Below are 51,280 nucleotides of genomic sequence, written 5' to 3'. Positions count from 1 at the left end.
CACTCAGCACGGTCTGCAGACCCGGCTGACGGTCGTGCTGCCAGCCGTACGGCACCCGGGCCCCGAGCGTTCAACACCATCTACCGGCCGGCTTTATGCCGACCTTCGTTTTCCGCCTGTCCGCCTGGGAGGGCGGAGCTGCGGGGATCGCGGATTCTTGACCGGGGACCACCTTCCGTTCTGGGGCCTGCGGTACCCGGGCGGACGCTTCCTCGCCCGGGCGATCCTGATGGCGTCTGCTCCTTACCTCATTCGGTGACAAGGTTGCACTGCTCGTTCTTGCGGGTCTTGCGTTGCGGCCCCTCTGGGCCGCTCGGCCCGGCAGCCAGCCACGGAACCCACCACTTCCGGCCCCGCCACTCCGCTGCCGTTCCGGTGCGCGGCAGGTCGTCTCTGCCGCGCCCTCTTCGACTTCCTGAGTACGAGAGAAACGCTACTCCTCTCACCTATCCATGTCTACTGTCTCCACCACAGATTTGCTCCATCGGCGGGATGGAGCATCTTGCTCCCTCCGCGTCCGGAGCGGCATCCCGGTGCAGCACTGGAGACTCTTGGGCCACCGGCCACCGGCCACCGGCCACCGGCGGCCGGGGTCGGCTCGGTGGTAGCGAGCACGACCGGGGGTGGTCTTCCAGGCGTCGGCGAGCGACACGTTGGGGGTGGTCGGTCTGCCCAGCAGCACCGGGCCCGGTTGGGCGGGGACGATCGTGCCGGTGACGGCGTCGGCCGGCAGGTCGCAGCAGCCGGGTGTGGCCGGCGCTGATGTCCGTAACGGCATCACGGCGCGCCACGGCCCTCACGGCACGGCAAAGACGCCGATGGACGAATTCGAGCACGACGTCAAAAGTCGCGTGGGCCTGGCAAAGGCTTGATATGCCAGCTCCCACCGGGGCCGGCTGGCGGGAAAGCGCTGTCAGACGGCACCGCCTCCCGGGAGGAACCCGGCATGCCCGGTCCGTGGCCGGCGGAGGGGCCGTGCTGGAGGTCGGCGTGGCCGGTGGGCGCCCCGTCCCCGGCGTGAAGCCCGCACCGGCTCTGTCACCGTCCCCAGGCCCCACGTGGAGGTCCTGCCGCAGGGCTGGGATGCCGACGATGGCGCGGCCGCCGAAGTCCGACTGGGTGTATGGCTGTCCAACACCAAGAGCCGGCGCGCGAAGCTCACCGCGGACAAGCTCGCTGAGCTCGCCCAGCTCGGGCTTCCCTGGGCGTAGCCTCGCCGGAGGGCAGATACTCCGTGGCGCGGACAGCGGACGCTGGGATGCGCCCTTACTTGGATTCGATTCGTCCTACCGGGTGGGGGCCGGTCGTCAGTGCCTCGCATTCGTTCGGCCACGTAGGGGTGCCGGGGTGGAGTTGGGTGCTGAGGTAGGCCGCGGTGAGCCGGGCGAGGGCGGCGACTCGCTCGGGGTTCTCGTCCGTGGTCTCGGCGGCGTCGTATCCGGCGATCCCGCCAAGTCCGTGCTCCGCGTCGAACAGGGTGAGCAGGGTCTTGGGGCCAGGGGCGAGGGTGTAGGGGTCGGCGTGCCAGTCTGGCCCCATGTCTGTGAAGTGCCGGGAATCGTCCTTGTCGCCGGCGACGACCAGCGCGGGTGCGGTCATGGTGGAGAAGTCGACGGCCCCGATGATCGGCCACTGCTCGGCCATGGGACCGTTGAGGACTTCGCCACCTCTGCCGGGCGCGGCGAGCAGTACGCCTGTCTTGATCCGGGGCTCGACGAGGTGCACCACGCTGCCGGTGTCGGGGTCGTTGAGCCCGGCGCCCAGCAGGAGGGCGGCGGTGAAGCCGCCGAGCGAGTGTCCGACGACGGCGACCTTGGTGGGGTCGATCCGCCCCGCGAGCTGCGGCACGGTGCGCTCTATCACGTCGAGCCGATCGAGGATGTGGGTCATGTCCTCGGCGCGGGAGCGCCAGAAGTCGGGTGCGCCGGGTGCGTCGGCCACCAGGTGGCTCAGTGTCCGGGAGGTGAGGTGGGTGGGCTGAACGACGGCGAATCCGTGAGCGGCCCAGAAGTTGGCGAGCGGCGCGTAGCCGTTGAGCGAGGAGAGGTTGTTCGAGGGGCCGTGACCGTGGGAGAGGAGGATGACGGGGAGGCCGGTTCCGGTCGCGGGTGCAGTGACACGCACCTGGAGGTCCACAGGGCGTCCGGGCGCTGAGAGGACTACGGGGCTGAAGGACAGGACCGGGACGGGTGCGCCCAAGGCGTCGGTGCTGGTGGCGATGGGTGTGCTCACGAGGTGCGTTTCCTTTCGGTGGCGCATGCCGCCCGCTGGTCCCCTGCGACCGGCGACGGACATGGCGGTCAGAAGCGGGCCGTTTCGACTAACATGAAACGGAACGTCGCTCCATTTAGTATTCGGAGCAGCGCTCCGTTTTGTCAATCGGTGTGGAAGGAATGCGTGATGGCCATCCAGAGCCCGGCAGGGGATTCGCCGTCCCGAGGCAAGCGGGCCGACGCCCAGCGCAACCGGCAGACGGTGCTCACTGCCGCCGCCGAGGTGTTCGTCACCTCCGGCGTCGACGCGCCGATCCGCCAGATCGCGGCCCAGGCGGGCGTCGGGATGGCCACGATCTACCGCCATTTCCCGACCCGGGCGGATCTCGTCACAGCCGTCTACCACCACCAGATCGAGGCATGCGCCGAGGCCGGCCCGAACCTGCTGGCCAGTGCCGACTCCCCACTCGAAGCACTGCGCCAGTGGATCGACCTCTTCGTCGACTTCCTCATCACCAAGCACGGACTCGCCGACGCCCTGCAGTCCGACAACGACCGCTTCGCCGCGCTGCACGCCCACTTCCTCGACCGCCTGCTGCCAGTCTGCGCCCAACTGCTTGACGCTGCGGTCGAGGCAGGCGACATCAGGCCCGGCACGCAGCCGTACGAGCTGATGCGCGGCATCGGCAACCTCTGCATCGGACGCGACAACGACCCCCGCTACGACCCCCGACGCCTGATCGTTCTCCTCCTCCAAGGACTCCAGCGACCTCATGCGTCCTGATGCCGACGAGCGACATCGCGACCTGGCCCTCCGCGACTTCCACGCGAGCTGAGCCGCCGCCTCTCAACCGCCGGAGACGCCAACAGGCAGCAGCACCCCTGAGCTGGTGCTGTCATTTCTCATGAACATCGAACACGACATCACAAGGACGCTGCTCAACGTCGTGAACATCCGCTGTCGTAACTCGTGAACAAAGCCAGGGCATCATCTGCTGCCACCTGAAAGCCAGCCGGCCGCCAAGGTGCACAAAACAGTCGCGTCCGGCCCCGCCGACGACCTCGGTCCCGCAGAACACCGCACCGGAATCTCCCGGCCATCGTTGAAAGCCCCATACGCGGTCAGCCCGTTGCCGGCTCGTTTCCCTGCCCGAACCGCGGGACGAACGCCGCAGCGGCGATCAGCGAGGCCGCCGCGACGGTGCGGGTACGACGAACAGCGGTCATGCACGACATGGAACCCCCTGGTGGTTGAAGTGCGCCCGGGATGCGGTGCCTTCCGCGTCCTGCACCCCACCCTGTTCGCCGCCGCTGATGATCGACTCGGCGGACTCTACGTCGCAGGCCCCTTCCTCTGGTCCGCACGCAGATCCGAATGAGACCGCTCAGTACGCGAGCTGCCCGATGCCCCCGTCGACGCGCAGCACGGTCCCTGCGGTGTAGGCGGATTCGTCCGAGGCGAGGTAGACCGCTGCCTTCGCCAGCTCGGTGGCGGTTCCCAGGCGGTGGAGAGGCACGGTCTGCCGGAGTTCCTCGTAGAGGGCGGCCTGGCGCTCGGGGCCGAGGGGCGCGAACGCGTTGGTGATCGTCGGGCCCGGGCTGAGTCCGTTGACGCGGATGCCGCGGTCCTTCAGTTCGTGGGTCAGCCCGCGCGTGTAGGAAAGCAGGCCCGCCTTGGCCGCGCCGTAGACCGTCGCGTTCTCGTGTCCGATGTAGGCGGAGACCGAGCCGACGAGGATGACCGAGGACTGCTGGGAGAAGAGCGGCAGCAGGTTCCTGATCAGAAAGAACGGCGACTTGAGGTTGGTCGCAAGAAGCCTGTCGAACGCCTCCTCGGTCCATGCCTCGATGGGGAGGTGGGTGACATCGGCGGCATTGCTCATCAGGATGTCGAGCTTCGGCCATTCCCCCTGGAGCCGCGCCGCGAGCGCCGCCTGGCCGGGTACGTCGCCGGCGTCACTGGCGATGGTCAGCAGCGGGCCGTCCAATTGTCGGGCTGCCTCGTCCAGCTTTTCCTGAGAGCGGCCGGTGATGGCGACAGTCGCTCCCTCGGCGAGGAACTCGCGGGCCGTTTCGAGGCCGATGCCGCTCGTCCCCCCTGTGATCAGCGCGTGTTTTCCCGCAAGACGATCCATTGTCCTGTCCCTCCTCAGATTGCGGTGCGGCCACCGTCGGCGGCCACGATCGCCCCTGTCATGTAACTGGCCCGGTCACTGGCGAGAAAGGCGATCACGTGGGCCACCTCGGCCGGGTCGGAGGTGCGCTTGAGTGCGGTGGCCAGACCCATACCACCGATGTCCGGTCCCATCGCCGCGACCACCCTCGAGGTGCGCATAGGGCCCGGAGCGACGGCGTTGACCCGCACGTTCGACTCGGCGAATTCTGCCGCCCAGGTGCGGGTCAGCGATTCGAGCGCCGCCTTGGTGGCACCGTAGACGGCCATGCCCGGCATCCCGAGGCCGGCCGCGGTGGAGCTGACGTTGACGATGCTGCCGCCGCCGGCCGCGGCCATCTTCTCCGCGAGCAGAGCGGTGAGCAGGAACGGGGCACGCACATTGACCGCGAAGGTGGCGTCGTAGCTCGCGAGATCCTGCCGGGTGGTCGGGGAGAACATCATGACGCTCGCGTTGTTGACCAAGATGTCGACGGCTTCGGCATCAGCGGCCAGCTGTCGCACGCCCACCACGTCGGACACATCGGCAGCGACGAAACGCACCGTCCCGGCAGACTCGCCACCGACTGCGCGGAGGTCTTTCACGACCTGGGCACCGCGCTCCGGATCAGTGCCGGTCAGGACCAGGTCGGCGCCGCCTGCGGCCAGCACCTTGGACGTCGCGTGCCCGAGTCCGCCGATCGCGCCGGATCCGGTGACGAGTGCGGTCTTGCCTGCGAATTCCATTGCTTCGCCCTTCGTGCCGGCCAGTGCGCGATTGATTTTTGTGCATCCGTTCAAGAAGTGCCGCAACGGAAGCTACGATTTCTTGAACGCCAAGTCAAGAAGTCGTAGTATCGAGCACGTGGCACGAACCGGACGCCCCCGCGAGTTCGACAAGGACCAGACGCTGGAGCGCGCACTCACACTGTTTTGGTCCCGGGGATACGGGGCGGTGTCGATCCAGGACCTGGTCGACGCGCTGGGCGTCGAGCGCGGCAGCCTCTACGGAACATTCGGCGACAAGCGCCGCTTCTATCTCGAAGCCGTCAGGCTCTACTGGGAGGTGTACGAGCGGCACCTGACGGCCACGCTCGACACCAGTCCGCTCCTGCCTGCCCTGCGCAAGATCCTGACCCATCCCGCGCGGCTGGATGAACTGATCTCCGACGTGGGCGTGCCACAGGGCTGCCTGGTCGGCAACACGACCGCCGAACTCGTCCCCCAGGACAGCGAAGCCACAGAGATCGTCACGCGCTCGTACCACCGGTTCACCGACATCGTCACCGACGCACTCGGCCGCGCTCAGACCGCCGGAGAGGTCACGGACAAGGCCTCCCCCGCGGCCCAGGCCCAGATGCTGCTCTACCTGGTCCAAGGTCTCTCGCTCGTATCGCGGGCCGGGCTCGACAGGGCCGCGGCCCTGGCAGCGATCGACGCGGCGGTGGACGGGTTGCGGGCGTGACCGGACCTCTTGCGCGGCCCGCGACGCGAACGGCCTGCGCTTCTACGAGCCCCACATGCCGCATTCCCGTTCGTCACCGGCGACGGCGGCGGGCGACTGGCCGCCGACGCCTCGACGCAAACGTGCGTTGACTCCAGACATCCCAGCGCCAGCGCCCCGGAGGCGTCGGGCCATGAAGGCGACGAGCCGTGAGGCTCCCCCGCCCCGGAGTGCCAACCTTGGCCAGGCCGTCGGCCACCTGCATCCGACCTGCTCAGTGCCGAGGCCCCGGACAGCTCCGTTGACCATCGAATTAACTGCAACTAGCCTGGTGACAGTTGGTCCGCGGTGACAGGAGCGGGAGATGGCGGGGCTCAGCAGCAGGAGCACGGTCGCGATTCACGCACTTGCGATGCTGGCGCACCGGCGTGGCGGCTCGCTGACTTCCGCGGAGATCGCGGACAGCCTCGAAAGCAATCCCGTTCTCGTGCGGCGCATCCTCGGCCGCCTGAGGGACGCTCACCTGGTGCGGTCCGCCGAGGGGCGGGGCGGCGGCTGGTCCCTTGCCCGCAACCCGCGGGAGGTCACGCTGTATGACGCGTACGCCGCCGTGGAGGGAGAGCGGATCTTCTCGGGGCACCCCCATCCGCCCAGTGGGGCATGTGTGATCGGCCGCAACATCGGCGAGCTGCTCGACGTCGAGTTCCAGAACGCGGAGCGGGCTCTGGAAGAACAGCTCGGCCGGACGACGGTCGCCGGCCTGCTGCAGCAGATCCTGGCCTCCGACAACGAAGCCAAGGGCTGTTGATTCAGCCGTGACGCATACGCGCCCGCGTCATGACGCACCCATAACTGTAACTAATGTAGTTGCAGTTTGTTCCGGGGCGTGGGGCCTCCGGGCCTCCGGATCCCGATGGCAGCGGCCGCGATCCATCTGCACGCACCGGACTTGAACACCTACTCCCAACGTGCCAGGAGTGAGAGCGATGCACCAGAAAGCCGAAGCGGTCGCGAGCGCCGAGGCTCGCGCTCCTGCGACCTACGACCTGGTGATCCGTCGCGCACGTGTCTTCGACGGCCGTCGGGCGCTCACCGGTCTGTACGACATCGCCATCGACGGCACAGAAATCGCTTCCGTCTCGGCCGAGCCCCTCAGGGGAAGACAGCAGGTGGATACGGCCGGAGGATGGGTCATGCCGGGACTGATCGACACTCATGTCCACTTCTACGACGTGCGCGCGGTCTCCGATCCTGATTCAATGCGGGCCTTCGAGGAGAACGAGCTTCCCGGAAGGCTCGGGCTGTTCCTCGACCACGGGGTCACCACCATCAAGTCGGTGGGCGATCCGACGGGCGGAATCCTGGACACGCGGGCCAGAATCGCCGCAGGCACGCTGCGGGGCCCGCGGCTGTTGGCGACCGGTTGCGGTATCACCGGACGCGACGGGCATCCCGCCGCCACTGTCTTCAGCGGCAACCCCTGGGCGCGCGAGCGCTTCACGGGAGAGGTCGACAGCGTGCAGGAGATCCGCGACCTGGTGCACCACCTCGCCGACCGCAAGGTGGACGCGATCAAACTCCTGTCGGAAGGCGCGTGCGCACACTCCGGCGGGCCGACGTACCTCTGGCGGAATCCTGCCTTTCCGGATGGTGTCGAATTGGAACGGCTTCCCCTCGATCTCCTTCGGGCGGGTATCGACACCGGACACGAGCGGGGCCTTCGGGTCACCGTCCACACCACCCAGCAAGCCGCGGCACGCGAGGCGGTCGAGGCCGGGGCGGACGGCCTGGAGCACGGTGTCACCGTCGAACCCCTCGCCGACCGCTCGCTCATCGACCTGATGCTCGAACACGACATCACCTACACGCCCACGCTCTGGATCGACGACGCCCACCCGGACGCCCGTGGCAATCTCCAGAAGGTCGCTGAGGCCGGCGTGCACATCGCGCTGGGCAGCGACACCTTCAGCGGCCGGGGCCTGTTCGGAGCCAACACCCTGGAAGAAGCCGAACTCATGGTGGCGGCCGGGATGACGCCCACCCAGGTACTGGCCGCAGGCACCAGCAGCGCGGCGCACCAGTGCGTCCGCCCCGACCTCGGCACGGTGGCCCCCGGCAAGCGCGCCGACCTGCTCGTACTGAACGCCGATCCCACTGCGGACATCGGCAACATACGCGACCTCAGCATGGTGATCCTGAACGGCGAGCTCGCCGTCGACAAGCGCCAGGCAGTGTCGTCCGGAATCACCGGGCGGACCGAGGAAGGCGCCGCGATATGAAGTCCGGCCATTTCGCAGGGCCGTCGACCTCCAGTTGTTGCCCAAAGTGCCGGACAAACGCTGCTGCTGAAAGTGAACGAGGCCGGCCGCCGGGAGCGATCGGCGGCCACCCTCGGTTTCAAGGTGCTGTCCTGGCCGAATGACGGCCGGTGAGTGGGGTCAGGCGTCGCCGGAGTCGGTCGGTGTCGCCTCACCGAGCATGGCGAGGGTCAGCACGTTGCCGGAGATGCCCCAGCCTCCGTCGGCGACCTCCTCGACCAGCACCATCGTGTTGTTGCGGGCGCGCTCGCCGTAGATCTCGACGTACAGCTCGGTGGTGCGGGTGACGATCTCCTCCTTCTGCTTCGGGGTGAGGGTCTTCTCGGGGACCTTGAAGTTCGCGAAAGGCATGGCTGGTTGGTCCTTCTCGTAGTGGGGCTTTACAGGGAGCTGCCTGCGGTGAGCAGGCTGTCCAGTCCGATCCGGTCGACCGCGGCGTCGGCGGAGTCCTGGCAGGTGACGTCCGGCTCGACGGCGTGCACCTCGGCCTGGGGGTCGGTGCCGGAGCGCGCCAGGCCGGCCCGCCACGGTCGCGTTACGGGTCGTGGTCCGGCGAATGCCCGCGTACATGGTGTGACCGGCGAGGGCCGGAGCACGCACGGACAACGTCCCGATGCCGCTGGAGGTCCCGGTGACCAGGACGGCCTTCCGGTGTCGTCGTTCCTCATGACAGGGCCTCTCGTTGATCGATGGCGGGGCTGAAGGTGGTTCCGAACTGACCCCTGTGGTCAATGCGATCAGGCAGCGGTCTCGCCGTCGCCCTGCTGCGTCCTCAACGATCGGCCGCTCCCCCACCCCCAGCCAGGGCTGCGTTTACCCAGGGGATGCCACCCCCTGGCTACGGCCCGGCGCACGCGCGACCATGAAGGGGTGAACCTTCCAGAACTCGGCGCCTTCCTCAGGACACGCCGCGACCGCATCCGCCCCGCCGAGGTCGGCCTCCCCCAAGGCCCGCGCCGGCGCGTCCCCGGGCTGCGCCGCGAGGAAGTCGCCCAGCTGGCAGGGCTGTCGGCCGACTACTACACCGAGCTGGAACGCGGCAGCGCAAAGCACGGCGTGCAGCCCTCTTCCCAGGCCCTGGCCGCCCTCGCCCGAGCCCTGCGCCTGAACGGCGACGAGCGCGACCACCTGTTTCACCTGGCCGAACGGCCGATCCCCCCGTCAGCACACGGACCGTCGGCACACGTGCAGCCCGCGCTTCTCGGGCTCCTGGACCGGCTGTCCAACACCCCCGCGCGCGTCATCACCGATCTGCACGAAACCCTGGTGGAAAACGACCTGGCCCGGAACCTGCTCGGCGAGTCCCCGGCGCACCGCGGCCCGGCGGCAAGCTTCGTGTACCGCTGGTTCACCGACCCGCAGGCACGCGAGAGGTACCCGGCCGAGGACCACCCGCACCACTCCCGGGTGTTCGTGGCCGACCTCCAGGCAGCGGCCGCCCGGCGCGGCCGGGACGCGGAGGTCACGAAGATGATCGCTGTGCTACGCCGCCGTAGCCAGGAGTTCGCGGCCCTCTGGGACACCCACGACGTCGCGGTGCGCCGTATGGACCACAAGAAGATCGTCCACCCCACGCTCGGCGTCATCGAACTCGACTGCTACAACCTGCTCAGCGAGGACGGACGCCAACGCCTGCTGTGGTTCACCGCGCCGCCCGGAAGCCCGGGAGCCGAGCAGTTGGAACTGCTGTCCGTCATAGGAACTCAGGACCTGAGCGTCGCCGAGGGCGCGGCACCGGAGAGGTTGCCCGCGGCGGAATCCGGATCGCAGCACTGACCCGCGCCGCCGAGGGAGGGCGGTCCGGTCGCCCAGCGGGGGTGGGGGCTCCACGGCCGATCTCGTAGTACCTCATGCCCGGCGAACGAGTCCGCGCGGCGATGGTCGCGTTGAAGGTGCGCGGCAGTCCTGGGCTCAGCAGTTGTCACCGGCAGAGCCGGATGACCTGGCGCACGAGACCGAACGAAGCAGCGTGGTCCTCACCCGCAAGGTACGCAGCTTGTCACAGCTGCTCACTCAGCCGCCTTTCTGCCACCGGTCCCGCGAGCAGCGGCTGGAGGCGTGCGCAGCCGCTGGCGCTCGCCCTGCGGTCCGAACATGATCAGGTACTCGACCGGACCGCCGGGGCTGGAGTTCGCCACCCCGTGCGGGGTGCGCGTGTCGAACTCGGCGACGTCCCCGGGGGTCAGGATGAGGTCTTGGTCGCCGAGCGCGAGCCACAGTCGTCCGTACAGGACGCACAGCCACTCGTAGCCGTCGTGGGAGACCTGACGGGGCCGCGCGGGCGGGTCCTCGCGGGCGGGCAGGACGTGCTTGTGGGCGTGCAGGCCGCCGACGTACCGGGTCAACGGCAGCACCGTCTTGTCGTCGCCGAAGCTCAGCGGCGCCCTGGCGCGCGGCTTGGCCGCGGGGGCGGGTGCCGTGCCGGCCAGCTCGTCCAGGGAGATGCCGTACTCCTTCGACAGCTGCAGCAGCACCTCCAGGGTGGGCTTGCGCCGGCCGGTCTCCATGCGGGACAGCGTGCTGGCCGAGATGCCGGTCGCGCAGCTGACACCGGCGAGGGTCGCGCCGTGGCGCTCGCGCGCGGCCCGCAACCGGGGCCCCATCGCGGCCAGCGTGCCGTCCACGTCGTCCACTGCCACTTCTCACGCTCCTTCTTGCCGTGCCGCTCCACCGCCCTGTCCTGCAAGGTTGCCAGAATGGCAAGGCTGATCGCGTCGGGCGGGTACCGCGCCGCATGATCGATGGGTAGCCGCGTCGCCGCGAACCGAGGAGAAGCCCATGCAGCCCGAGCCGACCGCCGAGCTCCGCCACCGCACCGTCCAGGCCCCGTCCGGGCGTCTGCACCTGGTCGAGCAGGGCACCGGCCCGCTGGTCCTGCTCGTGCACGGCTTCCCCGAGTTCTGGTACTCCTGGCGCCGCCAGCTCCCGGCCCTCGCTGCGGCCGGCTACCGGGCGGTGGCGATCGACGTGCGTGGTTACGGCCGCTCCTCCAAGCCGGAGGCGACCGAGGCCTACCGGATGCTCGACCTGGTGGAGGACAACGTCGCCGTCGTGCGCGCCCTCGGCGAGGCGAACGCGGTGATCGTCGGCCACGACTGGGGCTCCAACATCGCCGCCGTCTCCGCCCTGCTCCACCCCGAGGTCTTCCGCGCCGTCGGTCTGCTGAGCGTCCCCTACGCGCCGCCCGGAGGCCCCCGCCCCACCGGCATCTTCGGCCAGATCGGCGGCCCCGGGCAGGAGTTCTACGTCTCCTACTTCCAGGAGCCCGGCCGCGCCGAGGCGGAGATCGAGCCCGACGTCCGGGGTTGGCTCGCGGGCTTCTACGCGGCCCTGTCCGCCGACACCATGCCCGCCCGGGGCGAGCCCGACCCGCACTTCGTCACCCGCGGCGGCGGCCGACTGCGCGACCGCTTCCCCACGGGAAGCCTCCCGGCCTGGCTGAGCGAGGACGACCTCGACGTCTACGCCGCGGAGTTCGAGCGCACAGGGATCACCGGCGCACTCAACCGCTACCGCAACATGGACCGGGACTGGGCAGACCTTGCCCCGCACCGCGGAGCCCCGATCAAGCAGCCGTCCCTGTTCGTCGGCGGCGCCCTGGATGCCTCCACCACCTGGATGTCCGACGCCATCGACACCTACCCCACCACTCTCCCCGGCCTGTCGGCCTCCCACCTCCTGGACGGCTGCGGCCACTGGATCCAGCAGGAGCGCCCCGACGAGGTGAACCGCCTGCTGACCGACTGGCTCGCCACCCTCCAGGGCTGAATTGAACCAGGCAATCCAGGCGTGGCAGTCCGCGCACTCGCGCGGTGCCCGAGGCAGCAACAGCGGGGCGGCGCCGGAGGCGTGAGGCACGGAGTGCGGGTGGGCTGGTCGGAGAGGGAGGACCGTACAGGCTTGTCAGCCTCGTCAAGGAGCCCGGAGCGCAGCAGGACCAGGCGGGTGGTCAGCGTGCGGGTAGGAGGCACGGGCAGCGAATCGCTCGGCGGCCTCCAGGCGGATCCGCTCGCGAAGCGCCTGCCGTTCGGGCGTCGGCCCACCACCTTGCGGACATCTCACACCACCGGCATACCGCGACGATCACGCATCGTCAGCCCCTGCCGACATCACGCGTCAACGGTCGATAGCGCCAAATCGCCTTGCCTTCCAGCAAGTTCGGTCCTTTCCATGCCCGCCCATGAGCCCGTTAGGGTGGCCCGGTGACCGACGCGAGCATGGACAGAGTGAACCGCTTCCGGGCCGAGGCGGCATCCCGGGGTCTGCCGCCGGAGGAGGTGGAGGAATGGATACGTGTCGCCCGTCCGGCGGTGTACTTGGCGGAGGGCGGTGACGGTCCCCTCGTGGCCCGGATCGGCGGCGACCCCATGCTGCCGCACGGCGTGCCGATGCCGTCCGATCCCTTCGTGGCCTCCGTCGACCTCGCGGCTCTCCCGCCGGGCGTCACCGGCCTCCCGCTCCCCGCCGACGGCCACTTGCTCCTCTTCTCCGGCACCGATGTGCACGGCATCGGAGGACAGGTGCCCGACGCGGTGCTGTACGTCCCCGCCGGGACCCCGACAGCACCGAGCCCCCTCGAACACAGCCGGCGCGAGCCGTACCGGCCGCGTGAGCTCCGCACGGTCTGGCACCAGCCGAGCGCGCAGATGCCGGAGAGCTTCGCTCTCGACAGATGGGGCGGCTTCCCCGAGGACGAGCAGTTCGAACTCGCCGACGAACTCGCAGACGCCTGGGCAGACGGGGGCGGCTACCGCCCTTCCTGGGCCGTGCAGATCGGCGGCCATCCGGTCTCGCCCCAGAACGACCCCGTCCACTACGCCCGTGGTCCCGAGGAGGCCGGCCCCTCCGAGCAGGGCGGTGCGGCCCACGGAGAGGGCGCCGACGACTGGGCTCTCCTGGCCACCTGGAAGTGCGGCGACGACGTCACGGAACTGGACTCCGGCGTGGCCCACTGGGTGATCCGCCCCCGGGACGTGGCGGCCCGGCGCTTCGACCGGGTCCACCGCTACGTCGAAATGGCCTGACCGCGCGGGGCGGGCACGGCCGGCTCCCCGGCGCTCATCAACTGCCCCCCCCCGTCACGCCCACCCGGTCCGTGTCGTCACCGTGACGGTCGGTCCGCCCGGAACCCATTGCCGTCCCCGGACCCGGCCCGGCCTGCCCGTGGTAGGGACAGGGATGCGGCCGTAGGCCCGTGGCGCGTTCCCCACGCCCTGGTGAGCGGCGCCGGGTCTTCCCGGGCAGCGGCCACGACCGCAGGGAGGCGAGCGGTTCGTCGGCCACCGGATCGCGGGGTCGGTCCGGCGCCGGGAGCGGAACGCGGGGCTCGCCCTCCGCCTCCCGTGGCCCGGGCGGAGGGCTCAGCGCAGCAGCAGGTCGCGGATCGTCTCCGTGATCTCGTCGGGCGCCTCCTCTGCCATGAAGTGCCCCGCGCCGGTCAGCCGGTGGTCCAGGTCCGGCGCCCACGCCTTCCACACGGCGGCGGCGTCGTAGCCCAGTTGTGCGCCCCAGTCCTGCTGGACGACCGTCACGGGCATGGCCAGCTGGGAACCGGCGTCCTGGTCCGCCTGGTCGTGTGTGATGTCGATGCCCGCCGAGGCCCGGTAGTCCGCGACGATCGACGGCACGGCCGCGGCGCACGCCCGCAGGTACGCGCCCCGGACCGGTTCCGGCATGGCGGCCGGGTCCTTGGCCCAGGCGTCGAGGAAGGAGCCGAAGTAGGCGTCGGCGCTGTTGGCGATCATCGTCTCCGGCAGCCCCGGCGGCTGTGCCATGAGGAACAGGTGGTAGCCGACCGCCGCCGGGACACCGTGCAGGACGTTCCACATGTCCAGGGTCGGCACGACGTCGAGGATGCCCAGGTGCGTGAGGGTCTCGGGATGATCCAGTCCCGCCCGGAAGGCGACCAGGGCGCCCCGGTCGTGGCCGACCAGGGCGAAGCGCTCATGGCCGAGCGCCGCCGCCAGGGCGACGACATCGGCGGCCATGGTGCGCTTGGAGTACACCTCAGGGCCGGTGGCCACCGGCTTGTCGCTGGCGCCGTAGCCGCGCAGGTCAGGACAGATCACCGTGTGCTCGCCGGCGAGCCGCTCGGCGACGTGCCGCCACATCAGGTGGGTCTGCGGAAAGCCGTGCAGCAAGACGACCGGGCTGCCGCTGCCGCCGACGGCGGCGGCCAGCTCCACTCCGTCGGCGCCGGGCAGACGGACGTGGTCGAAACCGGGAATGGCGGGCGTCATGAAGGGCCCCTTCCTGGGGTCGGGGACCGGCGAAAGCCTTGGTCCGGGGACTGACGGGATCAGCGTGGACGACGGCGATCAGCAGCCGATCAGTACGCTTCGACGCCGCGGACCCGCGGCACGGAAAATGGAGGGCATGCGAATCGACGTACTCGGTGCCGTGCGGGCCCTCCGTGACGACGGCACCCCGGTCGACCTGGGCGGACCCCGCCACCGTGAGGTACTCGCCCGGCTCGTCGCCGCCGGGGGGCGGATGGTCCCCACCGACACCCTCGTGGACGACCTGTGGGCCGAGCCGCCGGTGCGGGCCGTGGGTGCGTTGCGTACGTTCGTCGCCGCGCTGCGCCGCGCCATCGAACCCGGCCGGCCGCCCCGCACCCCGCCGCGCGTCCTCGTCACGGAAGGCCCCGGCTACGCGCTGCGCCTGCCGCGCGACACCGTGGACGTCCACCGGTTCGAGGACGCCCTGGCCCGCGCCCGGCGTACACCCGATGCGCTGACCGGCCTCGACGCGGCCCTCGCGGCCTGGCGCGGCCCCGCCTACGCCGACGTGACCGGCTCCGCGTGGGCCCAGCGTGAACGGACCCGGCTGGAGGAGCTGAGGCTGGAGGGGGTGGAACTGCGCGCCCGTCTCCTCCTCGACTCCGGTTCAGGAGCGGAGCTGGTCGCCGAACTGGGCGCCCACGTCACCGAACACCCCTGGCGTGAGCCGGCCTGGGGGCTGCTGGCCCGCGCACTGCACCGGGCGGACCGTCAGGCGGACGCGCTGGCCACACTCCGCCGCGCCCGCACGATGCTTGTGGACCAGCTCGGGCTCGACCTGGGTGCCGGCCTCCGGCGCCTGGAGACGGACATTCTCCGCGGAGCCACGACGCTCCAGCCCCCGCGGACCGTGTGGACCGCCGGCGTACGACTCGGCCCGCGCACCACCGTGGAGCTGGCGCGCACCCTGGCCCTGGCGGGTGGTGACGCCCTCGTCCACTCGCGGCGCGACCGCCTCGCCGCCGTTCAGGCAGCGGAGCGCACCGGAGACATCGCCCTGACCGCCCGCGTCATCGGCGCCTACGACGTGCCCGCCCTCTGGAGCCGGGCCGACGATGCCGAACAGTCCCGCGCCGTCGTCGCGGCGGCCGAGCGTACGCTCACCGCGCTCGGCACCGACGGCCCCGCCGAACTGCGCGCCCGCCTGCTGGCCACCGTCGCGGTCGAGAGCCGCAGCGCCGATCTGTCCGCCGTCGAACGGAGGCGCGCCGGGCAGGCGGCGCGCGAGGCCGAGGCGCTGGCCCGGGAGCTGAGCGATCCCGCTCTGCTGGTGTTCGCCCTCAACGGCGTGTTTCTGCAGTCCTTCACCCGGCCCGGGCTCGCGACGGCACGGGACGTGATCGGGGCCGAGATCCTCGACCTGGCCACCCGGCACGAGCTGCCGGACTTCGTCGTGCTCGGCCGGCTCATCCGCCTGCAATCCGCCTCCGCTCTCGGCGACCTCGGCGCCGCGACCGCACACGCCGAGGCAGCCGAGCAGCTCGCCGTCAGCACCGAGGCCCTGCTCGTCCCCGTCCTCACCGGCTGGTTCCGGGCCCGGACCACGGCCGCCCGCAGTACCGAACCGGGCGGGCCGACCGCCGCCACGGCCGCGGCGCACTACCGCGCCGCCGAAGACGCACTCGCCGAAACAGCGGGAATGCCGGGGCTGCACCGGGGCCTGTTCGCCCTCGCCCTCCTGGGCCTACGTCTCCTGCACGACCGTCCCGCACCCACCGATCCCGCCCTCGACTGGGGCCCCTACCGCCCCTGGACGCACCCCTTGGTGCTGCTTGCCCGCAACCGGTACGAAGAGGCCCGTACCGCCCTGACCATGGCGCCCGAACCGCCCCTTGATCACATGCAGGAGGCACTCTGGTGCCTTACCGCCCATGCCGCCGCCCGCCTCGGCGAGCGCCCGGTCGCCGCCCGCGCGGCAATGGCCCTGCGCGCCGCCCGCACCGAACACGCCGGCGGGGCGAGCGGGATGCTGACGCTGGGGCCGGTGGCGCGGTACCTGGCGGAGGCGGAGGCATGCGCCGACAACAGATGACCGACATCGTCCGCGGCCCCGCTCCCCCACCTGCCCGTCCCCCCTTGACCGGGCAACGGGCCCCCGGGCAGGCCCAGCCATATGTGCCGAAGTGAGGCAATGGGCCGTTCCGATCGATGCCGAGCCGAGGTCGGCGCTTCGGTACGCCGACTCGGTCCAGCCCCACCGCGTGCGGCAGCAGGCACTCCTCATCAGAGAGCAGCGCCACGTCGCGGACCACTGGTACGCCTCCTCGTCCAGGAAGCCGCCCTTCCAGCCCTGGGCGACCGGGTGCTTGGAGGTGGCCTCCGGCGGGGCCGAGTCGACCGGGGCGGTCAGCGCGCCGGGATTCGTCCCCGACACCCACGCCCCGGTCGCGTCGTCCTTCACCGGGCGGGTCGGCGGCCGCAGCGCCGTCATCAGCTCCAGGCCGGAGACGACGGTGGAGCCGCGCGGGGTCAGCACGCGCTGGGCGTAGGTGCGCAGCACGCGGGCGAGTTCGGTCGGCGAGAGGTCAGCGGGAGGAGTACGCACGATCCGCCAGGACAGCCGTCGGCCGGCTCCGGGGCCTTCCGGGCCGATCCGAGAAACCTGGATCTTGGCCATGACAGTCTCGAAGGCCGGTGCATCGCCAGCCTGGCCCGCGGTGAGATGCAGGACCAGCGGCCGTGCCCGGCTGTCGCTGACCAGGTGGATTTTGGTACTCAGTGCGCCGCGGGATCGTCCGAGTGCATGACCGGCAGCTTCGGACCGGTCCTGTGCCCCTTTCTCGGGCGCCGGCAGCATGCTGATGGGCCCGGCAGACGGTGGATTCCACCGACACGGTCCACCCCACGTCGTCTTCGGCATCCGCAGTGGCCGGCACCGCAGCGAAGATCCGTTCCCACGTGCCGTCCACAGCCCACCTGATCAGGCGCTTGTGAGCGGTCTGGAAGGAGCCGAGCCCCGCTGGCAGGTCACGCCACGGCGAGCAGGTGCGGTACTTCCACGCGATAGCCTCCAGGGTGCGGCGGTGATCGGCCCACCGTCGCCCACGGACCGGATCAGCCGGCATCAGCGGCTCGATCCGGTTCCACATCGCATCGATGATCACCCATCGGACAGACACATCCGATCAACTGACCAGCCCATCAAAGAGACACGCTCCAGCCGTACCGGGGGAGCACAAGGCCGCAGCTTGGATGTCCGGGAGCGTGGCCGCTCCAGAGTGCGGGACATAGCCCGACGCCCGATCCGCCGCGCCTCGCTACACCGAGCCCGACCAGGCGCACTCCTGGGAGCGGATGACGCTCTACCGGGCCACAGATGCCTCCGACACGATGGAGATGGCCTCCCTGCTGATCGCCGCGTACTGCCAGCGCACCGGCATGCCCAGGGGACGCTGGACGCCTACCTCCAGGTCAGCGAGCGGCACAGTCGGGCGTCCGGGCCCCGGAAGCCGGAGCGGCATGAGGTCGCGGGCCTGTTGGGCGATCCCGCTCCCGACAGCGACGACCGCTGCGCGCGGTCGCGGCACGCGCGGGGCCGGCGGCGTGCCGAGGAAGCGCTGACGCCGGAGACGGATCCGCAGAAGCTGCTCACCGAGGCGTGCCTGCACGGGCTGATGGCCAAGCTGTGCGACGACGTCGACGCCCTGGACAGCTACCTCCCACCCCGCATCGCTCAGATGGCCCGCAAGGTCGCCGACGCTCTCGAAGTACCGCAGCCGGCCCCCGCGTAAGCGCTTGTGTCCAGCCCCTTGAGTGGTGACTGGCTGTGACTGGTGGTCGTCCGGTCAGATGCGTCGTATCCGGCCCGCGAGGCGCCCAAAGGGGAGCCGCCAGGGGAGCAGGTCGGTCGTTGTGCATGAGGCGTATGGGTCCGGTCATTACCCGTACTGCCACGGTCCACTTCCAGCGATTTAGAACACCTTCCGTCTGGTCAGCATGCGGCGTGGCAGGGGGCGGCAGACTGTGGCCCTGTCCCTGCGCGGGCGATGCGGGACGGGGAAGGACGTTCGTGACCATTGAGCAGCGCCGGGTGGGCAACTTGCCGGCGGCGAGGACGGGGATGGTGGGCCGCCGCACGGAGCTGGCGGAGATACGGCGGCTGTTCGCGGGGGCGGCGCGGCTGGTGACCCTCACGGGCGTTGGCGGGGTGGGCAAGACCCGGCTGGCGCTGGAGGCCGCGGCCGAGCTGCAGCCCACGTTCCGGGACGGCGTGTGGCTGGTGGAACTGTCGCCGCTGGGCCAGGGCGCGCTGCTGGCGCACACCATCGCCGAGGCGCTGCCGCTGGCCGACCAGACCACCCGTCCGATGGTCGACGTGCTGGCCGACTATCTCGCCGAGCGGGAGCTGCTGCTGGTTCTGGACACCTGCGAGCACCTGACCGACGCCTGTGCACTGACCGTCCAGGAGCTGATGCGGGCCGCGCCGGGTCTGCGCATCCTGGCCACCAGCCGCCGTCCCCTGGACGCCGCTGACGAGGAGGTGTTCACGGTCGAGCCACTGCCGGTCCCGGAGACCGACGATCCGGCGTCCGCGCAGGCGGATGCGGTGGTGCTACTGGCCGAACGCGCCGCCCAGAGCGTCCCCGGCTTCGCGGTCTCCGACGCAAGCCGGGCCGAGCTGGTCCGGCTGAGCCGCCGTCTGGACGGGCTGCCGCTGGCCATCGAGCTGGCCGCAGCACGCCTGGGTGAGATGTCGGTTGGGGAGCTGACCGATCGCCTGGACGACCGGTTCACCGTTCTGGGGGAGACCGACGAGGTGGTAGCCGGGACAGAGCCGCCCTGGCACCAGGCCCTGCGTACCGCGATCGGCTGGAGCCACCAGCTGTGCAGCCCGGCCGAACGGCTGCTGTGGGCGCGCCTGTCGGTCTTCGCCGGGACCTTCGACGCCGAGGCGGCCCGGCAGGTGTGCACAGACGCGCGTCTGGCTGCCGAGCACATCCCCGGCCTGCTGGCGGACCTGGTCGACACGTCGATCCTGATCTGGCAGCCCACCGGTGGCGGGGAGCGGTACCGGATGCTGGACACCCTGCGCGAATACGGTGCCGGCTGGCTCCGCGGCCTGGGCGAGGAGGACGAGCTCTACCGCCGGCACCGGGACTACTACCAGGTTCTGGCCCACCGGGCGGATACCGCGTGGATGGGACCGGATCAGACCGCTTGGCACGAGCGGACCGTCACCGAGCACGCCAACCTTCGCGCCGCGCTCGATTTGTGCCTCGCCGAAGAGGACGGACACGCCGCGCTGAAGTTGAGCGGGGAGCTGTGGTTCCTCTGGTTCGCCTGCGGTTTCAGCAAGGAGGGCCGTCATTATCTGGACCGAGCCCTGGCCCTGGCCCCGGCCGCCGGACCAGCCCATGCCAAAGCCCTGTGGGCCAGCGGCCTCATCGCCATCGTCCAGGGGGACGCTGAGACCCTCGGCCGCGTCGCCGGCACCTTCCGAACGGCCGCGACCGGGGAGACCGACGAGTCGGCACCGGCCGCTGCCGCCTATCTGGAAGGCGCCAACTTCACGATGAACGGCCAGATGACGCGGACGGCCGAAGTGCTGGACGCGGCACCTCGCCCCCTGCCTGCCAGCGGGCGCTATCAGGCAGGGTGGTTCCTGGCACGAACCATCCGGGCCTTCGCCCACGTCCACCTCGGGCAGTTCGCCGATGCCGCGGCCGTCGCCGACGACCTGCGTGCCGAGTGCGCCCGGCACGGCGAGACCTGGGCCCACGCCTGGGGCCACTACATGCGCGCCCTCGCCGCGCTCGGACTGGGGCGCACCGACGAGGCCGCGGACCATGCCCGCACCGCCCTCGATGGCAAGCGCCGCCTGCACGACAGCCTCGGCATCGCCTTGGTCGTCGATCTGCTCGCCTCCGTGGCCGTCGCCTCCGGGCATGCCGAGCGGGCTGCCTGGCTCCTCGGCAGCGCCGAGCAGATCTGGTACACCCTCGGCGTCCCGCAGGTGGGCCAGCCCGAACTCGTAGCCGCCCGAAAGAAATGCGAGGCGCAGGCTCGCCGTCTCATCGGGAACGACGCCTACGAGACCGCGTTCGATGCAGGCCACCACACCGCCCTCGACACCTGCATCGCCTATGCCCTCAGTTCTTCCGGTGTACCCCCACAGCCTCCCTCGCCTACTCCGGCCAACTGATGACAGAGCTCTGTCGCCCCGGTCGCCAATACAGCCTGGTGGCTCGCAGTTCCTTCCCGTACCGACCATCGCCCCGATCGCACGAACCCAACGATCCTCTTGCAGACCACCTGAACCATCGGACAGCGGCTAAGAGGTCGTTCTCCCCCGTTGTTTCATCTCGTGATGCGCTTCGTGTTTCGTAATGGCGGGTCGCGCCAGGAGACGGTCCTCTCGCCAGTGATCAGGCACGCAAGGGAGCAATTCATCGTGTGCGCGGAGGGGTTAAGGGCACGACGGCCACCCGCCTCCGGTCGGCACGTCCGAGCAGATCATCCGGGAGCCGGCACGGCGTCCCAGCGGTGGAATACAGCCGTCGGCCGGCGACGCTGTCCCTCTTCCTCGGTGAGGACAGCAACGAGCGCCTGGCGGTCGACGAGCGGGGCGATGGCATCGAGGGCCAAGCGCTGCAGTTCGTTGTTCGTTGGGGTCCGAGGCTTCGACTTCCCACTGGACGGGCTGGTCTACGTCGAAGCCGTGGGTGCGGGCGGAGGCGGGCCAGCGGGGGTCGTCCTTCTTGCCCTCCGCCTAGCTCTCCACGATCTCGCGCGCCCGGTCCACGATCACCGGCCACCGGACCCTGCCGCCCATGAGATACATGTACCGCTCCCCCGGCTCCGGCGACAGCCGTGCGGGCCCCCGGGCTCTGATGGACGGATTCGAGCACGCCGTCAAAAGTCGCGTGAGTCAGGCAAAGGCTTGATATGCCAGCTCCCACCGAGTCCGGACGGCGGGAAGGTCCTTCCAGACGCCACCGTCTCCTGGGGGGAACTCGCCATGTTCCGGTCCGCCGCTGTAGCCGCCTTGGCCACCGCCGCCCTGGCCATGATGCCCGGCGCGCCCGCGTCCGCCGCCCGTCAGGTCCCCGTCGCCGGCCAGGCCGGCCGTGCGGACGCTGCCGGTCGGGCCCGGCCCGCAACGGCACTACACCATCCAGCCCCAGCCCGCGCCCGGCACCTGCCACTACCGCCACACGCAGCATGGTCAGCCGCTGCCCGACGCCCGTTGCACCCCGGGGCCACCAGCCCGGCCGCCGCCCGGGCCAACCTCGCCCGGACCATCTGCCACCCCGGCTGCACCCACACCACCCGCCCACCCCAGTCCGTCACCGGCCCGGAATGGCCGCCAACATCCGCTCCTACCACTACACCGGGCTCCGCGGCGGCGCCGAATACGACCACCTGGTCAGCCTGGAGCTCGGCGGCGACCCCAACGACCCCCGCAACGTGTGGGTCGAGCCCCCTCCCCCGGCAGCGGCGTCCACAACCCCAAAGACGACATCGAAGGCCGCCTTCACAAAGCCAGCCGTCTGCACCCGCCAGGTCACCCTGGCCGCCGCCCAAGAGGCCATCGCCACCGACTGGACCACCGCCCTCACCCGTCTACACCTGCACTGACCCGAACCCGAGCGCCGACAGGTGGTGCCGGCGACCGGCTCGCCCGGTCGACGTGCTGACACGGGCCGTGGCAGCGAGCACCAGCCCGCCCGACATTCCACGGCAATGCCCGGCCCACTGCGGCCGACGTCGTCCAGCGTGACGTCGGCGTCGTCCTCGGCGGGCGGCGCGGGCCGAGGTGGACGGGCCAAGCGGTCTTCACATGGCGGCCAGTTCCGTCCAACTCCTCCGGCGGCACCGGCCCCGCGGCTACGGTGGGGTATCTACGACGCACGACGTGCGGACCATGCAGCGTCTTGCCACCAGCGATCTCGGGCAGGTCAAACATGTCGTGGTCGGTACCCGCGCACCATGCGCGTTTCAGTGTGACTACCTCCGGTCAACGCACCGTCATCCGCATCGCGGGCGAACTGGACAGGCTTTCCGTGCCGGCCCTGCTGCGCCGGCTGCCCGGCCCCCAGGACTGCTCCGCGCAGGTCGTGCTGGATTTGAGCCGGGTGACGTTCTGCGGGCTGGCCGGCCTGGACCTGCTTCTTGAGCTGCACCACCGCATGACGGGCGCGGCCCGTGCATTCGTGGTGGGGGCGGCGAACGGCACGGTGTTGCGCACCGTCCGGCTCAGCCGGGACCCCGTGGCCGCGCAGCTCCTGCGGACGTGTGCGGCCGAGCATCGCACCGAGCACTCTCCCCACCACGCTGTCTTGCTCGAGGCGCTGGCCTTCGCTCAGCGGATTACCGGCGCCCCGCTGGGCAACGCCCAGGCCTACGACCCTGCGACCGGGGCGCTGCGCATCGTCAGGCAGCGTGGCTTCGCCCGGCCCTTTCTCAGCTTCTTCGAGACGGTGAGCGACCGCGAAAGCACCTGCGGCGTGGCCGCCCAGGACCGGTGCCCCATCTACGTCGAGGAGGTGACCTCCTCGCCCCTCTACCTAGGCACCGCGTCGCTGGACGTGCTCTGCGATGTACCTGTCGGCTCCGTGGCCTCCCTGCCCATCCTGGGCCCGGCGGGCGTCTTGATAGGGGTCATCTCCGTGCATCGCCACCGGTCGAGCCGGTGGAGCGAGGACCACCGCCGCACGCTCGGCGCCCTCGCCCGCTCGGCCGGCCAGCTCTTCCCTCCCAGCTGATCTCGATCCGTCGGAGGGCTTGCGGATCGGTGGGGGCTCGCCGCCGGCTCGCGACGAGGCTTCCCGCCGCCTCTAAGCGATCCGCTTCTGGCAATCGGTGGCCCCGCCGCGGAGAGAATGCGGCAGGGTTGCCCAACTTTCACGTCTTCGCCGTCATCCGGTCATGCTCGGCTGACGGAGGAAGATGCTATGGAGGATGGGCAGCCTACCGGTACCTCGTACGCGTCTGATTGGACGCGCGACTGAACTGACACATGTGGCGGGCCTCGTGCGCCGGTCGTCCCGGCTGGTAACGCTGACCGGGGTCGGCGGCGTGGGAAAGACCCGCCTGGCACAGGCGGTCGCAGAAGCTGTGCAGGGGCAGTTCCGGGACGGGGCCTGGTTCGTTGAACTGTCGCCGCTGAGGCACGGTGCGCTGGTGGCGCATGTCATCGCCGAGACGCTGCCGCTGGCCGACCAGACGACCCGGCCGATGATCGACGTGGTGGCCGAGTACCTGGCCGAGCGGGAGACGCTGCTGGTGCTGGACACCTGCGAGCACCTCGCCGACGCCTGTGCGCTGGCGGCGGAGGTGCTGCTGCGGGCCGCGCCGGGCCTGCGGATCCTGGCCACGAGCCGGCGTCCACTGAATCTGGTGGGCGAGGAGATGGTCGTGCTCGACCCGCTGCCGGTGCCCGAGGAGGGCGACCTGCTGGGGGGCGAGGAGGATGCGGTGGCGCTGCTGGCCGAGCGCGCCGCGGAGGCCATGCCGGGCTTCACTGTCACCGACACCAACCGGCCGGAGCTCGTACGGTTGTGCCGCCGCCTGGAAGGGCTGCCGCTGGCGATCGAGCTGGCCGCGGCCCGGCTGCGCGAGCTGAGCATGACCGAGCTGGCGGAGAAGCTCGAGGACCGGTTCGGCGTGCTGGGCAACGACCGCGAGGCGGTGCCGGACGCCGACCCGCCGTGGCATCAGGCGTTGCGTACCGCGATCGGATGGAGCCACCAGCTGTGCGCACCGGGGGAACGGCTGCTGTGGGCGCGGCTTTCGGTGTTCGCGGGAAGCTTCGACGCCGAGACGGCGCGTCAGGTGTGCGCGGACGAATGGCTGCCCGTGGACAAGCTGCTGGGGCTGTTGGACGGACTGGTCGAGAAGTCGATCCTGACCTGGCAGCCCACGGGCGACGGCGAGCGCTACGGCATGCTGGACACCATCCGCGAATTCGGCAGCCACTGGCTGCGCGCGCTGGGCGAGGAGGACCTGCTGCGGTGCCGCCACCTGGACTACTACCTGGCGTTGGCCCAACGGGGAGACAGCGCCTGGCTGGGACCGGACCAGTACGCCTGGTGCGGCCGGCTGGCGGCAGAGCTGGACAACGTGCGTGCCGCCCTGGAGTTCTCTTTGGACCGGCCAAGAGGGCAGGCCGCCATGGAGCTGGCCGGGGCACTGTGGTTCTTCTGGCACTGCTGCGGGTTCGCCAGGGAGGGATTGCACTACCTGGAGCGAGCCCTGGCCCTGGACACCGAACCGAGCCGGGCGCGTGCCCGGGCGCTGTGGGTCTGCTCTCTGGTCCTGTCGACCCTGGGAGATGGGCGGACAGCCGAGGCCCGGGCCACCGAAGGCGCCGACATGGCCAAGCATCTGGGCGACACCCAGGCGGCGGACTTGGCGCGGGCTATGGTCGCCCTCGCCGTGGTGATCAGTGGCGACACCCAGCGTGCGAAGGTCCTGGCGCTCCCCCTGTTCGACGGTCACCGATGCGAGGGCGGGCTGGCCTATCCTGTCCTGGCGTCCGCCTTGTTCCTCGGCCACGCGCACACCCTGGAGCAGGAGATCGAGGAGGCTGTCGCCGTTCTTGAGCATCTGCGCGACGATTGCGAGCGGTACGGCGAGGTATGGATGCGGGCCTACGCCGAGTATCTGCTCGCTCGGGCCGAGCTGTCCCGCGGACACAACACCGCGGCACAACACCGCGGCCAAGCCGTCCTTGAGGTCAAGCAGAGGCTGAACGACCGCTTGGGCGTGGCCATGTGCCTGGATGTGATCGCCGCCGCCACGGCCGCCGCAGGCCTCGGCGAGCGCGCCGCCCGCCTGCTCGGCATGGCCCAGCAGCTGTGGGACACGCTGGGCCAGCCGCAGCTCGGGCTGCCCGACTGGGTCGCCGCACGCGAACGGTGCGAGACACAGGCCCGCACAGCCATCGGCGACCGCAGCTACGAGGCTGCCTATCAGGCAGGACGCGCGGTCCCGTGGGAGGCGGGGATGGCTTACGCCCGCAGCCACTAGCCACCGCACCCGCGGAAGGGACAAAACCGTGCGTGCAGGCGGAGACAGACCAGCGGGCCTCCCGCGGCACAGACGGACGAAAGGGAAGGCAGTCGGGTCAGGCAGGTGGGGCGTCAGAAGTTGTACGGCTTCGTCGTGCTCCAGTTCAGCACGAAGTCACCCAACACGGCTTGGCACCCTCATTCGACGCGGTGACCAGCAGATGGTCGCCCTGCTGCCCGGCGCACCGGTGCACTGCGGTCAGCAGCAACTCATCACCCCGGCACTGCTGAGCCCCGGCGGCCTGGCCCTTGCTCGCGGCCTCCTCCGACCCGCCCGAAGCGGCCTCCGAGCGCACGTCTTCCTTGGTGCCGCCAGTTGCCTGCTCCACGCCACCCTTGCTCTCCCCGTGGGAGATGGACCGGCTCTGCGCCGCGCCGGCGGTGCTGTCGCCGCCCGCCGCCTACGAGCCGTCGTCGGAACCGCCGCAGGCCGTCAGGCCCAGCGCCAGCGCAGCGGTGACGGCGGCCAGAGTGGCGGTACGAGTCCGGGCAGTACGCATGTCAGGATCCCCCTGCTCGTTGTGCGGGACCTTCTGCGTCGTTCCCGCGGTGTGAACACCGCCTTTCCCAGAGCCACTGACCTTCCGGAAACGCCTCACTCACGTCCCGCAAACGGAACTTGGTGCGCAAGGCTGGGTTCGGCGGCGTTCCCCTGAGGCCCGGCCCGGCTCAGACCCCTCCGCTTCGGCCAAATAGCCCCTGGAGAGGTCAGGACAGGGCGCCTTGTTGGCAGACTCGGAGGGCTACCTCGCGGAGTTTGGTGTTGGTCTCCTGCGAGTAGCGGCGCAGCACGTCGAAGGCTTCGTCCTGGTTGAGGTGGTGGCTGGCCATGAGGATGCCCATGGCCTCGCCGATGGTGTGGCGGGTGGCGACGGCTTGTTCCATCTGGGCGTGGGTACGGGCGGTGGAGAAGGCGATCGCCGCGTGGGAGGCCAGCAGCCACCCGGCGGTCTCGCTGTCCGAGGTGAACGCGCCGGGTTTGCGGGAGTAGAGGTTCAGCGCGCCGAGGTTCTCGTCGTCGGTGAACAGCAGGAAGCCCATCATGCTGCCCACGCCCAGGGCACGGGCCTGAGGGGCGTAGGCGGGCCAGCGATGGTGTTCGGTGGTGACGTCGGCGATACGGAAGACGCTTTCCTTCTGCGTGTGGGCGGCGTCGAAGCAGGGGCCTTCGCCGAGCTGCTGCTGCAGTTGGTCACTGTCGATGACGAGAGGGTGGGTGGGGGCGAGGGTTTCCACATTTCTCGCGTGCAGGACGAGGATGCCGGCCGCGTCGCAGCCGTCGACCAATTCGGTGGCCGATTCCGTGATCCGCTCCAGCGTCGCGGACACCGAGTCCTGCGCCAGCAGGTCCCGCGCCATCGACGCCATCTGCTGCGCGAACTGCGTCCAGTCCACAGTGTCCTCCAGTGTTCGCGGGGCCTGGACAAGCCTCGTGCCCAGCCTTGCACGCAAGCATCGCTGCGCAAGAAGCCCCGCCCGGATCAGCCATCGGTTCTGTGTGATGGCGGTGTTGGGCATGGAAGTTTTACCCGTGCTCGGCGGTTGGCCGCATCGCAGCTGCCGGGCAGGGTTGGGTGACCGGCCGATCGTGTGAGAGGAGGGCGAAGACCACGAAGTGGGCCGGGTGCTGCTCGGCCAGGCGTGGGGCGAGCCGCGCAGGGAAGCCGTCCCACTTCGCTCCGCCGCCCACCCGGCTGCCAGGACGAGGTGTCGACGGGCTGGGCGAGCGTCGGCTCCTTCGGTAGTGGCGGCATGACCGATACCTACCACGCGAGGCACACAGTGCGGCAGAGACCGTCATCTGATCCGCCGTGGTCCTTTGCGATCCGCGATACGGCCGTTTCTGGCATTTGACGGCAACAGTTACGCAGCGTGGCGAGCTGGTGCAGGCTGCCTCCCGAGGCACGCGGTGGTCGCGTGGGACCGGGCCGAGGAGGGCAGTCGTTGTGGCGGAGGAGGAGCGGCGGGTGGGGAATCTGACGGAGCCGCGGACGGGGACGGTCGACCGCGGGGCGGAGCTGGCGGAGATCGAGCGACTGTTCGAGGGGTCCTCGCGCGAGGGGCCCGCGCGGCTGGTGACGCTGACCGGGGTCGGCGGGGTGGGGAAGACCCGGGTGGCGCTGAACGCCGCCACCGCACTCCAGTCCCGCTTCCGGGACGGGGCCTGGCTGGTGGAGCTCTCGCCGCTGCGCCAGGGCGCCCTGCTGGCGCACGTCATCGCCGAAGCCCTGCCGCTGGCCGACCAGACCACCCGCCCGATGATCGATGTGGTGGCGGAGTACCTGGCCGAGCGGGACCTGCTGCTGGTGCTGGACACCTGCGAGCACCTGACCGATGCCTGCGCGCTCGCCGCCGAGGTGCTGCTGAGGGCGGCGCCCGGCTTGCGGATCCTGGCCACCAGCCGCCGCACCCTGGACGTGGTGGGTGAACAGGTCCTCACCATCGAGCCGCTGCCCGTGCCCGAGGCCGACGATGCGCGGGCGGGCACGGCGGATGCGGTGGTGCTGCTGACCCTGCGCGCCAGGGAGGCGGTGCCCGGTTTCACGGTGACCGATGACGACCGCGCGGAGCTGGTCCGGCTGTGCCGCCGGCTGGACGGACTGCCCCTGGCGATCGAACTGGCCGCGGCCCGCCTGCGCGACCTGCCGGTACGGGAACTGACCGCCCGGCTGGACGACCGCTTCGCCGTCCTGGGCGACACCGACGACGTCGCCACCGACGCCGAACCCCCCTGGCACCAGGCCCTGCGCACCGCGATCGGCTGGAGCCACCAGCTGTGCACCCCAGCCGAACGGCTGCTGTGGGCCCGGCTGTCGGTCTTCGCCGGCAGCTTCGACGCCGAAACCGCCCTGCAGGTCTGCGCCGATGCCCACCTCCCGGCCCGGCAGATCCCGGCCGTGCTGGGCACACTGCGGGAGAAGTCGATCCTCATCTGGCAGCCCACCGGGGGCGGCGAGCGCTACCGGATGCTGGACACCCTCCGCGAGTACGGCGCCCACTGGCTGCGCGGCATCGGCGAGGACGAGCTGCTGCGCCGCCGCCACCGGGACCACTACCTGACCCTGGCCCACCGGGGCGACGCCGCCTGGATCGGGCCCGACCAGTTCACCTGGTACGACCGGATGACCGCCGAGCACGACAACCTCCGCGCCGCGCTGGAGTACAGCCTGACCGAACCCGAGGGCCAATCCGAGGGCCACATCGCGCTGGAGATGGCCTCGGCGCTGTGGTTCTTCTGGCAGGAATGCGGGTTCGTCAGGGAGGGCCGGCACTACCTGGACCAAGCCCTGGCCGCCGACACCGCCCCCTCGCCGGCCCGGGTGAAGGCCCTGTACGCCAGCGGTCTGGTGCTGCTCTACCTGGGCGATCCCCCCGCCCTGAAGGAACGGGCCGCCGAGTGCACCGCTCTGGCCGCACACTTCGGCGACACGGAGCGGATTTACGCGGCCGCCACCGCGCTGCGGGCGTCGGTAATGAGCGGCGACCTGGAGCAGGCGATGTCCCGGGCCGAGGCCCTGCTCGCCACGGACTGGCGCGAAAGAACACTCACCTTGATTCCCCTGTCGGCCTTGGTCCTCCTCACCCACTCGCTCGTCACCGTGGGACGCTTCGAGGAAGCCTTCGCCTGGCTGGACGAGCTGAGCGCCGCCGGCGAGCGCAGCGGCGAGCGCAGCATGTGCGCCTGGGGCGACTTCGTCCGCGCCGAGGCCGAGCTGGCCCTGGGCCGGTTCCCGGAGGCCCACGAGCACGCCCGGGCCGCGCTGCTGGTCAAACACCGGCTGCGCGACGGCGTGGGCACCGGCTTGGCCCTGGAAGCGCTGGCCCGCGCCGCCAGCGCCACGGGCCGGCACCGGGACGCCGCGTGGCTGCTCGGCCTGGCCATGCAGCTGTGGGAGACACTCGGTCGGCCACAGCCGGGCTCACCCGCGGTGAACGCCGCCCGCCAAGTCTGCGAACGCCGGACCCGCGAAGCCCTCGGCGAGGACGCCTACCGGCGCGCCTTCGACGCCGGCTGCGCCACCGACCTGGACACCGGCATCGCCCACGCCCTCGACCCCGCCGCCGCGCAGCCGCCCCTCCCATAGCCGCCACCGGCAAAGAACTCGCCGTACCGCCGGACAGCCCACTCCTGGCCCGCACCCTGCGCAGAGCCGGCGAACGAGTTTGACCGTCTTCCACCAGCCGGTAGCGCCGTTGTAGGTGCCCTGGCTTTCGTTGCTGCGTTCCGGTTGTTCCGGTTCGATGAAGCGGTTTCTGGCGACGTTCTGCATCCTGACGCAGCCGGCGCTGACGTCCTTCAGCGTCCACCGGTGGTGGCCCTCGTGCTTACAGAGCTGTTCGCGCCACGCTTGCACCATTCAGTTACTCCCCCAGCCCCCTTGCGCCCAAGCGCCGGCCTTTTCACGCCGGCCTGTTCAAGTTGCGGGCCGGGCCCTTGCAAGGTGCGCACGGTGGGCCGCACCGCCCGGGCCGACGCGCGAAGGGCCGCGCGTCGCGAGGTCCAAAAATGCCGTCCGCGCCTACCGTGAGCAACGGCGGCCGTGAACAGCGCAGCGCACGTCAACAAGCGTGCGGGCGAGCCTATGTACCCGGCGGCCGGAGAGGAGTCGTTCCATGGAAGCCGAGGTGAGCGCGCTGCACGGCAGGACCGCTGTCGTGACCGGAGCGGCCCGGGGCCTGGGCGCGGCAATGGCCAGGAAACTGGCCGACCGCGGCGCCAAAGTGGCTCTGCTGGGCCGCGAGGAGCAGACACTGGCCGAGGTCCGGGACTCACTGCCGGGCGAGTCCCGGTGCTGGGAGGTCGACGTCACCGATGACGCCGCCATGGCCCGGGTGGCCGCCGAGGTCGGCGAGTGGTTCGGGCCCCCTTCCGTGGTCGTGGCCAACGCCGGCCTGGCGGAAGGCGGGCCCTTCGTGGAGTCCGACCCCGCGTCCTGGCGACGGGTGATCGAGGTGAACCTCATCGGCAGCGCCGTCACCGCCCGTGCCTTCCTCCCGGCGCTGCTCCACACTCGCGGATACTTCCTGCAGGTCGCCTCGCTGGCGTCCATCGGCGCGGCACCCATGATGAGTGCCTACTGCGCCTCGAAGGCCGGCGTGGAATCCTTCGCCCACTCACTGCGCGCGGAACTCGCCCACCAGCACGTGGGCGTCGGCATCGCCTACATCAACTGGACCGACACCGACATGATCCGCGATGCCGACGAGCACGCGGTCCTCCGCGAACTGCGCGCTCACATGCCAAAGCCCGCGCGCAAGGTGTACCCCGTCGCGTATGTCGCCGGTCGGCTGGTGGCCGCGATCGAACGGCGGCGACCGTCCGTCTACGTACCTTCCTGGCTGCGGGCGACCCAACTGGTACGGGCCGCCATGCCCCCCGTCGTCACCACGCTGTCCCGGCACGAACTGCCGCGTCTGGCCGCCGCCGAGCCGTTCGAAGCCACCGGCCTCCTCGGCGCGGGCGGCCACGCCGACAGCGCCGAGGCAGCAGGCGGCGATACGAACGGCCCGGGCGCCGACCGCTGAGGGAAGCGTGCCGCGCAGGCAGCACAGCTCAGCCGGGCGGCTCGAAGCTTTCTAAAACCGGCCATGTACGGGCGTCGCAGTGCCGCGGCAGCCCGCACCGCCGCGGCCACGGCCACGGCCACGGCCACGGCCACGAGCATGCTGCCCACTCCACACCCCGAGAGGTGAAGAGCCGATCGCGCTCCACGGATACCTTCTTCTCGGCCGGCGCACCGACCACGGCGATGGTGCGCTGCCTGCGCGACTGTGGCGTTGAGACATCCTGTACTGGTGGGTGCGGTGGAAGCCCGCGGGCAGTGAGAAGCCGAGCCGTCAGCGAAGACCGACCCGCCCCCTACGAGAAGCCGGCACAGGTACACGCGTCTGTTGTGCCGGATCGGCACAGCCGCTACGTGCCGACTTCGTGCTCATCCGCCGGTACTTGCCCCGCGATTCTTCTGCGCGGGGGCTGAACTTGCGTGCGACTCAACGCCGTTAGAGTGCTTGTCAGCCGCGTTCCCGGTGCGTGGTGCACTGGGACGGCCACCCTGCACGGGGGCTCCCGACCCAGGGCGCCCTCGCGCCGTTCGGCGCCGGTTGGCCGACCTCCTCTTGAAAGGCTGCACAATGAACGACCACGGCTTCCTCGCTGAGGAGATCGACACGAGCACCCCGCATCCGGCCCGGATGTACGACTACTACCTCGGCGGACGGGACAACTACGAGTCCGACCGCAAGGCAGCGGACCGGGTCATGGAACTTCTGCCTGATGCGGAGGCCCAGGCCCGTGGCAACCGGGCCTTCATGCACCGCGCAGTACGCCAGGTGGTGTCCGACGGCATCCGACAGATCATCGACATCGGGACCGGCATCCCCACCTCCCCCAACACTCACGAAGTCGCCCGACAGATCGCACAGGACGTGCGAGTCGCCTACGTCGACAACGACCCCATCGTCGCCACCTACGCCGGGGCGAAACTGACGAACGCCGACCGCACCGGCTTCGCCCTGGCCGACTTGCGCCGGCCCAGGGCGATCCTCGAACACCCCGTGATCCGCCAATTGATCGACTTCGACCAGCCGGTCGCCGTGATGCTGGTCGCCGTTCTTCACTTCGTCAGCGATGAGGAGGACCCGGCCGGCATCGTGGCCACGTTGACCGAGGCCCTCCCCCGGGGCAGTCATCTCATCCTCAGCCACGCCACCGCCGACTTCCGCACCGAGGGAATCGAGGACGCTGCCGCCGTCTACCGGAGCGCCACGGCACAGATCACCCTGCGTCGCCGCGCCCAGTTGCTGTCCTTCCTCGAGGGCTACCAGCTGCTCGATCCCGGCCTGGTGCAGGCTTCCGCCTGGCGACCGGAGCACTCGCTCGCGGCCGACGCGGGGCAGCACCCGATCGTCGCCTACGGAGCAGTAGGCCGTAAGGGCTGACCCAGCGCCGTGACGACGCCCTCACCTGCGCCCTCGCCCCAAGGCGCGGCGTTCTGGCACGGTCGGCGGTCCTTCTCGGCAGTGGCTTCGCGGCGCTGGGCTGCTCTGCGGGTGCCGACCTCAGGCCCCGAGGGGACCATCACGTCGGCGAAGGCCAAGAATGCCCGGGCCCACGTTGCCCGTCGGCTCCCCGCGCCAACCAGCCCCGCCACGCCCCGGCGAGTCGGTCCGCAGCGTTCACACCACTTCTCGATCTCTTCGGCCTGTCAGGTTCTCTCCCGGCTCTGCGTCATTCAGCCGGTGCGCATCAAGGCCGCCGAAGAGAACACTGCCGTCGTTGCCCTCCAGTGCACGGCAGCCGCCACTCCTTGGCAGGGCCAGATGCCGCGGCGCGGACGAGGACGCAGAGCCTCCGCACGGAAGCGGCGGCCAAGCCAACGAACGGCGGTGGAGGATGGCGGAAAGTTCTACGTGGCCACCACCGCCGGCCCCGAGCTGTGGGCGGAGGCCGAGCTCGGCGAGGCCGACGGCCTCCCGCCGGGCATACGGCTGATGCGCACCCTTCCCCACGAAGCCGACCCCTCGCCGCAGGCGCACGCCTCACCGGCATGGGTGCAGGGGGACTGACGGTACTTCGTGACCTTCAGCCCGGACGGGAGCAGCACCGTGACCACTGGCGCCGATGATTCTGCGCGCCTGTGGGACCTCAACACGGATCGGGCCGCAGCCGAAAGTTGCGCCCTGGGCCGCACGAACCGCTGAAGGGGCCTCATGTCGACACTGGAGGAGGGCTCCCTTTGTGGCGGACTCCCTTTGCAGCGGAAGGATGCGCCCATGAGTGGAACGGGTGGGCTGGTCATGTGGCTGTGCAGTGTGTTCGTCAGCCTGAAGTGATGTGAGGCGGCCTCGCAGAGCTGTCGTGCGCACTTGAGGACACATCGGAGCTGTGGGGCCCTGCAGGTGCGGTGGATGCCTATGCCGCGCGGGCGGCAAACTGCTTCGCGTGCTGTTGCCCGAGCGTCGGGTAGTCGGTGTAGCCCTGTGCACCGTGGGTGTAGAGGTGCTCCATGTCGATCGGTGTCGCGAGCGGATCGTTGACGGCGATGCGTGCGGGCAGGTCGGGGTGGGTGAGGAAGGCGCGTCCGTAGGAGATCAGGTCTGCGTGGTCCTGTGCGAGCACGCGTTCTCCCTGTTGCTGAGTGGTGGGGGCGTGGTTTTCGCCGACGTTGGCGATGAGGGTGCCGTTCCACCGGGGGCGCAGGTCTGCCAGGGCCGGGTAGTGGTCGTTGTCGGTGAGGTGGAGGTACGCCAGGCCGAGCGGGTTAAGCGCCTCGATCAGCGCACGGTAGGCGGGGGCCGGGGCGTGCTCGGTCATCCCGAACTGCGGGTTGCCCGGGGAGAGTCGAAGCCCGAGCCGAGGTGCTCCGATGGCGTCGGCGACTGCGGTGACCAGTTCGATGGCGAACCGGGTCTTGTCGCGCCCGTACGCGTCGTCGCGGCGGTTGGTGTTGTCGGCGAGGAACTGGTGGATGAGGTAGCTGTTGGCGCCGTGGAGCTCCACGCCGTCGAAGCCTGCCCGTAGCGCGTTGCGGGCGGCGCTGACGTGATCGTCGATCGCGGTGCGGATGTCCTGCGCGGTCATTTCGCGCGGCAGGGGTGCCTCGGCCTTGCCGTCCTTGACGTGGACGGGGCCGGGGACCGGAACGGCGGAGGGGCCGGCCGGGAGGTCGCCGAGCAGCCGCGAGCGCGGGTGTCCCTGGCGGCCGCCGTGCATGAGCTGCGCGAAGATGCGTCCGCCGCGCGCATGCACGGCCTCGGTCACCGCACGCCAGCCGACTACGTGGGCCTCGGTCTCCAGGCCCGGGATGCGCCAGCCACTCTGGCCCCGGCGGTGTGGCCAAATGCCCTCGGTGATCAGGAGGCCGGCTTCCGCGCGCTGCGCGTAGTACTCCGCGACCACCGGGAGCGGTGTCCCGTCCTCGTGCGCGCGGAAGCGGGTCATAGGGGCCATGACGAGGCGGTTGGGGAGGGAGAGACTTTTCGAGGAGTAGGGGGTGAGGAGAGGAGAGGGGGCTGTGTTCGTCATGCGGGAACCATAGGATCTGACACCGGTGTCAGGTTCAACCCTTGATCAGGTGAGGGACTGGGGGATTCATGAAGATCGGTGAACTGTCCCGGCGTACGGGCGTGAGCGTACGCTCCCTGCGCTACTACGAGCAGAAGTGCATGCTGGCCTCGGAGCGCACGGCTGGAGGGCACCGGGAGTACCCGGAGGCGGCTGTGGACCGCGTGATCCTCATCCAGCAGCTGTTGGCCGCCGGGCTGTGCGGCGAGAAGATCGCAAGTCTTCTGCCCTGCATGCGAGACCACGACGGGGGCCCGGCGCAGACGGCCACGCCGTGGCTGGTCGAGCAGCTGACGGCAGAGCGTGCCCGGGTCGACCGCTCGATCAAGGACCTGCTGTACACACGCGAGATCCTGGACGAGGTCATCGCCACAGCAGCAGGCTGAGGGGAAGGCCAGTACGTTCCACCGGCCGGTGAGCGCGGGTGCTGCTCCACCCGCCCGTGGGAGCGGCACTCGCCTCTACGAGGGACGCGGTTGCCTGCATGCACCACGAACCTCGTTCCACATGGCGTTGTGGCAGGCAGCGCGGAAAGCGGGAGTCAGGACAGGCGACCGGCGGGGGTCTCGGTGTCATCCTGCCGGGCCTCCCAAGGGCTGCGGCCCCAGCGGCGGGCGAATCCCGACAACCTCTACCAGGCGCTTGTAGGTGGACTCCTCCTTGACCAGCGCACCAGCGGAGACCGGCGCGTCACTCCGTCGTGGCGACCGGGCCGACGAAGGTCCCCGGGCGGGTGGCGCCCGACTGATCCAGCAGCGCACCGCCGTACGGCCAGTCCAGCACGATGTTCCCGCGCTCGTTCGGCGGCGTGATCACTACCTGGTTCGGTGCGAACTTCCGGTCATCCTCGCGGGTCGACGCCAGAAAGGTGATGTCGAAGACGGCCTTCCCACCGGCATCCAGCCGCACGGATTCCGGCTCCTTGTTGCTGCGCTTGAGGTCCCAGGTGTCACCGTGAGCAGTCTGGAGCTGGACGCCGGGGAAGCCGGCCATGGTGCACCCGGTCGTGCCGGTGTTCGTCAGCACCACCCGGGCAGTCTGCTGCCCGTCGTAGTCCATGTCCGGCCCGCCCTCGAAGGTCGACCACACGGCCTTGAGGTGGCCGCTGGTGCACCCGCGCGCCAACGAGGAGCCCTCGGAGGCGCTGCCCGCCTTGGCCTCGACCGCCTTGCCGGAGTCGCCGGTGGAGCCGCCGGAGGAACCGCGCGAGTCGATGGTGGGCGTACCACCCGGATTCGGATCGACGGTGGGTGTGCCGCCCGGGTGGACGGGCGTGGCGACCGGGGACGGGCCGCCCTTGGCACCGGTTGTGGTGTCACCGCCGCCACAGGCGGTGAGCGAGAACGCCGCAGCGGCGATCAGCGAAGCCGCCGCGACGGTGCGGGCCCGGCGAACAACAATCTTGCGCGACATGAATACCCCTTGGGTGGTTGGAGTGCGCCCGAAACGCGGTGCCTTCCGCGTCCTGCCCACCACCCTGTTCGCCGCCGCTGATGATCGACTAATCCCTCACTAACGCGTCCCCGGGGCGTCCCCGGGCGCGGCTTCACCTCGGCGCGACATGCAGCGGGGAAGAGACAGTAGGAGAGAGCCAGGCATGCTCCGGGAAAGGGCGGGGACCCGAGTGGAGAGAGGGCGTCCGGGGCGATGCCGGTGCCACGCCCCCGGCGGGCGTCCTACTCTCGGAAGTGCCACGCGACGCGCACGCCGTAACAGCGCCGGCGGGCTCGCCGCACTTCGAAGGCTCCCGGTCCCCGAGCCGACCGCCCCATAGGGACGCTGGAGCCGCATCGCCGCCCGATACAGCTCCAGCCACCGTCCTCGCGGTTGTTCGAGACGGGGCACGTCCGCCCCGTGCCGCGCGGGACGCACCGCGCGAGGCATCGGCGGGGCGCCTTACGCCTCGCGCCCGCGGCCGTCGCCCACTGGGTGGCGGCCGCCCGGCGGGCAACTCACCCGCCTTTGGAAAAGGCAGAGGCTGCCTTCCGGTTCCGGCCCTTCAAGCCTGCCACTCGCAGCCGACGGGCGATACCGCTGCTGCCGGTCGGCCTGCCCCAAGGGCTCCATGACAGAGCCCGGCGCCCCGTCCTTGTACGACTTCGGCATGACCGTCACCCCGGAGCAGCAGTACATCTTCGCCGGCGACCCCGAGCACGGCCCCCGCTGGCCGGCCGCAATGCCTTGGCGCGCCGTCGCCTGAAGGCCGCGGTCCGAGCGGCATCTCGTCGGGGTGCTCGTCGTAGTAGGGCAACAGCCGGGTGCCGTGGTCGTTGAACCTGGGGATCGCACGCAGGCGTCGGAACAGCCGCTTGCGGGAAACGCCATGAGACCAGCTCCTCGGTGCGGGGTGTGGCGGCCGCCCACGCGCAGTGGGCGCGCCGACTCGCCGTGCGTCCGTGGGTCGGCTTGCCGGCGGTACAGGCCGCCGGGACACGTCCCCGCGATGCGGCACGGCGGGCGTTCACCATGCGCCGGTCGGCGGGAGGCTGCGGTGTCATGCGGGCCTCCGCACGGTCTCGGTGGCCAGTGCGCGCGACCGGGTGCGCATCGGTTCGGGAAGTGGGACGTGCTCGAGTCCGCCCGGACGTGGTCGCCGCCGGCCGCCCCACCACCCGCCGGGCACTCTTCACGGAGACCGGAGCACTCCTCCAAGCGCACCCGGGTGACGCTCCCGAATGTGGCGGCGATGTCACGAGCGTCCGCCCGCCCTCCGTTCAGCAATCCCTGGCCGTGTTTTCGCGCACCGTGCCCGTGTTCACCCCGCCCGTTACCCGGGCGGGGAGTGATCACGCTTAGATTGGTGGCAACGGCCTCGCCCACCGGCTGGGGTCGACATACGTGTACTCGGAAGGATGTAACTGATGGCTAGGGCTTCTGCACGTCACATTCTCGTGGCCTCTGAAGACAAGGCGAATGAGCTGAAGGCTCAGCTTGCAGCTGGAGCGGATTTCGCCGAGGCCGCCAAGGCGAACTCCACCTGCCCCTCCGGTCGCCAGGGCGGTGACCTCGGTTCGTTCGGCCCGGGGCAGATGGTTCCGGAGTTCGACACCGTCGTCTTCTCTGCCCCCCTCAACACAGTCCAGGGGCCGGTGAAGACTCAGTTCGGGTTTCACCTCATCGAGGTGACCAGCCGCCAGGACTGACGCGATCGCTGCATGTGCAGCAGATCTGTCGACGCCGCGTGCGACTGCCTCCCTCACACCCGAGGGAGGTGGTTCTGTCCGGCAGGACGCCACGGCCCGCCTGCGCCGCTGTGCAGGAGCGGGCCGTGGCGCCAGCAGGCCATGGGTCATCGCGATGTCAGTTCAAAACCCTCTGCCGTTCGGGTCACGCCCAGGTGTCGCCTAGGCATACCCACCGAGCTCACGGGCAGCAAGGCACTGGCCTGGGGGTAAGTGTCGTTCCGGCACGTGACGATGGGGATCTGGGCGATTTGCCCGCTCCGGTACGAGGCACCGAGCCTGAGCCCCAGTGGCTGCCTGCGGGTGACCCGCAGTTGTAACCGCGACTGGTTGCGGAGGCGGCAGGCCGCAACGCGGCAGGCGAGGACGTGCAGGTTGTCCACAGCGCACATGGCGACAGGTTCATGATTGCTCCCTGCCCATGATGCGGGCGCCGCAGCAGACTGCCGAATGCCAACCTTCGCTCTCTCGGTGCTCTGCCGGAGTCCGGTCCGGCCGGCGCACGAGTACGCTCATGCGCCGCGGTACGCCACGCTCCGGTCGGCCACCGCCTGTGAGAGTGATCCTGCACCGGCTGGCGGTTGGCGTACTTTCGCTGTCTTTGGGGCCAGGTGGTCCGGGCGCACAGTGCCTGAGTCTGAGCCTGCGATTGTTGTCCGCTGTGGCCGAAAGCCCTCTCGAGTGGGGCAAGACGGGGGCAGTGCGAACTCCGCGCGAGCGGCTTCCGGGTCAAGATTTCCGGGTGACGGTCAATCGGATGCTGCCACGGTTGTTGCCGTAGAAGCCCCAGGCGTCGTTGGCGTACGCATAAAAATAGCCGGGTTGGTTGGTGTGGGTTTCGTTGCTACCCACGAGGATGCGTTCGTGGCCGCGATTGCCGGGGGCTCCCTGAATGCGTACAGCATCGTTGGCAACGTAACCGACGAGGCACATCCACGGGAGGTCCACCTCACGTGGTGCGCCCGGAGCGGTGGCCTCTTGCTGGCGGGTCACACTGCGGTAGAGCCTGACGCCCCGGCCGATGAGAGTGCCGGCGTGGCGCAGCAGGTTGGTGGGGCGGAGCCGGTCCCATCCGGTGGTGCCGGCGGGGCCCGACCATATCCCCCCGTCCAGCCATTGCCCAGTGGCATGGAAGGCGTAGCTGCCGGCTTCGAGGTAGAGACCGGTGTCGTTCCACAGTTCGCGGGCGAAGATCTCGACGGTAGCCGATTCGCCGGGCTGGAGGATTCGGCTGTGCCGATAGGGGCCGCTGGTGATCGGCTGCTGTTCCTGTCGCTGCCGCACCGAGGGGTCCAGTGTCTGGGTAGCGGGCATTACCCGTTCTGCGCTGTCGGCGGGGACAATCGGAGGTACGGCGCGCGGCCGCTGTTGCCACACGATCTGCAGCAAGGTGTCCAGCAAAGGTTCGGTCAGCAGGGGCACCACGCTGAAAACACCCCGAGTGTCGTCGTGCTGGACGTCGGCCGGGTCCGGGGCGATCTGGCTCAGCGAGTGTGGAGAGAAGCGCAGCCCTGCCGCCGTGGATGCCTCGTCGATCATCCACTGCAGGGGGCCGTCGCTCAGGCCGGTCCGCAGATGGCCGCCGCCGACGTCCATGTGGCTGCCGGGGAACCAGCGCTGCTCGATGTCCTGACCTGCCGCTGTGTTCTCCCACAGCGTGGGGGTGAACGGGCGGCGCCGTTCGTCCATGGCGAGGGCGTGGCGAGCGTGCTTGATGTGCGGGTTCAGGGTCACGTTGTGGCGGAATTCCAGGCGCCGCGCGGGGACGAGCAGGTTGATGCCGGCCAGGTAGTTGGGGATGCCCAGGGAACCGACCGTGTCCCAGACGCCGATGAAGTCCACCGGCATGGCGGTGGCGTTGTCAGGGTCGAAGCGGAAGCGCAGCCCCGAGCGCCATCGCCGGCTGTCGTCGCGGTCCCGGTAGTGGGCGTAGGCACGGCGCACGTAACGGCCTGTGGTGGAGGCGTCCAGCCCGCCGATGTCGATCAGGCCGGAGGCGGTGATCAGACCGGCGAGACTGCGGGCGGTGTAAGCGCCCCGGCTGAAACCGAACAGCGCGATGGTGTCCCCTGGCTGGTAGTTGGTGGCCAGCCACTGGTAGGCGTCGAGGATGTCCTGCGACAAGCCGGCTCCCAGCGCACCGCCCAGCAGTCGGCGCAGCAGGCCGCCCTCGGTTCCCACCCCGGGTTCGTAGTGACTGCGCTGGGGTAGCCCGTGGGCATCCGTGGCCAGCAGCGCGTTGTGCAGGCGACGCACGTTGGAGGCCGACGCCATGGACGGATCGAACCAGGTGCCGTCGCAGCACACGACGAGACGTTGCGGCATGGCAGTGCTCCTTCCAGGTGGCACCCCCGTGTCTCCGGTTGTAGCGACGACCGCTCATCGCGTACAGGCAACTTCGCGTGCAGATGGACCGCGCCGACGCCGCGTTCCTGCATCGGTGCCCAGCGGAGCGGTGCTGGTGAGGGGTGACCGCCTACCACGTCGAACGCAGCCGTAGCGGACAAGGACAGTGGCCTCTGCGCGGCGTACGTGTCGTTACGCGACGGTGGCAGACCTCGGCCTGCGACGGCCAGATATCTGCGGGGTCGCCCCGGCACCCGGAGTCATCGAGACCGCGGGGTCGACTCGCAAGGTCGGCCTGGATGAGGCCCTGGCCGAGCTGCTGCGGGACCAGTAGCCATGAAGCGGCGGGCGGGACTGCCCGCTCATGTACATGCCGAGGCGGTACGCAAGGCCCCGCAAGAGGCACGGCCTGCCGGACTGCACGGGAAGCAGCCGGCCAGGGCCACTCAGCGGTCCCCTGCGCAGGTCTGGACGGGGATCACGTTCCTGCGCAGGAATGCGGTCCAGGAAGGGCTGCCGCCTGTGACGCACAACCACCGGGACGGTTTCCAGCTGTCGGAGGATCCCGAAGTGTGGATCGCTTACGAACGGGCGGTCTTCGAGGCGGAGTTGCCTCGGATGACGAACTTCATCGCCGGGATCGTCGCCCCGCACACGAGACGCGCCCCGACGGACGAGTGGGCACGCCTGGTCCTGGAACAGGTCGGCGGGATCAGGGTCACCCTGGAGGTCCTCACCCGCATGGAACGGCCATGACCTGCACCTATACAGAGTCTCCGGCCGTGCGTGAGCGGAGCAACCCGAACGACACCACGGATACGGATGCCGAATGGGCCGTTCTCGAACCCCTGCTGCCCGCGCCGGCCTGCCGGATGCCCACGGGCGGACGTCCGGAGAAGCACCCCAGACGCAACGTGGTCGACGCGACCCGCTACGTCAACGACAACGGTGTGAAGTGGAGACCCGTTCCGTCGACTTCGGCATCCCCTGGCGCACTGTCCATGGGTTCTTTCAGCGCCGGCGGGCCAGCGGAGACCTGGCCCGCATCCACGCCGAACTGCACGAACAAGTCCGCGTCCATGACGGCCTCAACCCCCGCACCGTCGCGGTGATTCTGGACTCCCGGGCCGTCACGGGAGCCGAGACGGTGGGCAGCGACTCCCGCGGCTTCGACGGCCGCAAGATGAGTAACGGGCGCAAGCGCCATCTCGCCGTTGATATGCGCGGCATGCCCCTGGCAGTGATGGTCACCAAAGCCTCCCCGCACGACTGCGTCCGCGCCCGTGACCTGCTCTTCCGTCTCCGCCTCACCCACCCCGAGGTCACCGTCTTCTGGGCGAATGCCGCCTACGGCGGCCCCCTCGTCGACTGAGCCCACTCCTTCCCGGGCCTGCCCCTCAAAACGGTGCCCCCCGCAAAGGCCAGGACGGCTTCGCCGTCCTCGCGAAGCGGTGGCGAGTGGCCGGAGCTGCCCCGGAGCAGGAGTGAGCGCCGGAAGCTGACCTGATCACTCTGTTACGGGCAGGCATTCGGCGAGCAGATCGACGATGTCGCGCCAGGCTCGCTGTGCGTGTCGTGGGTGGTAGCCGACGCCCGGGGGTGTGCGGTGGTTGACCGGTGGGTGGTGGAAGGCGTGCAGGGCCCCGCCGTAGACCACGAGGCGCCAGTCGACGCCCGCGTCCCGCATCTCGGCGGTGAACGCCTCCCGTTGCGCGGGCGGCATGATCGGGTCTTCCGATCCGACTCCGGCCCACACGGGGCAGCGAATGTGTGCCGCCTCGCCCGGTCGGCCCGTGGTCAGTGCGTTGACGGTACCGATCGCGCGCAAGTCGACTCCATCGCGACCGAGTTCCAGCGCAATCGCGCCCCCGGTGCCGTAGCCGATGGCGGCGATCCGGTCGAGGTCGGTCCGCGGTTCGGCGCGCAGCACCTCGAGTGCCGCATGGCCAATGCCCCGCATCCGGTCGGGGTCTGCGAGCAGCGGCATGCAACGGGCCAGCATCTCCTCGGGGTTGTCCAAATAGCGCCCGCCGTGGAGGTCAAAGGCCAGCGCCACGTATCCCAGCTCGGCCAGGGCATCGGCCCGGTGCCGCTCGACGTCGCTGAGCCCCATCCCCTCAGGCCCGATCAGGACTGCGGGCCGACGCTCATCACCGGCAGGGAGCGCGAGGTGCCCGATCATCGTGAGGGCATCGGCCGAGTATTCGACCGTACGTGTTGTGATCGTCATGAGGCTGGACCGTAGTGGCCATCCAGCCAGGTCGGGCCGGTGTTCACCGTCGGCGGAAGGTGGTCCGTCGCAGTTGCACGAGGATTGCATCGACTCCCCCAATGACATCCCGATCTCACAGAGCGTTACGGACCGACGGTTCTGGCACAGCTACCAACCACGGCACGTCGACCGGGTCGAGATCGCCACGGGCACGGAGGAACCAGAGTGGTTCCACTGCCGGCAGGCCCCGTCCAGCGCGACATCGGAACTGATCTCGGCGACCAGCTCGGGGACAACGAGGGTGACGTCGAGGGCGTCGCCCCTATCCCGGCCCGCGCTGAACGTGCGGTCCGCCCACGGGTGCGCGGGCCCGGCCGGAGACAGCTGGGGTCAGGTCGCAGGCGGGGAGCTGGCGTACGGCCGGCGTAGCGCAGGCGTCGGTCTCATCGAGGCGGCTGAGCAACAGTGTGCCGGACCGGTGCAGGGAGCCGGTCACGGTGCCGACGATGGCCTCGGTGGACTTTCCGTACGCGGCCCCCACCGACCGCGATGCTCCCACCGCACAGGCCGCCCTGCCCGCCCCGAAGGAAGCCGTGCGGTTCACCACCCGCGTCACTGTCACTCACGAAGTCACCACGTAGGCGCCGGTCGCGTCGAGCTGGCCCCTGGCCCGGGATCTCGCCGAGGAAGGTGGGGCGGGCGAAAGTCAGTCGGGTTCGAGACGGAAGCGGCCGATGCCGAGGGCCCGGCGACCTCGCGCAAGGGGCGGCCATGCGTCCACGCATGGGTGCGCTGAAGCGGTACACCGATCGGCCTATGGCGGCGTACGAGCACGCCTGGGAGACACAGGACGCCTACGGGTAACACCCGTTCGGGGCACGGAGTGGGGCCAGAAGTTTCGTGCTTCTGCATGGGCCGGTGCGGCCGGCACGCTGATGCTCCGGCTGCCGTGGCCGGCGCTGGGAACGCGGCACGCCCGGCGTCTTCCGCGCGGGAGGCAGTCCGCCTCCCCCGCAGGTAAGAGATCATTCGGCCATCGCACGGAGTTCCCTTGTCCATGGATGCTCCGGACCGAAGCGGCGCTCGAACACCGGAAGAGCCTTCTGGAGCAGGTCGCGGGCCTCGTCGGTGTGGCCGATCCGGAGTAGGACGACGGCCAGGGCCTGCATGGTCACGGCCGTGTCCGGGTGGTCGGCGCCGAGAGTCGCCGTCCTACTGCCGAGCGCGGCGCGCAGATCGGCGGCGGCCCCCGCGTCGTCGCCGCGTGTGCGGCGCAACTCGCCGAGCAGGTGCAGCGTACGGCCGTACTCCGCGTCCGGCGGTTGACCCAAGAGGTCGCGAGCGTGCTCGAACAGGTTCTGCGCCTCGTCCAGCCGGCCCTCCTGCTGCGCGACCAGTCCAAGATTGCGTACGGTTACAGCGTAATCGCGGCCCAGCTCACCCTGGAGGCCCCGCCGGATCTCCCATGCCTCCCGCAGGCACCGGCCGCCCGCGTCGGGCTCGCCGCCGAGGGTGAGGCTGACGCCGAGGTTGTTGAGCACCCTGGCTCGCAGGGCCGGATGGGGACGCGAAGCTGCCCTGTCGCCGAGCGAGGCCAGCGCCTTACGGTAGTGCTCCGCGGCGGCCTCATACTGGCCGAGCCGTTCGCTGATCATCCCCAGGTTGTTCAGCGTCGTCGCTGACGTGCCCAAGAGATCAAGGGCCATGCCGTACAGTCGGCGAGCCTCCGCGTAATCGCCGGTCCTCCACAACGCGAATCCCAGGTTGTTCAGATCCATCCCGGAGGCGGCGGCCAGCAGATCCTCGTCGGGCACCGTATCGCCGCATACACCGGAAATCTCTATGAGCCGGGCGGCGCCGGTCAGATCACCCTCCTCAAGGGCGTGGCAGCTGGCGAGGGTGGCAGTGGACAGCGTGCGCGGGTGGCGGGCGCCCAACGCGTCCTGGTAGAGCTCCAGCGCTCTCTCCTCGTGCCGACGGGCGGCGGCGCCCTCGCCCGACTGATACAGGAAGCTGCCCAACACCATGTGGCTCCACGCGGTGGATGTGGGATCACACCGCCCGCCCAGCGCCTCACGGATGTCGACCGCCCGCCGTGCCAGGTCCGTGGCAGTGGCCAGATCGCCGCGCGCGGCCGCGATTTGGGCGAGGTTCGCGATCGTCACGCTCGTCGGGTACGTGTCTGGGCCCAGTTCCCTCAGCCGGATGTCGAGGGCCTCGCGTAAATAGGGTTCGGCGAGTTCCCAGCGGCCGCTGCCTATCTGCAGCTGGCCGAGGTTGTCCAACGTGGCGGCCAGATTGGTGGCCTCCCGGTGCGGATCCCACAGGCGCCGGGCACGTTCCAGGTAAGGCTGTGCCAGAGCCCGGCTGGGACCTCCGAGGTAGGCGTAGCCGAAGTCGTTCAGGTCTTTCGCGGTCTCCGGCGCGTCGACACCGAAGATCTCCTCCTTGATGGACAAAGCCTGCTGGAGCCACGGCACGAAGCCGTCGAGGTCGCCGCGGCGGCGCAGGTAGAGACCGAGAACGTTGGCGAGCCCCGCGGCAACCAGGTCCCGACGCGGCAAGGCCCGTTCGGCCAGCACACGCAGGTGCGGCTCCAAGACGGCCCGCGTCGCGGGCGTGCCGCCGAGTCCATGGCCATCGCAGTACGCCCAGGCCTCCGTCTCGACTTGGTGGAGGCTCTCCGCGTCTCCCAGCCGGTCCTGCACGAAGGCAGCCACCAGCCGATGCAGCCGCGGCACGCCGTCAGAGGTCATCTGCACGAGCCCCAGGTCGGCCAGCCGTTGCAGCGCCTCCTCCAGGTCCATGGCGGCGTCTTGGCCGCCGTCGAGTCCGAGGCAGCTGAGCAGCAACGGCCGCGGAATGCCCTGCCCGGGCGCCAGATAGGCGGCGTGCAGGAGGCATCGCCGGGTCGGTATGTCGCCGAGCCGGTCCACGCTGAGGGCGAATGTGGTGGCGATGGTCTGGATGTGCCGGGTCGGCGAGATGCCGGACGCTGACAGCGAGCGGTGATCGACCGCGGGCGAGCTGCGCAGCTGGGCGAGATAGCCGTCGGGGGTGACTGCCGCCTTGAACCGGCTGACGTAGCTGCCGGCCAGGTGCAGGGCAAGAGGCAGCTGCCCGAGCTCGTCCGCGATGGCGGCCAGCGCCCGGTTCTCGGCGGGCGAGGCCGGCGGCCGGTACCGGGAGAGCAGGGCGAGCCCGTCGTCCGGTGGCAGCACATCGATCTCCCGGACGTCGATCCCCAGCGTCGGATCCCACGCCGAGCGTCGGCTCGTGACCAGGACACGGCATTCGCCCGACGGTGGCCGCCAACGTTCCAAGGTCTCCTCGTCCTCGCAGTTGTCGAAGACGAGGAGCCGGGGCAGCGGGCTCTGCCAGGCCCCGCGGACAAGAGCCACCTGCTGCGCGGGCGCGAGAGCGGCGAAGTCGGGCCGCAGCTCCATGCCCTCCGCGCCGCCGCACGCCACGACCTCGTGCGGAGCGGTCGCCGGATCGGCGAGGCTGATCCAGAAGACGCCGCCGGTGTAGAAGGCGCCGTAGCGGTGGACGTATTCGCTGGCGATCTGGCTCTTCCCGGCACCGCCGAGACCGGCAAGAACGACGGTTGGGACCTGCCCGCCCGGCGGGCCCAGATAACCGGCCAGCCATTGCAGTTCCGGGACGCGGCCGGTGAAGAGACGGTTGCGGGCCAGAGGCATGCGGGATTGCGGCGGCAGCGTCGCCGGGGCGGGCACGGCATGCGTCGGCAGCCGCGCGAGTACCCGCTTTCCCTCCGCGACGGCGTCGGCGGTCGGCGGAGGTGCGGGCGCCACCTCGTAGGTGGCGACGATCGCCGTACCGCCTTCGGCGGCCTGAGCGATGTAGCTGCCACTGGCGCTCTGGGCGCCCGGGCGGTCCATGGTGGCCTACGCCTCCGGGTTGTTGACGTTCACCTCCGCGTGACCGTGTCGGTCCGCCTGTGCGATGTAGGAACCGATGGCCTGCTGGACGGACGAGGCGACGGCGGGATCCTGTTGGAGACGCGCGAGCAACTCCCGAGCGGCAGCCGTGATCTCGTCGTCCCGGTCGGCGCCGCTGCGACCCACTTCCTCGGCCAGGACCTCGCGTCGGGCGGCGCTCTCCGGACGGGTCTCAACGGCCTCGACCGCCTGGACGACGTCGCTGCGGTCGCCGAACCGGCCGATCAGCAGGTTCTTGAGGCGCCGGTAGCCGTCGACCAGCACCTGCTGGCTGACGTCCCCCACGCCTTGGAGGAGCCCCGCGGTCACTGCACCGACGATCGCCGCCGAAATTGGATCCATGATGCCCTCCCCTATGCATTGGCACCGTTGTGACGCACATTACAAGGTGAATGCACACCCTTGGGGATCAGGAAATTTCGGCTGCGTGCTCCTGCTCGGCCTCCACACGCTGTGGCCAATCAGGCTTGCCGGCCCGCCAAAGTTCTGAGTTCATGGCGCAGCGCTGGCTCGCCTGACTGGCCAAGGCGCCTTCACGCACCGGGGGGCCGATGCCGCTGCACTGCACCGCCATCGGCAAAGCACTGCTCGCGCACGCCTCCGCCGGACTGCAGAAGGAGGTGCTGGCCGGGCCGCTGGAACGGCGCGCCCCACGGACCGTCGTGGCGCCGGGCGCCCTGCGCCGCCAGCTGCGGGAGATCACCGAGACGGGCGTCGCGTTCGAGCGGGAGTCGACTGTCGGGCTCATGTGCGTCGCCGCGCCGGTGCTGGGACGCCACAACGAAGCACTCGCCGCGATCAGCGTGGCCGGACCCACCGGCCGGTTCCGGCCCGACCGGTTCGTGACGCAAGTACGGGCGGCGGCCACCGGGCTCGGCAGCACGCTGCACCGACGCAACCTGCTGAGCTGATTCGGGCTCGGTCTTCCTTGTCGCGGTGTTGCGGAGTGGCGGTGTCGGGGTGTCGCGCCGTCGCGCCGTCGCGGGCCGATCCGCCGAAGGAAGCCGCGACAGCCCACGTTCTTCGGGACCCACTCCTCGGGACCCACTCCTCGGATCCCATGCTCTTCAGAGATCGCCGGTGATCGCGTCCACCGCGTCCTTCAGCGCGGCAGTCGGCAGTGAGCGGCTTGAGCATTCCCGGCGAGCAGCGGACGCCGGCCATCGACACCGGCACCGACACCGACAGCGCCGCGGTCGCACCGGCGCGGTCCTTCATGACGCACCACACCGCCACCGCCTCATCTCAGGCCGGTCGGCTCGTGAGTCTCTTCGGGCCCGCGCCAGTGGACCGACCAAGCATCAGCCTCATGCCGCGAGGCAGAGAAAACGCTCAGTACGAGGGCGATTCACCCAGCCCGGGCACGTCAAGACGGGTGAAGCCGGCGAGGCGGGGCGTGATGGTGAAGGGGAAGGATTCGCCGCCGGGGGTCTTGAGGGCCGCCACGATGTCGTGGTCCGGTTCACCGAATATCTCGAAGTGCTGCACGGTGCAGTGCTCCATCACCTCGCGGATGTACGGGTCCGAGAGCCGCCAGTGGGCGCGGATGGCATCGGAGTCGCGGTAGAGCTGGAAGCTGTACGCCAGCATCCGCTCCTCGTCGATGAAAACCTCCACCATGAGCTGGGGGCCGTGCTCTTGAGCGAATGCCACCGCCTGCGCGATGGCGTGCCGGAAGCCATCGACATGGCCGTCGGTGATGCGCATGGTGTTGCGGAAGAGAATGGTGCTGCTGTTTGTGGTCTCCATGCACAAAGTGTCGTACCTAAGCCAAGGTTGAGGTCAAGGGTTCAGCTCAACCAGGGATATCGGCGACGATGCCGAGGTTGTTGATGAAGCCCCGGCGGACCGCTTCGCGCGCTTCTCCGGCGCGTATGATCCAGCACTCCTCACCCAAGTCCGGTGTCGCCACACCCGCAAGGGCACGTCTCACCGCGCGCGGCTTCACCGCCGTCGCAAAAGCGGATCGGGTCCAGCCCCGGGCGTTTGGGACAGGAGTTGCGCCCCACGGGGCAGCCGATGAAGGCTTTCGCCATCGCGGGAGTGTCTGCCACGTAGTCGCCCGGCGGGGTGCATCCTCCCTGGAAAGCGTTGTAGAGGCCTGTCCAGTGCCCGGTCTCGCTGGACAGAGTCCGGCCCAGGTTGTAGGGGGCCAAGGAGCTGCCGGGCAAGGTCGAAAAGAGGAGCAGCACACCGTCGTTGGACGGATTGCGGAGGTAGTCGGCCGGGAACGTCCCATGCCCGAGCAGGTTGCCGTTCGGGGTGGGGATGCGGCCGAGGGAATACACGTTCAGGGTCGCTGCGCCACCCTTCCGCAGCGCCCTTTTCATCGCCCTTTCCTGAGTGCTGCCCGGGCCGGCGTTGGAGTACCAGTCCGGGTTCACGGTGCGGCTGACCCCGGCAAGTGTGAAGGTGAGGCCCGTGCTGCTGAAGTCAGCGTTGAGAACGTCGATCTGAGCGTTGATCTGTGAGTCCGGGATGTTGCCGCCATCAGTCGTGGTGTCCTTGGAGATCACGTGCCAGTGGATCTGGACGGTGGCGTTCGCCCGCTGTGCATGCGGGGCGGGCGGGGCCGCAGCGAGACGCTGCTGGAAGTTGCGTTCGGCCGCTCCCGCGAGCGGCGGGCCTCACGACCTTGGACTGCGGAAGCGTGGAGACGCGCTCCGGATGGACACAGTCCCCAAGGGCCGCTGTGGGCGCGCCGCTCGCGGGAGTGGCCGAGCCGAGGCGGAACACGCCACGGTCATCGCACAGGCCACGACTGCATGACTGTAACGCCAGCCACGAACTCCAGACATACAACAGCTCCTTGCGTACGGATCGAAGATCGAGAACATCCCGGCAGGACGGCGAGCAGGCCCGGCCGCTCTGCTCGTCGAGGCCCGTGTGTGTAGGGGTGCCGCTGGGCTTGGCTTATTGCTACGCATACGGATTCCTCGTACCTACGGCATCAGAGTCGGCCCTCAGTGACCACAGGCCAGCCTGGCCACCGCCGCCACCCACCACGCCGGCCGCCGAGAGCATCCGGACAATTTTCACCGCACTCATATGCAGCTGAGCGACAGCTCCACGCCGACCCCCTGGCACAAAGGCACAGCCCCCATCCCACACACCCCGCCCGTCACCCGAGAGAAGGCGGCACCCGACGTGACGAGACTTGCCCGCACGGTCTTGACGCAGAACTCCAGAGTCGCCACATCAGCCGTACCGAAAGGCAAACACCAGCCACGACAGCCAGTTGCTGATCAAGGGGTCAGACACAGCCTCTGAGACGCAGCGGCTGGGGCCACCACTGCCTGTGCGAGGACGCGGGATCGCGACCCCTACTGCTGCCAATTGCACGACTGTGCCTCTTGCTGCTCTGCCCATCGCCCACCAAAACGGCGAGATGGAGTCTCACCGAAGGGAGGCACGCGCGACACGCTCTCTACGACAGGGCTCCGCCCGACAGGGACCACATCTCGGCAGGGGAAAATCGGGGAGACGATCTGCCTTGCGGTGCACCGCAACGCTCTCGACCACAACGCCGCCCAAGAAATCGTGGCGAAGTCCGCCAACAAAGCGGCGGAGATCGGCTAGGGCGGCCCCGAGCCGCCATGGAATCAGCCCGACGGGCGTTAGTGCTGCCTGTGCTGCCTCTGCCACCATGTAGTGCGGTTGGACTGGACGCTGGATGGCGCCGGCGGCTGCCATCCACAACCCCAGATCTCGCTGACCATCACTCAAGGTCCCCTGAGGCGCACGTCTGAACCTTCGGAGGGCATTGCTGCAAGGCCGCTGCGGCAGCCGGCATAGCAGGAGGCGCCGCGGGCATGCGGGCCCGAGGACGAAGCCGCGGTCGGCGGAGGAGACTGGCGGCTTCTGACCGAGCTGGTCCATTCGGCACCCCTGTGAAGCTCACCGACTCGTCCCCCAGGAGGCACCCGACGGTGACCAGCTATGTCGACCAGCTCCCGGCCACGGTACGCAGCCACATCCAAGCCGTCCTGAACGACTTTCTCCATGCCAAAGCCTCTGCGGCCGACACCGACCAACTCCCTCGGGAAGCAGCCCGGGCCCTGCAAGACTTCTTGGACGCAGGGGGGAAACGGTTGCGACCCCTGCTGTGCGTGATCGGCTGGCACGCCGCAGGTGGAAAGGGTTCCCCCGCGTCCGTGGTCCAGGTGGCGTCCTCATTGGAGATGTTCCACGCCTGCTGCCTGATCCACGACGACATCATGGACGGTTCCGCCACTCGCCGTGGCGCTCCCACCGTGCACCGTGCCTTCACCGCCCACTACGCGCACGGCCGCAGCAAGGAAGCCGCGGAGCGTATGGGCGTCAGCGCCGCGATCCTCGTCGGCGATCTGGCTCTGTCCTGGTCGGACGAGCTTCTGCACACCGCCGGCCTAGCCCCCGACCAGCTCTTCCGGGTGCTGCCCCTGATCGACGTCATGCGCACCGAGGTCATGTACGGCCAGCACTTGGACGTGACCGCGACCGGAGATGCCACCGCGAGTCTGGAGCGAGCCTTGGCGATCGTCCGCTTCAAGTCCGCGAAGTACACCGTGGAGCGGCCCCTGCACATCGGCGCCGCTCTCGCCGGAGCCCCGGCCCGGACCCAGGCCGCTCTGTCCGCCTACGCATTGCCCGTCGGGGAGGCGTTCCAGCTGCGCGATGACCTCTTGGGTGTCTTCGGCGATCCGGCCGCCACCGGCAAGTCCTGCTTGGATGACCTGCGCGAGGGCAAGCACACGGCCCTCATCGCCCTGGCCCTGCAGCACGCCGATGACACCGACCAGCGACTGCTACGAAACCGTCTCGGCGCACGCGACTTGGACGAGAAGGGCGCGAGCCTCATCCGCCGCGTCCTGATCCGCACCGGTGCCCGGGACCGGGTCGAGCGGATGATCCAAGCCCGCCACGCCCGCGCCCGACAGGCCCTGGCCCAGGGCGCGTTCCCGCCCACCGCGTCCCGAGCCTTGGAAGAGCTCGCCCACGCCGTCACCGCACGGTCCGCATGACCACCGGCAACGACACTCGGAGAACCAACGCCGCACCCTGCTCGACGCAGGGCTGCGGCTCTTCACCGAGCGAGGCCACACGGGCCGTCTC

The 51,280-nt window shown here is 70.0% G+C and carries 42 protein-coding genes and 4 pseudogenes; 28 read left to right on the top strand and 18 right to left on the bottom strand.

The features are described 5' to 3' along the window. The first annotated feature begins 623 nt into the window (after positions 1-623). Positions 624-872, top strand: a complete 249-nt coding sequence (locus ABZ840_RS08615) for a hypothetical protein (RefSeq protein ID WP_361555353.1) — start codon at positions 624-626, stop codon at positions 870-872. A 141-nt stretch (positions 873-1,013) separates the two neighbouring features. Then, positions 1,014-1,211: pseudogene (locus ABZ840_RS08610) on the top strand (hypothetical protein); the annotation flags it as partial. Positions 1,212-1,266: 55 nt separating this feature from the next. Here the strand turns inward: ABZ840_RS08610 and ABZ840_RS08605 are convergent. Beyond that, on the bottom strand, positions 1,267-2,232 hold the full coding sequence (locus ABZ840_RS08605; protein WP_361555350.1) for a chlorophyllase: 966 nt from the start codon (positions 2,230-2,232) through the stop codon (positions 1,267-1,269). Between the two features lie 168 nt (positions 2,233-2,400). Between ABZ840_RS08605 and ABZ840_RS08600 the strand changes: the two genes are divergently transcribed. Further along, positions 2,401-2,997 (top strand): TetR/AcrR family transcriptional regulator, encoded by a 597-nt coding sequence (locus tag ABZ840_RS08600; protein WP_361555347.1) that lies wholly within the window; start codon positions 2,401-2,403, stop codon positions 2,995-2,997. A gap of 601 nt (positions 2,998-3,598) precedes the next feature. Here the strand turns inward: ABZ840_RS08600 and ABZ840_RS08595 are convergent. Together ABZ840_RS08595 and ABZ840_RS08590 are read right to left on the bottom strand one after the other, a co-directional pair. Then, a complete protein-coding gene (locus tag ABZ840_RS08595; RefSeq protein ID WP_361555344.1) occupies positions 3,599-4,348 on the bottom strand; it encodes an SDR family oxidoreductase in 750 nt (249 codons plus the stop codon). Positions 4,349-4,362: 14 nt separating this feature from the next. Beyond that, positions 4,363-5,112 carry an SDR family oxidoreductase gene (locus ABZ840_RS08590; protein WP_361555341.1) on the bottom strand — a complete coding sequence of 250 codons (750 nt, stop codon included), beginning with the start codon at positions 5,110-5,112 and terminating at the stop codon, positions 4,363-4,365. 118 nt (positions 5,113-5,230) lie between these two features. On the opposite strand from ABZ840_RS08590, the gene ABZ840_RS08585 reads away from it, so the two are divergent. From ABZ840_RS08585 to ABZ840_RS08575, 3 genes are all read left to right on the top strand, one after another. Continuing rightward, complete coding sequence (locus ABZ840_RS08585) at positions 5,231-5,830, top strand: TetR/AcrR family transcriptional regulator (RefSeq protein ID WP_361555338.1); 600 nt, start codon at positions 5,231-5,233, stop codon at positions 5,828-5,830. Positions 5,831-6,173: 343 nt separating this feature from the next. Further along, a complete protein-coding gene (locus ABZ840_RS08580; protein ID WP_361555335.1) occupies positions 6,174-6,617 on the top strand; it encodes an Rrf2 family transcriptional regulator in 444 nt (147 codons plus the stop codon). Positions 6,618-6,795: 178 nt separating this feature from the next. Continuing rightward, positions 6,796-8,088: an amidohydrolase family protein gene (locus ABZ840_RS08575; protein WP_361555332.1), complete on the top strand. Its 1,293-nt coding sequence runs from the start codon at positions 6,796-6,798 to the stop codon at positions 8,086-8,088. Between the two features lie 159 nt (positions 8,089-8,247). Here the strand turns inward: ABZ840_RS08575 and ABZ840_RS08570 are convergent, their stop codons facing one another. Then, positions 8,248-8,478 carry a 4-oxalocrotonate tautomerase family protein gene (locus ABZ840_RS08570; protein WP_361555329.1) on the bottom strand — a complete coding sequence of 77 codons (231 nt, stop codon included), beginning with the start codon at positions 8,476-8,478 and terminating at the stop codon, positions 8,248-8,250. A 519-nt stretch (positions 8,479-8,997) separates the two neighbouring features. Between ABZ840_RS08570 and ABZ840_RS08565 the strand changes: the two genes are divergently transcribed. Beyond that, entirely contained in the window at positions 8,998-9,903 is a 906-nt protein-coding gene (locus ABZ840_RS08565; protein WP_361555326.1) for a helix-turn-helix transcriptional regulator, read from the top strand. 233 nt (positions 9,904-10,136) lie between these two features. Here the strand turns inward: ABZ840_RS08565 and ABZ840_RS08560 are convergent, their stop codons facing one another. Next, positions 10,137-10,766, bottom strand: coding sequence for a helix-turn-helix domain-containing protein (locus tag ABZ840_RS08560; RefSeq protein WP_361555323.1), 630 nt, complete (start codon positions 10,764-10,766; stop codon positions 10,137-10,139). A 139-nt stretch (positions 10,767-10,905) separates the two neighbouring features. On the opposite strand from ABZ840_RS08560, the gene ABZ840_RS08555 reads away from it, so the two are divergent. Together ABZ840_RS08555 and ABZ840_RS08550 are read left to right on the top strand one after the other, a co-directional pair. Continuing rightward, on the top strand, positions 10,906-11,895 hold the full coding sequence (locus ABZ840_RS08555; protein ID WP_361555320.1) for an alpha/beta hydrolase: 990 nt from the start codon (positions 10,906-10,908) through the stop codon (positions 11,893-11,895). Positions 11,896-12,329: 434 nt separating this feature from the next. Further along, positions 12,330-13,151: a DUF1963 domain-containing protein gene (locus ABZ840_RS08550; RefSeq protein WP_361555318.1), complete on the top strand. Its 822-nt coding sequence runs from the start codon at positions 12,330-12,332 to the stop codon at positions 13,149-13,151. A 336-nt stretch (positions 13,152-13,487) separates the two neighbouring features. Here the strand turns inward: ABZ840_RS08550 and ABZ840_RS08545 are convergent, their stop codons facing one another. Then, positions 13,488-14,366: an alpha/beta hydrolase gene (locus ABZ840_RS08545; RefSeq protein WP_361555316.1), complete on the bottom strand. Its 879-nt coding sequence runs from the start codon at positions 14,364-14,366 to the stop codon at positions 13,488-13,490. 136 nt (positions 14,367-14,502) lie between these two features. On the opposite strand from ABZ840_RS08545, the gene ABZ840_RS08540 reads away from it, so the two are divergent. Then, complete coding sequence (locus ABZ840_RS08540) at positions 14,503-16,440, top strand: AfsR/SARP family transcriptional regulator (RefSeq protein ID WP_361555313.1); 1,938 nt, start codon at positions 14,503-14,505, stop codon at positions 16,438-16,440. A gap of 154 nt (positions 16,441-16,594) precedes the next feature. Here ABZ840_RS08540 and ABZ840_RS08535 read toward each other — a convergent pair. Continuing rightward, positions 16,595-16,935: pseudogene (locus ABZ840_RS08535) on the bottom strand (transcriptional regulator); the annotation flags it as partial. A 1-nt stretch (position 16,936) separates the two neighbouring features. Continuing rightward, a pseudogene (locus tag ABZ840_RS08530) lies at positions 16,937-17,527 on the bottom strand (IS5 family transposase); the annotation flags it as partial. 357 nt (positions 17,528-17,884) lie between these two features. Between ABZ840_RS08530 and ABZ840_RS08525 the strand changes: the two are divergent. The 5 genes from ABZ840_RS08525 (at position 17,885) to ABZ840_RS08505 (ending at position 25,379) form a co-directional block, all read left to right on the top strand. Continuing rightward, on the top strand, positions 17,885-18,139 hold the full coding sequence (locus ABZ840_RS08525) for a hypothetical protein (RefSeq protein ID WP_361555310.1): 255 nt from the start codon (positions 17,885-17,887) through the stop codon (positions 18,137-18,139). A 278-nt stretch (positions 18,140-18,417) separates the two neighbouring features. Continuing rightward, positions 18,418-20,550: an AAA family ATPase gene (locus ABZ840_RS08520; protein ID WP_361555307.1), complete on the top strand. Its 2,133-nt coding sequence runs from the start codon at positions 18,418-18,420 to the stop codon at positions 20,548-20,550. A gap of 1,157 nt (positions 20,551-21,707) precedes the next feature. Further along, a complete protein-coding gene (locus tag ABZ840_RS08515) occupies positions 21,708-21,986 on the top strand; it encodes a hypothetical protein (protein WP_361555304.1) in 279 nt (92 codons plus the stop codon). A gap of 365 nt (positions 21,987-22,351) precedes the next feature. Further along, the gene (locus ABZ840_RS08510; RefSeq protein WP_361555301.1) at positions 22,352-23,113 is read left to right on the top strand and encodes a GAF domain-containing protein; all 762 of its coding nucleotides are present in this window, start codon (positions 22,352-22,354) and stop codon (positions 23,111-23,113) included. 184 nt (positions 23,114-23,297) lie between these two features. Beyond that, positions 23,298-25,379: an NB-ARC domain-containing protein gene (locus ABZ840_RS08505; RefSeq protein ID WP_361555298.1), complete on the top strand. Its 2,082-nt coding sequence runs from the start codon at positions 23,298-23,300 to the stop codon at positions 25,377-25,379. A gap of 145 nt (positions 25,380-25,524) precedes the next feature. Here ABZ840_RS08505 and ABZ840_RS08500 read toward each other — a convergent pair whose 3' ends face one another. Both ABZ840_RS08500 and ABZ840_RS08495 read right to left on the bottom strand, forming a co-directional pair. Then, complete coding sequence (locus tag ABZ840_RS08500; protein ID WP_361555295.1) at positions 25,525-25,749, bottom strand: hypothetical protein; 225 nt, start codon at positions 25,747-25,749, stop codon at positions 25,525-25,527. A 379-nt stretch (positions 25,750-26,128) separates the two neighbouring features. After that, on the bottom strand, positions 26,129-26,815 hold the full coding sequence (locus ABZ840_RS08495; RefSeq protein ID WP_361555292.1) for a GAF and ANTAR domain-containing protein: 687 nt from the start codon (positions 26,813-26,815) through the stop codon (positions 26,129-26,131). Positions 26,816-27,387: 572 nt separating this feature from the next. Between ABZ840_RS08495 and ABZ840_RS08490 the strand changes: the two genes are divergently transcribed. From ABZ840_RS08490 to ABZ840_RS08475, 4 genes are all read left to right on the top strand, one after another. Next, complete coding sequence (locus ABZ840_RS08490) at positions 27,388-29,505, top strand: AAA family ATPase (RefSeq protein WP_361555289.1); 2,118 nt, start codon at positions 27,388-27,390, stop codon at positions 29,503-29,505. A 529-nt stretch (positions 29,506-30,034) separates the two neighbouring features. Next, complete coding sequence (locus ABZ840_RS08485) at positions 30,035-30,946, top strand: SDR family oxidoreductase (RefSeq protein ID WP_361555286.1); 912 nt, start codon at positions 30,035-30,037, stop codon at positions 30,944-30,946. A gap of 606 nt (positions 30,947-31,552) precedes the next feature. Further along, positions 31,553-32,359 carry an SAM-dependent methyltransferase gene (locus tag ABZ840_RS08480; protein WP_361555283.1) on the top strand — a complete coding sequence of 269 codons (807 nt, stop codon included), beginning with the start codon at positions 31,553-31,555 and terminating at the stop codon, positions 32,357-32,359. A 447-nt stretch (positions 32,360-32,806) separates the two neighbouring features. After that, positions 32,807-32,986 (top strand): hypothetical protein, encoded by a 180-nt coding sequence (locus tag ABZ840_RS08475; RefSeq protein WP_361555280.1) that lies wholly within the window; start codon positions 32,807-32,809, stop codon positions 32,984-32,986. Positions 32,987-33,332: 346 nt separating this feature from the next. On the opposite strand, the gene ABZ840_RS08470 is transcribed toward ABZ840_RS08475, so the two are convergent. Then, positions 33,333-34,445 (bottom strand): alkene reductase, encoded by a 1,113-nt coding sequence (locus ABZ840_RS08470; protein WP_361555277.1) that lies wholly within the window; start codon positions 34,443-34,445, stop codon positions 33,333-33,335. 68 nt (positions 34,446-34,513) lie between these two features. Between ABZ840_RS08470 and ABZ840_RS08465 the strand changes: the two genes are divergently transcribed. Next, a complete protein-coding gene (locus ABZ840_RS08465) occupies positions 34,514-34,870 on the top strand; it encodes a MerR family transcriptional regulator (protein WP_361555274.1) in 357 nt (118 codons plus the stop codon). 304 nt (positions 34,871-35,174) lie between these two features. Here the strand turns inward: ABZ840_RS08465 and ABZ840_RS08460 are convergent, their stop codons facing one another. Next, the gene (locus ABZ840_RS08460) at positions 35,175-35,897 is read right to left on the bottom strand and encodes a DUF4232 domain-containing protein (RefSeq protein ID WP_361555271.1); all 723 of its coding nucleotides are present in this window, start codon (positions 35,895-35,897) and stop codon (positions 35,175-35,177) included. Positions 35,898-36,549: 652 nt separating this feature from the next. Here ABZ840_RS08460 and ABZ840_RS08455 point away from each other — a divergent pair. Both ABZ840_RS08455 and ABZ840_RS08450 read left to right on the top strand, forming a co-directional pair. After that, positions 36,550-36,684 (top strand): hypothetical protein, encoded by a 135-nt coding sequence (locus tag ABZ840_RS08455; protein ID WP_361555268.1) that lies wholly within the window; start codon positions 36,550-36,552, stop codon positions 36,682-36,684. A gap of 661 nt (positions 36,685-37,345) precedes the next feature. Then, entirely contained in the window at positions 37,346-37,627 is a 282-nt protein-coding gene (locus ABZ840_RS08450) for a peptidylprolyl isomerase (RefSeq protein WP_361555265.1), read from the top strand. Positions 37,628-38,395: 768 nt separating this feature from the next. Here ABZ840_RS08450 and ABZ840_RS08445 read toward each other — a convergent pair. Further along, on the bottom strand, positions 38,396-39,991 hold the full coding sequence (locus ABZ840_RS08445; protein WP_361555262.1) for a DUF2235 domain-containing protein: 1,596 nt from the start codon (positions 39,989-39,991) through the stop codon (positions 38,396-38,398). 543 nt (positions 39,992-40,534) lie between these two features. On the opposite strand from ABZ840_RS08445, the gene ABZ840_RS08440 reads away from it, so the two are divergent. The 3 genes and pseudogenes from ABZ840_RS08440 (at position 40,535) to ABZ840_RS08430 (ending at position 41,384) form a co-directional block, all read left to right on the top strand. Next, the gene (locus ABZ840_RS08440) at positions 40,535-40,768 is read left to right on the top strand and encodes a hypothetical protein (protein WP_361555259.1); all 234 of its coding nucleotides are present in this window, start codon (positions 40,535-40,537) and stop codon (positions 40,766-40,768) included. Then, positions 40,765-40,929 (top strand): annotated as a pseudogene (locus tag ABZ840_RS08435) (hypothetical protein); the annotation flags it as partial. The gene ABZ840_RS08440 and the pseudogene ABZ840_RS08435, both read left to right, overlap by 4 nt. Before the next feature lie 38 nt (positions 40,930-40,967). Beyond that, positions 40,968-41,384, top strand: coding sequence for a transposase (locus ABZ840_RS08430; protein WP_361555256.1), 417 nt, complete (start codon positions 40,968-40,970; stop codon positions 41,382-41,384). A gap of 135 nt (positions 41,385-41,519) precedes the next feature. Here ABZ840_RS08430 and ABZ840_RS08425 read toward each other — a convergent pair whose 3' ends face one another. Then, on the bottom strand, positions 41,520-42,242 hold the full coding sequence (locus ABZ840_RS08425) for a dienelactone hydrolase family protein (protein ID WP_361555253.1): 723 nt from the start codon (positions 42,240-42,242) through the stop codon (positions 41,520-41,522). 479 nt (positions 42,243-42,721) lie between these two features. Here ABZ840_RS08425 and ABZ840_RS08420 point away from each other — a divergent pair, with 479 nt between their 5' ends. Continuing rightward, on the top strand, positions 42,722-42,865 hold the full coding sequence (locus tag ABZ840_RS08420; protein ID WP_361555250.1) for a hypothetical protein: 144 nt from the start codon (positions 42,722-42,724) through the stop codon (positions 42,863-42,865). Between the two features lie 384 nt (positions 42,866-43,249). On the opposite strand, the gene ABZ840_RS08415 is transcribed toward ABZ840_RS08420, so the two are convergent. Continuing rightward, the gene (locus ABZ840_RS08415; protein ID WP_361555247.1) at positions 43,250-46,126 is read right to left on the bottom strand and encodes a tetratricopeptide repeat protein; all 2,877 of its coding nucleotides are present in this window, start codon (positions 46,124-46,126) and stop codon (positions 43,250-43,252) included. Positions 46,127-46,132: 6 nt separating this feature from the next. Further along, positions 46,133-46,528 carry a hypothetical protein gene (locus ABZ840_RS08410; RefSeq protein WP_361555244.1) on the bottom strand — a complete coding sequence of 132 codons (396 nt, stop codon included), beginning with the start codon at positions 46,526-46,528 and terminating at the stop codon, positions 46,133-46,135. A gap of 176 nt (positions 46,529-46,704) precedes the next feature. Here ABZ840_RS08410 and ABZ840_RS08405 point away from each other — a divergent pair, with 176 nt between their 5' ends. Beyond that, on the top strand, positions 46,705-47,097 hold the full coding sequence (locus tag ABZ840_RS08405) for an IclR family transcriptional regulator C-terminal domain-containing protein (protein ID WP_361555426.1): 393 nt from the start codon (positions 46,705-46,707) through the stop codon (positions 47,095-47,097). 421 nt (positions 47,098-47,518) lie between these two features. Here ABZ840_RS08405 and ABZ840_RS08400 read toward each other — a convergent pair whose 3' ends face one another. Further along, complete coding sequence (locus tag ABZ840_RS08400; protein WP_361555241.1) at positions 47,519-47,935, bottom strand: hypothetical protein; 417 nt, start codon at positions 47,933-47,935, stop codon at positions 47,519-47,521. Positions 47,936-48,075: 140 nt separating this feature from the next. Continuing rightward, on the bottom strand, positions 48,076-48,702 hold the full coding sequence (locus tag ABZ840_RS08395) for a zinc metalloprotease (protein WP_361555238.1): 627 nt from the start codon (positions 48,700-48,702) through the stop codon (positions 48,076-48,078). 1,296 nt (positions 48,703-49,998) lie between these two features. On the opposite strand from ABZ840_RS08395, the gene ABZ840_RS08390 reads away from it, so the two are divergent. Beyond that, entirely contained in the window at positions 49,999-51,189 is a 1,191-nt protein-coding gene (locus ABZ840_RS08390) for a polyprenyl synthetase family protein (protein WP_361555235.1), read from the top strand. Positions 51,190-51,280: the final 91 nt, after the last annotated feature.

Origin of the sequence: Streptomyces sp. NPDC047117 (assembly GCF_040643545.1) — a bacterium.
GTDB lineage: Bacteria > Actinomycetota > Actinomycetes > Streptomycetales > Streptomycetaceae > Streptomyces.
Note: the sequence above shows the minus strand (reverse complement) of the source record. Positions and strands in the feature narration are given on the sequence as shown.

Bases quoted from the DNA above. Each gene is read 5' to 3' on its own strand.
- ABZ840_RS08600 (WP_361555347.1), top strand. From the start codon at position 2,401: ATGGCCATCCAGAGCCCGGCAGGGGATTCGCCGTCCCGAGGCAAGCGG.
- ABZ840_RS08595 (WP_361555344.1), bottom strand. From the start codon at position 4,348: ATGGATCGTCTTGCGGGAAAACACGCGCTGATCACAGGGGGGACGAGC.
- ABZ840_RS08590 (WP_361555341.1), bottom strand. From the start codon at position 5,112: ATGGAATTCGCAGGCAAGACCGCACTCGTCACCGGATCCGGCGCGATC.
- ABZ840_RS08580 (WP_361555335.1), top strand. From the start codon at position 6,174: ATGGCGGGGCTCAGCAGCAGGAGCACGGTCGCGATTCACGCACTTGCG.
- ABZ840_RS08575 (WP_361555332.1), top strand. From the start codon at position 6,796: ATGCACCAGAAAGCCGAAGCGGTCGCGAGCGCCGAGGCTCGCGCTCCT.
- ABZ840_RS08570 (WP_361555329.1), bottom strand. From the start codon at position 8,478: ATGCCTTTCGCGAACTTCAAGGTCCCCGAGAAGACCCTCACCCCGAAG.
- ABZ840_RS08555 (WP_361555320.1), top strand. From the start codon at position 10,906: ATGCAGCCCGAGCCGACCGCCGAGCTCCGCCACCGCACCGTCCAGGCC.
- ABZ840_RS08545 (WP_361555316.1), bottom strand. From the start codon at position 14,366: ATGACGCCCGCCATTCCCGGTTTCGACCACGTCCGTCTGCCCGGCGCC.
- ABZ840_RS08540 (WP_361555313.1), top strand. From the start codon at position 14,503: ATGCGAATCGACGTACTCGGTGCCGTGCGGGCCCTCCGTGACGACGGC.
- ABZ840_RS08515 (WP_361555304.1), top strand. From the start codon at position 21,708: ATGGCCGCCAACATCCGCTCCTACCACTACACCGGGCTCCGCGGCGGC.
- ABZ840_RS08505 (WP_361555298.1), top strand. From the start codon at position 23,298: ATGCTATGGAGGATGGGCAGCCTACCGGTACCTCGTACGCGTCTGATT.
- ABZ840_RS08485 (WP_361555286.1), top strand. From the start codon at position 30,035: ATGGAAGCCGAGGTGAGCGCGCTGCACGGCAGGACCGCTGTCGTGACC.
- ABZ840_RS08480 (WP_361555283.1), top strand. From the start codon at position 31,553: ATGAACGACCACGGCTTCCTCGCTGAGGAGATCGACACGAGCACCCCG.
- ABZ840_RS08470 (WP_361555277.1), bottom strand. From the start codon at position 34,445: ATGACGAACACAGCCCCCTCTCCTCTCCTCACCCCCTACTCCTCGAAA.
- ABZ840_RS08465 (WP_361555274.1), top strand. From the start codon at position 34,514: ATGAAGATCGGTGAACTGTCCCGGCGTACGGGCGTGAGCGTACGCTCC.
- ABZ840_RS08460 (WP_361555271.1), bottom strand. From the start codon at position 35,897: ATGTCGCGCAAGATTGTTGTTCGCCGGGCCCGCACCGTCGCGGCGGCT.
- ABZ840_RS08455 (WP_361555268.1), top strand. From the start codon at position 36,550: ATGACAGAGCCCGGCGCCCCGTCCTTGTACGACTTCGGCATGACCGTC.
- ABZ840_RS08450 (WP_361555265.1), top strand. From the start codon at position 37,346: ATGGCTAGGGCTTCTGCACGTCACATTCTCGTGGCCTCTGAAGACAAG.
- ABZ840_RS08445 (WP_361555262.1), bottom strand. From the start codon at position 39,991: ATGCCGCAACGTCTCGTCGTGTGCTGCGACGGCACCTGGTTCGATCCG.
- ABZ840_RS08425 (WP_361555253.1), bottom strand. From the start codon at position 42,242: ATGACGATCACAACACGTACGGTCGAATACTCGGCCGATGCCCTCACG.
- ABZ840_RS08415 (WP_361555247.1), bottom strand. From the start codon at position 46,126: ATGGACCGCCCGGGCGCCCAGAGCGCCAGTGGCAGCTACATCGCTCAG.
- ABZ840_RS08410 (WP_361555244.1), bottom strand. From the start codon at position 46,528: ATGGATCCAATTTCGGCGGCGATCGTCGGTGCAGTGACCGCGGGGCTC.
- ABZ840_RS08400 (WP_361555241.1), bottom strand. From the start codon at position 47,935: ATGGAGACCACAAACAGCAGCACCATTCTCTTCCGCAACACCATGCGC.
- ABZ840_RS08390 (WP_361555235.1), top strand. From the start codon at position 49,999: ATGCGGGCCCGAGGACGAAGCCGCGGTCGGCGGAGGAGACTGGCGGCT.